This is a genomic window from Lentzea sp. CC55, assembly GCF_021056325.1.
In the GTDB taxonomy this organism is placed as follows: Bacteria; Actinomycetota; Actinomycetes; order Mycobacteriales; family Pseudonocardiaceae; genus Lentzea; species Lentzea jiangxiensis.
The window spans coordinates 1-54486 of sequence record NZ_JAJCXE010000054.1 but is presented as its reverse complement, the minus strand read 5'-3'; the positions used below and the strand labels follow the sequence as shown (position 1 = coordinate 54486).

Annotated in this window: 59 protein-coding genes and 2 pseudogenes (1 of these 61 only partly in view); 31 read left to right on the top strand and 30 right to left on the bottom strand. The window is 71.9% G+C overall.

Features of this window, described 5'->3' with window-relative positions; translation table 11 throughout:
- From L6E10_RS32920 to L6E10_RS32900, 5 genes are all read right to left on the bottom strand, one after another.
- Positions 1-852: the 5' portion of a HAMP domain-containing sensor histidine kinase gene (locus tag L6E10_RS32920; protein WP_236224052.1), read on the bottom strand. It extends 387 nt beyond the left edge of the window; only the first 852 of its 1239 coding nucleotides appear in the window; its start codon is at positions 850-852; its stop codon lies beyond the left edge, outside the window.
- Positions 849-1538, bottom strand: a complete 690-nt coding sequence (locus tag L6E10_RS32915) for a response regulator transcription factor (protein WP_236224051.1) — start codon at positions 1536-1538, stop codon at positions 849-851. Before L6E10_RS32915 ends, L6E10_RS32920 begins: the two co-directional genes overlap by 4 nt.
- A 250-nt stretch (positions 1539-1788) precedes the next feature.
- Positions 1789-2580 carry a glycoside hydrolase family 20 zincin-like fold domain-containing protein gene (locus L6E10_RS32910; RefSeq protein ID WP_308102929.1) on the bottom strand — a complete coding sequence of 264 codons (792 nt, stop codon included), beginning with the start codon at positions 2578-2580 and terminating at the stop codon, positions 1789-1791.
- A 100-nt stretch (positions 2581-2680) separates the two neighbouring features.
- Positions 2681-3700: an LLM class flavin-dependent oxidoreductase gene (locus L6E10_RS32905; RefSeq protein ID WP_236224049.1), complete on the bottom strand. Its 1020-nt coding sequence runs from the start codon at positions 3698-3700 to the stop codon at positions 2681-2683.
- Positions 3697-4281 carry an NADPH-dependent F420 reductase gene (locus L6E10_RS32900; protein WP_236224048.1) on the bottom strand — a complete coding sequence of 195 codons (585 nt, stop codon included), beginning with the start codon at positions 4279-4281 and terminating at the stop codon, positions 3697-3699. The genes L6E10_RS32905 and L6E10_RS32900 overlap by 4 nt, the downstream gene beginning before the upstream one ends.
- A gap of 518 nt (positions 4282-4799) precedes the next feature.
- Between L6E10_RS32900 and L6E10_RS32895 the strand changes: the two genes are divergently transcribed.
- On the top strand, positions 4800-5108 hold the full coding sequence (locus tag L6E10_RS32895) for a DUF1540 domain-containing protein (RefSeq protein ID WP_236224047.1): 309 nt from the start codon (positions 4800-4802) through the stop codon (positions 5106-5108).
- Between the two features lie 79 nt (positions 5109-5187).
- Here the strand turns inward: L6E10_RS32895 and L6E10_RS32890 are convergent.
- The 3 genes and pseudogenes from L6E10_RS32890 to L6E10_RS32880 form a co-directional block, all read right to left on the bottom strand.
- Positions 5188-5610 (bottom strand): annotated as a pseudogene (locus L6E10_RS32890) (MgtC/SapB family protein); the annotation flags it as partial.
- Between the two features lie 190 nt (positions 5611-5800).
- The gene (locus L6E10_RS32885) at positions 5801-6388 is read right to left on the bottom strand and encodes an SMI1/KNR4 family protein (RefSeq protein WP_236224045.1); all 588 of its coding nucleotides are present in this window, start codon (positions 6386-6388) and stop codon (positions 5801-5803) included.
- An 8-nt stretch (positions 6389-6396) separates the two neighbouring features.
- Positions 6397-7221 carry an aldo/keto reductase gene (locus L6E10_RS32880; protein WP_236224044.1) on the bottom strand — a complete coding sequence of 275 codons (825 nt, stop codon included), beginning with the start codon at positions 7219-7221 and terminating at the stop codon, positions 6397-6399.
- A 30-nt stretch (positions 7222-7251) separates the two neighbouring features.
- Between L6E10_RS32880 and L6E10_RS32875 the strand changes: the two genes are divergently transcribed.
- Positions 7252-7893 carry a TVP38/TMEM64 family protein gene (locus L6E10_RS32875; protein ID WP_236224043.1) on the top strand — a complete coding sequence of 214 codons (642 nt, stop codon included), beginning with the start codon at positions 7252-7254 and terminating at the stop codon, positions 7891-7893.
- 81 nt (positions 7894-7974) lie between these two features.
- Here L6E10_RS32875 and L6E10_RS32870 read toward each other — a convergent pair whose 3' ends face one another.
- A complete protein-coding gene (locus L6E10_RS32870) occupies positions 7975-8319 on the bottom strand; it encodes an RNA polymerase-binding protein RbpA (RefSeq protein WP_065919117.1) in 345 nt (114 codons plus the stop codon).
- A 238-nt stretch (positions 8320-8557) separates the two neighbouring features.
- The gene (locus L6E10_RS32865; protein ID WP_236224042.1) at positions 8558-9313 is read right to left on the bottom strand and encodes a thymidine kinase; all 756 of its coding nucleotides are present in this window, start codon (positions 9311-9313) and stop codon (positions 8558-8560) included.
- 533 nt (positions 9314-9846) lie between these two features.
- Between L6E10_RS32865 and L6E10_RS32860 the strand changes: the two genes are divergently transcribed.
- Together L6E10_RS32860 and L6E10_RS32855 are read left to right on the top strand one after the other, a co-directional pair.
- A complete protein-coding gene (locus L6E10_RS32860) occupies positions 9847-10179 on the top strand; it encodes a PadR family transcriptional regulator (protein ID WP_374237591.1) in 333 nt (110 codons plus the stop codon).
- Positions 10176-11045 (top strand): hypothetical protein, encoded by an 870-nt coding sequence (locus tag L6E10_RS32855; RefSeq protein ID WP_236224040.1) that lies wholly within the window; start codon positions 10176-10178, stop codon positions 11043-11045. Before L6E10_RS32860 ends, L6E10_RS32855 begins: the two co-directional genes overlap by 4 nt.
- A 43-nt stretch (positions 11046-11088) precedes the next feature.
- Here L6E10_RS32855 and L6E10_RS32850 read toward each other — a convergent pair whose 3' ends face one another.
- A complete protein-coding gene (locus L6E10_RS32850) occupies positions 11089-12498 on the bottom strand; it encodes an MFS transporter (protein WP_236224039.1) in 1410 nt (469 codons plus the stop codon).
- Positions 12499-12552: 54 nt separating this feature from the next.
- Positions 12553-13314 (bottom strand): glycerophosphodiester phosphodiesterase, encoded by a 762-nt coding sequence (locus tag L6E10_RS32845; protein ID WP_236224038.1) that lies wholly within the window; start codon positions 13312-13314, stop codon positions 12553-12555.
- A gap of 295 nt (positions 13315-13609) precedes the next feature.
- Between L6E10_RS32845 and L6E10_RS32840 the strand changes: the two genes are divergently transcribed.
- The 3 genes from L6E10_RS32840 (at position 13610) to L6E10_RS32830 (ending at position 16696) form a co-directional block, all read left to right on the top strand.
- The gene (locus L6E10_RS32840; protein WP_030475304.1) at positions 13610-13951 is read left to right on the top strand and encodes a hypothetical protein; all 342 of its coding nucleotides are present in this window, start codon (positions 13610-13612) and stop codon (positions 13949-13951) included.
- Between the two features lie 72 nt (positions 13952-14023).
- Complete coding sequence (locus L6E10_RS32835; RefSeq protein WP_236224037.1) at positions 14024-16024, top strand: EAL domain-containing protein; 2001 nt, start codon at positions 14024-14026, stop codon at positions 16022-16024.
- 51 nt (positions 16025-16075) lie between these two features.
- A complete protein-coding gene (locus tag L6E10_RS32830; protein WP_236224036.1) occupies positions 16076-16696 on the top strand; it encodes a VOC family protein in 621 nt (206 codons plus the stop codon).
- A gap of 87 nt (positions 16697-16783) precedes the next feature.
- On the opposite strand, the gene L6E10_RS32825 is transcribed toward L6E10_RS32830, so the two are convergent.
- Positions 16784-17248, bottom strand: a complete 465-nt coding sequence (locus L6E10_RS32825; RefSeq protein ID WP_236224416.1) for a PPOX class F420-dependent oxidoreductase — start codon at positions 17246-17248, stop codon at positions 16784-16786.
- A gap of 10 nt (positions 17249-17258) precedes the next feature.
- Here L6E10_RS32825 and L6E10_RS32820 point away from each other — a divergent pair, with 10 nt between their 5' ends.
- Complete coding sequence (locus L6E10_RS32820) at positions 17259-18101, top strand: alpha/beta fold hydrolase (protein WP_236224035.1); 843 nt, start codon at positions 17259-17261, stop codon at positions 18099-18101.
- A gap of 10 nt (positions 18102-18111) precedes the next feature.
- Here the strand turns inward: L6E10_RS32820 and L6E10_RS32815 are convergent, their stop codons facing one another.
- From L6E10_RS32815 to L6E10_RS32805, 3 genes are all read right to left on the bottom strand, one after another.
- On the bottom strand, positions 18112-19365 hold the full coding sequence (locus tag L6E10_RS32815; RefSeq protein WP_236224034.1) for a diguanylate cyclase: 1254 nt from the start codon (positions 19363-19365) through the stop codon (positions 18112-18114).
- 209 nt (positions 19366-19574) lie between these two features.
- On the bottom strand, positions 19575-20774 hold the full coding sequence (locus tag L6E10_RS32810) for an MFS transporter (RefSeq protein WP_236224033.1): 1200 nt from the start codon (positions 20772-20774) through the stop codon (positions 19575-19577).
- A gap of 3 nt (positions 20775-20777) precedes the next feature.
- Complete coding sequence (locus L6E10_RS32805) at positions 20778-22271, bottom strand: carboxylesterase/lipase family protein (protein ID WP_236224032.1); 1494 nt, start codon at positions 22269-22271, stop codon at positions 20778-20780.
- A gap of 160 nt (positions 22272-22431) precedes the next feature.
- On the opposite strand from L6E10_RS32805, the gene L6E10_RS40485 reads away from it, so the two are divergent.
- Genes L6E10_RS40485 through L6E10_RS32790 form a run of 3 tightly spaced genes read left to right on the top strand, consistent with a single transcriptional unit; the run spans position 22432 to position 25316 of the window.
- Complete coding sequence (locus tag L6E10_RS40485) at positions 22432-23088, top strand: HAD family phosphatase (RefSeq protein WP_236224031.1); 657 nt, start codon at positions 22432-22434, stop codon at positions 23086-23088.
- Positions 23085-24101 carry a phosphotransferase family protein gene (locus tag L6E10_RS32795; RefSeq protein WP_236224030.1) on the top strand — a complete coding sequence of 339 codons (1017 nt, stop codon included), beginning with the start codon at positions 23085-23087 and terminating at the stop codon, positions 24099-24101. The genes L6E10_RS40485 and L6E10_RS32795 overlap by 4 nt, the downstream gene beginning before the upstream one ends.
- A 3-nt stretch (positions 24102-24104) precedes the next feature.
- Positions 24105-25316, top strand: a complete 1212-nt coding sequence (locus L6E10_RS32790; RefSeq protein ID WP_236224029.1) for an acyl-CoA dehydrogenase family protein — start codon at positions 24105-24107, stop codon at positions 25314-25316.
- On the opposite strand, the gene L6E10_RS39980 is transcribed toward L6E10_RS32790, so the two are convergent.
- Genes L6E10_RS39980 through L6E10_RS32775 form a run of 3 tightly spaced genes read right to left on the bottom strand, consistent with a single transcriptional unit; the run spans position 25313 to position 26801 of the window.
- On the bottom strand, positions 25313-25594 hold the full coding sequence (locus tag L6E10_RS39980) for a VOC family protein (RefSeq protein ID WP_236224028.1): 282 nt from the start codon (positions 25592-25594) through the stop codon (positions 25313-25315). The two genes, L6E10_RS32790 and L6E10_RS39980, sit on opposite strands and share 4 nt — an antisense overlap.
- A 9-nt stretch (positions 25595-25603) precedes the next feature.
- Positions 25604-26314: a poly-gamma-glutamate hydrolase family protein gene (locus L6E10_RS32780; RefSeq protein ID WP_236224027.1), complete on the bottom strand. Its 711-nt coding sequence runs from the start codon at positions 26312-26314 to the stop codon at positions 25604-25606.
- 55 nt (positions 26315-26369) lie between these two features.
- On the bottom strand, positions 26370-26801 hold the full coding sequence (locus tag L6E10_RS32775) for an Hsp20/alpha crystallin family protein (protein ID WP_236224026.1): 432 nt from the start codon (positions 26799-26801) through the stop codon (positions 26370-26372).
- A 106-nt stretch (positions 26802-26907) separates the two neighbouring features.
- On the opposite strand from L6E10_RS32775, the gene L6E10_RS32770 reads away from it, so the two are divergent.
- Positions 26908-27456: an HSP18 transcriptional regulator gene (locus L6E10_RS32770; protein WP_236224025.1), complete on the top strand. Its 549-nt coding sequence runs from the start codon at positions 26908-26910 to the stop codon at positions 27454-27456.
- On the opposite strand, the gene L6E10_RS32765 is transcribed toward L6E10_RS32770, so the two are convergent.
- Together L6E10_RS32765 and L6E10_RS32760 are read right to left on the bottom strand one after the other, a co-directional pair.
- Positions 27430-28293 carry an LD-carboxypeptidase gene (locus tag L6E10_RS32765; protein WP_236224024.1) on the bottom strand — a complete coding sequence of 288 codons (864 nt, stop codon included), beginning with the start codon at positions 28291-28293 and terminating at the stop codon, positions 27430-27432. The two genes, L6E10_RS32770 and L6E10_RS32765, sit on opposite strands and share 27 nt — an antisense overlap.
- Entirely contained in the window at positions 28290-30176 is a 1887-nt protein-coding gene (locus tag L6E10_RS32760; protein ID WP_236224023.1) for a prolyl oligopeptidase family serine peptidase, read from the bottom strand. The genes L6E10_RS32765 and L6E10_RS32760 overlap by 4 nt, the downstream gene beginning before the upstream one ends.
- 78 nt (positions 30177-30254) lie before the next feature.
- Here L6E10_RS32760 and L6E10_RS32755 point away from each other — a divergent pair, with 78 nt between their 5' ends.
- From L6E10_RS32755 to L6E10_RS32745, 3 genes are all read left to right on the top strand, one after another.
- A complete protein-coding gene (locus tag L6E10_RS32755; protein WP_090105627.1) occupies positions 30255-30821 on the top strand; it encodes a DUF3090 domain-containing protein in 567 nt (188 codons plus the stop codon).
- Position 30822: 1 nt separating this feature from the next.
- On the top strand, positions 30823-31608 hold the full coding sequence (locus L6E10_RS32750) for an SCO1664 family protein (RefSeq protein WP_236224022.1): 786 nt from the start codon (positions 30823-30825) through the stop codon (positions 31606-31608).
- 370 nt (positions 31609-31978) lie between these two features.
- The gene (locus L6E10_RS32745; protein WP_236224021.1) at positions 31979-32407 is read left to right on the top strand and encodes a hypothetical protein; all 429 of its coding nucleotides are present in this window, start codon (positions 31979-31981) and stop codon (positions 32405-32407) included.
- Positions 32408-32649: 242 nt separating this feature from the next.
- Here the strand turns inward: L6E10_RS32745 and L6E10_RS32740 are convergent, their stop codons facing one another.
- On the bottom strand, positions 32650-32958 hold the full coding sequence (locus tag L6E10_RS32740; protein ID WP_236224020.1) for a hypothetical protein: 309 nt from the start codon (positions 32956-32958) through the stop codon (positions 32650-32652).
- Between the two features lie 229 nt (positions 32959-33187).
- Here L6E10_RS32740 and L6E10_RS32735 point away from each other — a divergent pair, with 229 nt between their 5' ends.
- From L6E10_RS32735 to L6E10_RS32710, 6 genes are all read left to right on the top strand, one after another.
- The gene (locus L6E10_RS32735) at positions 33188-33994 is read left to right on the top strand and encodes a DUF3097 domain-containing protein (RefSeq protein WP_236224019.1); all 807 of its coding nucleotides are present in this window, start codon (positions 33188-33190) and stop codon (positions 33992-33994) included.
- A 194-nt stretch (positions 33995-34188) separates the two neighbouring features.
- Positions 34189-34614 (top strand): NfeD family protein, encoded by a 426-nt coding sequence (locus L6E10_RS32730; protein ID WP_236224018.1) that lies wholly within the window; start codon positions 34189-34191, stop codon positions 34612-34614.
- Between the two features lie 23 nt (positions 34615-34637).
- On the top strand, positions 34638-35843 hold the full coding sequence (locus tag L6E10_RS32725) for an SPFH domain-containing protein (RefSeq protein WP_240011726.1): 1206 nt from the start codon (positions 34638-34640) through the stop codon (positions 35841-35843).
- A 186-nt stretch (positions 35844-36029) separates the two neighbouring features.
- Positions 36030-36452, top strand: a complete 423-nt coding sequence (locus L6E10_RS32720; protein ID WP_236224017.1) for a YciI family protein — start codon at positions 36030-36032, stop codon at positions 36450-36452.
- A 29-nt stretch (positions 36453-36481) separates the two neighbouring features.
- Entirely contained in the window at positions 36482-37765 is a 1284-nt protein-coding gene (locus L6E10_RS32715; RefSeq protein WP_236224016.1) for an RNA polymerase sigma factor, read from the top strand.
- A 293-nt stretch (positions 37766-38058) separates the two neighbouring features.
- Complete coding sequence (locus L6E10_RS32710) at positions 38059-38925, top strand: hypothetical protein (protein ID WP_236224015.1); 867 nt, start codon at positions 38059-38061, stop codon at positions 38923-38925.
- Positions 38926-38961: 36 nt separating this feature from the next.
- Here the strand turns inward: L6E10_RS32710 and L6E10_RS32705 are convergent, their stop codons facing one another.
- Entirely contained in the window at positions 38962-40386 is a 1425-nt protein-coding gene (locus L6E10_RS32705; protein WP_236224014.1) for an amidase family protein, read from the bottom strand.
- A gap of 255 nt (positions 40387-40641) precedes the next feature.
- Between L6E10_RS32705 and L6E10_RS32700 the strand changes: the two genes are divergently transcribed.
- Positions 40642-40941, top strand: coding sequence for a hypothetical protein (locus L6E10_RS32700; RefSeq protein ID WP_236224013.1), 300 nt, complete (start codon positions 40642-40644; stop codon positions 40939-40941).
- A 36-nt stretch (positions 40942-40977) separates the two neighbouring features.
- Here L6E10_RS32700 and L6E10_RS32695 read toward each other — a convergent pair whose 3' ends face one another.
- Positions 40978-41478: a CGNR zinc finger domain-containing protein gene (locus L6E10_RS32695; protein WP_236224012.1), complete on the bottom strand. Its 501-nt coding sequence runs from the start codon at positions 41476-41478 to the stop codon at positions 40978-40980.
- A gap of 26 nt (positions 41479-41504) precedes the next feature.
- On the opposite strand from L6E10_RS32695, the gene L6E10_RS32690 reads away from it, so the two are divergent.
- The gene (locus L6E10_RS32690) at positions 41505-41711 is read left to right on the top strand and encodes a hypothetical protein (protein ID WP_236224011.1); all 207 of its coding nucleotides are present in this window, start codon (positions 41505-41507) and stop codon (positions 41709-41711) included.
- Positions 41698-42309, top strand: coding sequence for a TetR/AcrR family transcriptional regulator (locus tag L6E10_RS32685; protein ID WP_236224010.1), 612 nt, complete (start codon positions 41698-41700; stop codon positions 42307-42309). Before L6E10_RS32690 ends, L6E10_RS32685 begins: the two co-directional genes overlap by 14 nt.
- Here the strand turns inward: L6E10_RS32685 and L6E10_RS32680 are convergent.
- A complete protein-coding gene (locus L6E10_RS32680) occupies positions 42292-43302 on the bottom strand; it encodes a YafY family protein (protein WP_236224009.1) in 1011 nt (336 codons plus the stop codon). The two genes, L6E10_RS32685 and L6E10_RS32680, sit on opposite strands and share 18 nt — an antisense overlap.
- A 96-nt stretch (positions 43303-43398) precedes the next feature.
- Here L6E10_RS32680 and L6E10_RS32675 point away from each other — a divergent pair, with 96 nt between their 5' ends.
- Positions 43399-44658, top strand: coding sequence for an FAD-dependent monooxygenase (locus tag L6E10_RS32675; protein WP_236224008.1), 1260 nt, complete (start codon positions 43399-43401; stop codon positions 44656-44658).
- 30 nt (positions 44659-44688) lie between these two features.
- On the opposite strand, the gene L6E10_RS32670 is transcribed toward L6E10_RS32675, so the two are convergent.
- Positions 44689-45552, bottom strand: coding sequence for a sucrase ferredoxin (locus tag L6E10_RS32670; protein ID WP_236224007.1), 864 nt, complete (start codon positions 45550-45552; stop codon positions 44689-44691).
- 266 nt (positions 45553-45818) lie between these two features.
- On the opposite strand from L6E10_RS32670, the gene L6E10_RS32665 reads away from it, so the two are divergent.
- Together L6E10_RS32665 and L6E10_RS32660 are read left to right on the top strand one after the other, a co-directional pair.
- A complete protein-coding gene (locus tag L6E10_RS32665; RefSeq protein WP_236224006.1) occupies positions 45819-46517 on the top strand; it encodes an SDR family oxidoreductase in 699 nt (232 codons plus the stop codon).
- 64 nt (positions 46518-46581) lie between these two features.
- On the top strand, positions 46582-47211 hold the full coding sequence (locus L6E10_RS32660; protein ID WP_236224005.1) for a methyltransferase: 630 nt from the start codon (positions 46582-46584) through the stop codon (positions 47209-47211).
- On the opposite strand, the gene L6E10_RS32655 is transcribed toward L6E10_RS32660, so the two are convergent.
- Positions 47208-47957, bottom strand: coding sequence for a ZIP family metal transporter (locus tag L6E10_RS32655; RefSeq protein ID WP_236224004.1), 750 nt, complete (start codon positions 47955-47957; stop codon positions 47208-47210). The two genes, L6E10_RS32660 and L6E10_RS32655, sit on opposite strands and share 4 nt — an antisense overlap.
- A 167-nt stretch (positions 47958-48124) precedes the next feature.
- On the opposite strand from L6E10_RS32655, the gene L6E10_RS32650 reads away from it, so the two are divergent.
- Positions 48125-49069 (top strand): YafY family protein, encoded by a 945-nt coding sequence (locus tag L6E10_RS32650; RefSeq protein ID WP_236224003.1) that lies wholly within the window; start codon positions 48125-48127, stop codon positions 49067-49069.
- A gap of 2 nt (positions 49070-49071) precedes the next feature.
- Entirely contained in the window at positions 49072-49338 is a 267-nt protein-coding gene (locus L6E10_RS32645) for a hypothetical protein (protein ID WP_236224002.1), read from the top strand.
- Here the strand turns inward: L6E10_RS32645 and L6E10_RS32640 are convergent.
- Positions 49250-52159 carry an AAA family ATPase gene (locus tag L6E10_RS32640; RefSeq protein ID WP_236224001.1) on the bottom strand — a complete coding sequence of 970 codons (2910 nt, stop codon included), beginning with the start codon at positions 52157-52159 and terminating at the stop codon, positions 49250-49252. The genes L6E10_RS32645 and L6E10_RS32640 overlap by 89 nt on opposite strands.
- Before the next feature lie 30 nt (positions 52160-52189).
- Positions 52190-52741, bottom strand: a complete 552-nt coding sequence (locus L6E10_RS32635; protein ID WP_374237586.1) for a cadmium resistance transporter — start codon at positions 52739-52741, stop codon at positions 52190-52192.
- A gap of 96 nt (positions 52742-52837) precedes the next feature.
- On the opposite strand from L6E10_RS32635, the gene L6E10_RS32630 reads away from it, so the two are divergent.
- Positions 52838-53707, top strand: coding sequence for an SDR family NAD(P)-dependent oxidoreductase (locus tag L6E10_RS32630; RefSeq protein WP_236224000.1), 870 nt, complete (start codon positions 52838-52840; stop codon positions 53705-53707).
- Positions 53708-53717: 10 nt separating this feature from the next.
- Complete coding sequence (locus tag L6E10_RS32625) at positions 53718-54278, top strand: TetR/AcrR family transcriptional regulator (RefSeq protein WP_236223999.1); 561 nt, start codon at positions 53718-53720, stop codon at positions 54276-54278.
- Here L6E10_RS32625 and L6E10_RS32620 read toward each other — a convergent pair.
- Positions 54267-54486, bottom strand: a pseudogene (locus L6E10_RS32620) (hypothetical protein); the annotation flags it as partial. The gene L6E10_RS32625 and the pseudogene L6E10_RS32620 sit on opposite strands and share 12 nt — an antisense overlap.

The following is a 54486-nucleotide window of genomic DNA, read 5'->3' as shown; positions in this document are numbered from 1 at the left end:
CCGCCCGGGGTGGTCGAGCGACACGGTGATCCGTCGTTCGGCGGCACGTCCGGTCTCGCCGACCACCGCGGCCTCCGCGACGTCGGCGAGGTCGACGGGGACGCGGTCGCGCCGCTCGCGCAGCTGCGCGGACGCCAGCAGGTCGTCCACCACGTCGGCGAGCCCGCGGATCGACCTGGCCAGCGCGTCGAGGTCGGTGCGCTGGTCGGCGGGCAGCCCGGCGGCGAGCACCTGGGCGCGCAGGTGCGCGCGGGCGATCGGGGTGCGCAGCTCGTGGCTCGCGTCGGTGACGAACCGGCGTTGCCGGGCCAGCGCCTCCGCCCACGGCGCCACGGTGCGGCGGCTGATGGTCAGGCCGACCAGTGCGGCCAGCAGCAGGCCCGCCCCCAGTGCGATCGCCAGTGCCAGCAGCAGGTGTGCGCGGTCGAGGAGCTGGTAGCGCAGGTCGAACACGGCCTGCACCGTCGTGCCGTGAGGGCCCGGTGCCGTGAGCACCATGTACTCCGTACCGTTCGCCGTGACGTCGCGTTCGACGGAGCTCCGTGACGCGTGCACCGCGTCGATGTCGTCGCGCAACGGGAACCCGCGCGGCACCTCCAGATCACCCTCGTGCAAGGTCCCGTCCTCCAGCACGAACACCCACGCGCAGCGCGGCGCGATGCCCGGCACCCCGTACCGGGCGTTGTAGCGCAGCTCGCGCGACACCTGCGTCTCCTGGGCGTGCACCATCACGACGTACGCGATCCCGCCGACGAAGGCGATCATCAGCGCGATCGCCAGCGCCACCAGCACGCTCACCCGCAGCCGCGCCCTGCCGACCTCCGCGCGCTCCGCCTCGGCCCACGACCTCACAGAGCCCCCAACCGGTAGCCGATCCCCTGCACGGTCCGCACGACCGAACGCCCGACCTTGGTCCGCAGGTAGTGCACGTACGTGTCCACAATGGACATCGAGGGCGCGTCCTGGAACACGGTCCGCCGCAACGCCGCGCGCGTGTGCACGGTCTCGGGGTGCGTGGCGAGCACTCGCAGCAGCGCGAACTCCCTGGCGGTCAACGGGATCCTCTCACCGTCGGGCAGCACGACCTGGTGCTGTTCCAGCTCCAGGCGGCCGGCGCCGATCCGCAGCACGGCCGCCAGTTCCGCGGCCCGCCGGCACAGCGCCCGCAGCCGCGCGGTCAGCTCGCCCAGGTCGAACGGCTTGGCGAGGTAGTCGTCGGCGCCGGCGTCGAGTCCCTCGATCCGGTCGTGCACCGATCCCATCGCGGTGAGCACGAGCGCCTGCGTCCGCACGGACCGGGAACGCAACCGGGACAACAGGTCCAGCCCGTCGATCACCGGCAGCCCGCGGTCGATCACGACGACGTCGTAGGGGCGGGTGAGCGCGAGGTGCAGGCCGCGCTGCCCGTCGCGCGCGACGTCCACGACGTACCCCTCGCCGCGCAGCACGGTGGAGAGCAGCTCCACCAGCTCCCGGTCGTCGTCGACCAGCAGGAGCCGGAAGTCGTGACTGGACCGGGATTCCGCAGTGGAGCGCACGGCACTCACGATGGCACGCGTCCGGCGCGGCCAACCAGGTCACCGGGGCCGGGTGACAGCTCGCGGACAGGCACCGGACCGGTTCCCCGTCGTGATCACAACGCCCGGTGCTGCGGCGTTCCCCGGCCGCAGCCGCCTTGTGGATCAACCGGGTGCGCCGTTCGGCACACCGCGCGCAGCGGTAGGTGAAATATAAACAGGTGAACCGCGAGCCTCGCGTGACCTGCGATCACGCGAGAACTGTGAACGGCTACCAGGCCGGAGCCACGGCCGAGGCGGTGCGCAGCTCGCCCACCCAGCCCGCGGTCGCGACGGCCCGCAGCCCGTCGTCGCCCTCGGCGAGCTTGCCGTGCGGGCCCAGCACGTCGCTGCCGCCGTCGTGCCACCGCACCGGCAACCGGCCGTGGCGCTCCAGCAGGCCGGCGAACTTCGTGGTGAGTCTGGCACCCCCGATGTGCACCCACCGGCTGGGGAACAGCTCCAGCAGTTCGATCGTCGCCGGGCTGAGCTCCGGCACGACGGTGACGCCGTGATCGCGGCCGTACTCGACGAGATCACGCAGGTGGTCGGGATCGCCGGCGGGGAACACGTGCAGCACGTTGAGCTTGTAGGCGGCCATCCTGTCGATCGCCCTGCGCATCTCGGCGGGCGGGAGCAGCGCGCTCGACACCCCGCGCCACGCGAAGGCGGGGGAGTCGCGCACGTCGGCCGCCCGCACCGTGCCGTCGCGGGTCATCAGCTGCCGGAACGACTGCACGCCGTGCCGCAGCCCCGCCTGCGTGCCGGCGCGCAGCATCACCGCTTCGTTGCTGACCAGCAGCGCGTACCCCTCGGGCCCGAGCCCGCGCATCGCCGGGTCGTGCGACACCATCAGCATGCCGTCGGGCGACTCCGCCAGCAGGTAGCCGGTCTGTCTGAAGATGTGCTCGCGCAGCATCGCGGCGGCGGTGCGCGCCTGTCCGGTCACCCGGACGGTGACGTCTTCGGTCAGTACGAACGAGCCCGTGCGACGGGGCGCGCTCGTGGGCATGGGAACAATCACCGGTTTCCTCTCCAGCAACCCAACGCTGGCAGTATCAGGGGAGTTCCGGCGTCCCGAGGGTGAACCCGGCCGTGGCGGCTGTTGTGCTGATCACACTGGTCTAGTCCAAAAGCTCCCGGACCCGCGGCACGACCTGCGTCCCGTACAGCTCGATCGTCCGCAGGAGCGAGTCGTGCGACAGCCCGCCGATCCCGTACTTGAGGTCGAACCGGTCGGCGTCGAGCTTCTTCATGGTGCGGGCCATCTTCTGCGCGACCGTCTCCGGCGAGCCGACGAACAGCGCGCCGTGCGGCCCCACCTCGTGCGCGTAGGACTCCGGCGTCGGCGTGGCGAACCCGCGCGTCTTGCCCAGCCGTCCGATCACGTCGAGGTAGTGCGGCCAGAACTCCTCGCGCGCCTGCTCGTCGGTCGGTGCCACGTGGCCGGGGGAGTGGATCCCGATCGGCTGCGGCCCGTGGCCGAACTTCTCCAGCGCGTGCTTGTAGAGCTCCGAGAACGGGGCGAAGCGGCCGGGGTGGCCGCCGATGATCGCGAGCATCAGCGAGAAGCCGTACGAGGCCGCGCGCACGACCGACTGCGGGCTGCCGCCGACACCGATCCACGTCGGGAACGGCTCGGTGTGGGGCACGACGTCCTGCTCGTGCAGCGCGGGGCGGGTCTTGCCCTGCCAGGTGACCGGCCCGCCCCGCAGCAGCTCGGCGAACAGGTGCGTCTTCTCCTCGAACAGGTCCTCGTAGTCGGCGAGGTCGTAGCCGAACAGCGGGAACGAGTCCACACTGGACCCGCGCCCGAGGATGATCTCCGCGCGGCCGTCCGACAGCGCGTTGAGCGTCGAGAAGCGCTGGAACACGCGGACCGGGTCGTCGGAGCTCAGCACGGTGACGGCCGAGCCGAGGTGGATCGACGACGTGCGGGCGGCGATCGCGGCCAGCACCACGTCGGCCGCCGACAGCGGCATGTCCGCGGTGTGGTGCTCGCCGATGCCGAAGAAGTCGAGGCCCACCTGGTCGGCGAGCACGCCCTGGTCGACGAGGTTGCGGATGGTCTGCGCGTGCGACAGCGGGGTGCCGGAGGCGTCGTGGGTGACGTCGCCGAACGTGTCGAGTCCGAACGTGGTCATGACTGCTCCTTGGTGTGCGTCTCGAACTCCTGCCTGCGGGCCGCGCCGCCGAACAGCGGGCTGCCCGGTTCCAGCAGCCGTCCCGCGGCCAGCGGTCCCACCGGCACCGGGTCGAACCCGATGTCCCGCAGGAACGACGCGACGACCTCGACGGCGCCGGGTGAGTCGCCGGCGACGCCGACGGCACGGCCCGCGGCGGGGTCCATGTCCTGGTAGGCGACGTGGTTGAGGGACTTGACGACGTCCGCGCCCGCCAGCCGCGCCGCCACCTGCTCGCTCGTGCCGAGGGGCTCGGCGGAGGGCGGCCAGTGGTTCATCGCGTCGACGACGACCTTGCCCGCGAACGCGCCCGGCTCCAGCGAGGAGAACCGGTGCCACGGGAGGGCGAGCACCACCAGGTCCGCGTCGGCGACCGCGCCGGCCGCCGTGAGCGCCTTCGCGCCCGGCGCGAGGAAACCGACGATCATCTCGATCCGCGAGGGATCACCGGAGCCCGCGATGGCGACCTCGTGACCCGCGCCGAGGGCGAGGCGCGCGAGGACAGGACCGACGTGGCCCGCACCGAGAACAGCGATCTTCACAGCACACCCGACCTGGTTGGTTGACGTGTCATCCACTCTAACCGGACCGGACCCCGTTTATTCCGGTGGGTTGCCTGTGGCGGAGACCGGCTGGGTCGTTGCGGTGCCCTCTCCTCCCTGGGGGGCTTTGTCGCCGGGTGGTCTGCGCGGCACCGCTTCGCCCGAGCGGGTGGCCGGCGATCGCGCGAAGATCACCCCGGCGGTTCTTCCGCCGTGTTCCGGACGGCGGGTGACGCAGGGAGGAGATGGCGTCCGGCCGGGTCCGAACAATGGCGCGGCGGGACCTTCCCCGGGGAATGCGGCGGTGAAACCCTGAATTTCCGCGGGTCGCCCCACCGGGCGAACCACGGCTGCTGACCAGCGCGATCTTCTCCGGTCGAGGTGCGCTCCGACGAGGGGAAATGACATTGCCGAATCGCGAAAGGATAGGCTCGCCTAATTCCTCCCGAATTGCGGGCCCCGCGCCGCGGTGGCATCGTCGCGATTACCGAACCTTTCCCACCACGGCAGGAGCGGACATGACCACTCTCGAGAACCCGGCGATGCCCGCAGTCCACGATTGCACCGTGAGCGACTGCTCCTACAACCACGACGGCTGCCACGCCTTCGCGATCACCGTGCGCGGTGACAACGGTGCGGCCGACTGCGGGACGTTCATCCCGCTGGGCACCAAGGGCGGCCTGGACAAGGTCATCGCCCAGGTCGGCGCCTGTTCGCGCACCGACTGCAGGCACAACGCCTCGCTGGAGTGCACGGCGCAGAGCGTGCGGGTCGGCCAGGGCGAAGGCGCCCACCACGCGAACTGCCTGACGTACGAGCCGCGCTAGGAGCGGCCGCAACGGCGCAGGGCGGTGCACGCGGAGCCTCGACGCTCCCCGTGCACCGCCCTGCGCCGTTGCGGTCCTAGCCTTCGTCGTCCTTGCGGTCGACGGCCCGGCCGAGTTCCCGCAGGCCGACGTTGACCGCGATGATCGCCACGGTCCCGGCCGCCGCGACGGCGTGCAGGCCCGCACCCGCCAGCGACCCCACCGCCGCCGCGCACCAGAGCGTGGCCGCGGTGTTGAGCCCGCGCACCGACAGCCCGTCGCGCAGGATCACGCCCGCACCGAGAAACCCGATGCCGGACACCACCTGGGCGGCGACCCGCGTGGGGTCGCCCTGGCCGTCGAAGCCCTGCGCGGACAGCAGGACGAACAACGCGGCCCCCACCGCGACGAGGGCGTTGGTCCGCAGACCCGCCATCCGCGAGCGGTACTGCCGCTCGAAACCGATCAACGCGCCGAGGCCCATGCTCTCGGCGATGCGCAATGTCATGTCGAAGACGTGCATCGTGTGACTCCCCTCGGTTTCAGGGGGTGTGCGTCACACGCCAGAACTGGAGCGTGCGAGGTGAGGGGACCTGCGCGGGCTACTGGCGCCTGGCATGTGTCGCTCACCTCGCTTCCCGTGCCTGGTGTCGGAACCGGGGGTCAACGGTAGCGAACCGCGCGGGACCCGCCCCGGGAGTGGGACGCGCGTCTCACTCCCAGTGGAAGTTCTCGCGCTCGAACACCAACCGGTGCCCGGTCTCGCCCCGGAGCGCCCGCAGGGTGTCGTCGAGCATCGCCGTCACGCCGGGCCACACCGGCTTGTCGTCGGCGCCGCTGTACTTGCCCCACTCCGTGACGCACCCGTGCAGCGGGCCCGGGCGCAGGTCGACGAACAGCTCGTGCCCGGAACCGTCCGCCGCGACGGGCAGCCACGCCGGCAACCAGATGTCCACGCACGGCGTTCCCGCGGGCTCGCGCAGCGCCACCGCCTCGTAGTCCTTCTCCTCGCCGATCGTGGCGAACGCGATGCCGCTGATCGCCTGCATCATCAGCGTGCGGAAGTGCAGGGCGCGGTCGAGACCGTGCGGCTGCCAGATGTCGGGCACGAGCGGCCAGTGGTGATACGTCTCGCCGATGCCGCCGAACCGCCGCCACCAGCCGGTGACGTCGTCCGGCAGCGCGTAGCCGATCGCCTCCTCGGCGTCGGCGAGGTCGGTGGCCGTGGAGGGCGGGAGCAGCGCCGCGTCCAGGGCGGGGGCCTTCTCGCTGATCCAGTGCTCGATCTCGGTCCAGCTCATCCGCGGTACTAAAGCACGGCGAGCGGGGTCGGCCCGGAAGGGGGAGGGAAGGCGGTGTCGAGGTCGGCGAGGTCCTCGGTGGTCAGTCGCAGCTCCAGCGCCCGCGCGTTCTCCCGGACGTGCTCGGCGGTGCCCGCCTTGGGGATCGCGGTCACGTGCGGGAGCCGCAGCACCCACGCCAGCGCGACCTGGGCGGGCGTGGCGCCGTGCCGTCCGGCGACCGAGGCGAGCGCGGGGGAGTCCAGCAGCCGGCCCTGCTCGACGGGGGAGTAGGCCATGACCGGGATGCCGGTGGAGGCGTGCCACGGCAGCAGGTCGTGCTCGGGGCCGCGGCGGGAGAGGTTGTAGAGGATCTGGTTGGTCTGGCAGGAGCCCGGCAACGCCGTCAGCTCGCGCATGTCGTCCAGGTCGAGGTTGCTGACACCCCAGTGCCGGATCTTGCCGGACTCGACCAGCGCGGCGAAGCCCTCCAGGGTCTGCTCGAACGGCACGCCGCCGCGCCAGTGCAGCAGGTACAGGTCGAGGCGGTCCGTGCCGAGCCGGCGCAGCGACGCCTCGCACGCCCTCACCGTCCCCGCCGCCGACGCGTGGGAGGGCAGCACCTTCGACACCAGGAACACCTCGTCGCGCCGGCCCGCGATCGCCTCGCTCACGAGCTCCTCGGACGCGCCGTTCGCGTACATCTCGGCCGTGTCGACGAGGCCCAGCCCCAGGTCGAGGCCGGTGCGCAGCGCGGCGATCTCGTCGGTGCGCCTGCCGGGGCGCTCGGCCATCATCCAGGTGCCCATGCCGAGCGCGGGGATCGTCTCGCCGGAGGGGAGCAGCACGGTCATGCCCTCCAGCTTGCCGGGTACGTTGGTCTGATGCGACGTACGGGCCTGGTCCTCCTCGTGCTGCTCGTCGCCGCCCTGGCGGTGGCGGCGCAGCTCGTGGACCTCCCCGACGGCGCCGAGCTCCGCGCCTTGGTCGACTCCGCGGGCGCCGCGGCACCGGTGGTGTTCGTGGCGGTGTGCGCGCTCGGCACGGCGGTGTTCTTCCCGAAGCCGGTGCTCGCGACGGCGGCGGGGCTGCTGTTCGGCGTGGGGTGGGGGAGCGCGCTCGCGATCGCGGGGTTCACCGCGGGCGCGATGATCGCGTTCGCCGTCGCCCGCGGGCTCGGCCGCGGCACGGTGGAGGGCTGGCTCGGGGAGCGGTTCGCCGTGCTCGAACGGGTCTTCTCGCGGCGCGGGGTCGAGGCGACGCTCGTGATCAGGCTGTTGCCGGTCCTGCCGTTCGCGCTGGCCAACTACGGCGCGGGCGTGACGTCGGTGCGCGGCGGGCACTTCGCGCTCGGCACCGCGCTCGGGCTCGTGCCCTCGACGGTGCTCGCCGCGGTGCTGGGGGACGCGCTGAGCGACCTCGGCTCACCGCGCTCGATCGTCGCGTTGTCGATCTGGGCGGTCCTGGCGGCCGTGGGGGTGTGGTGGGGCCGGAACTTGATCACAGCGGCCGCACGGGCCTCCTAGGGGCCTTGCCGAGGCACGCAAAAAGCCGCCCCGGCGGGAGACCGGGACGGCTTGGAGCGTCTGCGACCTGTCAGGTCGAGATCAGGCCGTGCGAGTGCGGCGTCCGCGCAGCTCTTCGAGGCGCTCGTCGAGCAGCTCCTCGAGCTCGGGGATCGACCGGCGCTCCAGGAGCATGTCCCAGTGCGTGCGCGGCGGCTTGATCTTCTTCACCTCCGGCTCGACGCCGTCGATGATCTTCGACTCGGTGCCGTGGAGACGGCATTCCCAGGTCGGCGGCAACTCGGCGTCGTCGGAGAACGGGACCTCGAAGTCGTGTCCCTTCGGGCAGGCGTACCGCGCTGCCCGGCGCGGAGCGAGATCGTGGTTGCGATCGGTCTCGTAGCTGACTGCTCCGAGCCGGCTGCCACGCAAAACGCGGTCGGCCATGGCGGTGTCCTTTCGCTCGGCTCAGGGCCGGGGCCCAGGCTTCTTGCTCACCGTGTGCAACGCCCGGATTGCTCCGTTTGTTTCCGGTTCGCTCTCATGGTCGCCCACAGTGACGTCGTTCACTCGTCAACGAAGGCTTCCTACTAATGGATGCGATCGCCACAGGATCGTGACGCGTTATCAAGCTTCTGCGCTCGTGCATCACTCTAATGGCCCAACGAAGGCCGTGGGTAATCGCCTAGGCCAACCGGAGTTGGCCACTTTGTGCGACGTCAGGCCCCAGGTCTCCCAACCTAAAGTGACGCCTGCAGAGCACCTGATAGCGCACAGTAGTTTCCGTGTTGTCGGTAACACCGTCGCTCTCCGTACCCGACCGGTGCTGTTCCGTGTCCGGAACCGTGTCGGCGACGAGAACGGTGTCCCCGGCCCGGATCACCTGTCCGGCGCGCACCCGTGCGTTGAACCTCCCGGGTACCCCGCACCAGCACAGGACCTCGACCTGGATGGCCTTCAGCTCGTCGGCGAGCTCGAACAGCCGCCGCGATCCGGGGAACATCTCCCCGCGGAAGTCGGTGGCGAGCCCGAAGCAGTAGACGTCGACCTGGACGTCGTCCGCGAGCTCCGCGAGCTGCTCCACCTGCGCCGCCGACAGGAACTGCGCCTCGTCGACGATCAGGTAGTCGACCCGCCGGCCCTCGGCCCACTCGGCGCGGACCAGGTGGCGGAGATCGTCGTCGCGGATCTCCGAGGCCGCCCGCGTGATGCCGATGCGGCTGGAGATCTGCGGCCTGCCGGACCGGTCGTGCCGGACGAGCAGCAGCCCGCGCCGGCCCTGGCGCGAGTTGTTGTGGTCGATCTGCAGGGCGAGCGTCGACTTGCCGCAGTCCATCGGACCGAAGAAGAACTTGAGGTGCCCGACCACCGGCGTCGAGCGCCGGGAACCAGCGACAGGAACAGCGGAAAGGGCGTCTGTCGGATCGGGGAGGGCGTCCACGGCGGGTCACCCTAGTGCCTGGATCCCGATCATGAGGAATCCCCACGGTCCGTCCTTCTCCATCGTCCGCCCCTCCGGGTGCGACCTGCTACTTCCGGGAAGACATAGCCGCTGCCGCCGGTTTTGAAACATTGACTCTGTTTGTAATCTTTATTACTTCAGTGTTGACTGAATTCAATCGTTACCGGTGGTCGGCGAGGCGTTCGGTCAGGGGGAGTGGACGTAGCCCTGAACTACAGCAACACGCCCAGCCGTGGGCGGGTGGGCAACGTCAGACGCGGACGGCGTGTCCGGGCGGGGTAGGGGAGGGCCGCGCCGCGTCGGCGGCGTGACCTCGGCCTTCGAGCACTCGTTTTGGCTGGTGAGGGGCGGCCGCACGCGCCGGCGCCCGTCTGGCGGCGCCTGAAGTTGCCCCTCCGGCTTGCTTCGCCTACTCAATAGCTTCAGTGTTGAATGAACTTAACTCTTCGTCACCACTCGCTTTCCGATATAGCTCGCGCCACGATATACTCCTCGACATGAGTGGTCGAGTCATGTCGGAGCAGGCGTTCCTGGTGCTCACGGCGCTGGCGGAGGAACCGCTGCACGGGTACGCGATCGTGCAGGCGGTCGAGCAGCTGTCCGAGGGGCGGACGGTGCTGCGGGTGGGCACGTTGTACGGCGTCCTGGACCGGCTGGTGGCGGACGGGCTGGCCGAGCGCGACCGCGAGGAGGTGCACCAGGGGCGGCTGCGGCGCTACTACCGGCTCACCGACTCCGGAGTGCGGGCGTTGCAGGCGGAGGTGGCGCGGCTGAGCGCGAACGTGCGCGCGGCGAGCGCGGTGCTGCGGAGCAGGGGGTTGCAGGCGTGGGCGGGTCGGGCGTGAGAAATCTGGAGCGGCGGTACCGGTCGTTGCTGAAGGTGCTGCCGGGGTGGTACCGGCGGGACCGCGAGGAGGAGATGGTCGGGATCTTCCTGGCCGAGCGGACCGACGACCTCGACCTGGAGCACAGCTGGCCGGGGTGGGGGGAGACGTGGGCGGTGCTCGGGCTCGCGGTGCGGACGCACTTGGCGGCCGGGGCGGCGTTCACGGGTGTGCCGGCGAGGGTGGCGTGGCGCGGGGAAGCGGTGCGGGCGCTGGGGATGCTCGGGTTGCTGCTGGGGCTGTACTACGCGACGGCGGCGGTGGTGGTCGTGCTCGCCGACCGGCACGGTCCGGGTCCCGTGTGGTGGCGGGTGCTGGAGCTGGCGCCGTTCGTGGCGTTCGCGGCGTTGCTGGACGGGCGGCGGACGCCGGCCAAGGTCGCGGCGGCCGCGCCGGTGGTCGTGTCGGTGCTGTCCGCCGGGGATGTGCGGACGGCGTTGATGTCGGCGACGTTCGCGGTGCCGTCGCTGGTGATGTTCGCCTGTCTGTGCCTGGGGTTCCACCGCGAGGCGCCTACGCCGCCCGCGCGCGGGTCGCTGTGGTGGGGTGGGGGAGCGGTGCTGCTCGGCGTGGTCGGCGGGTTCGCCACGGGGACGGGGCTGCTGCTCGTCGGGCTGGTCACCGCGGCGGTGCGCGTCTTCGCGTTCGTGCGGGGTGATGCGGTGTTCGGGCGGGCGTTGTCGGTGTTCGCGTTGCTGCAGCTGGTTCCGCTGGTGGTGCTGGCGGCGGCGTGGGGTGAGGTCACCGCCGAGCGGAACGTGCTGGCGGCGGTGCTCCTGCTCGCGGTGGTGGCTCCGGTGCGGCGCGGGCGGCGGGTCCGGGCGTGACGAAGGGGCGGTGCCGGTGCGGCACCGCCCCTTCGTGGTGTGGTCAGACGAGTTCGGGTTCCCTGTTGCCGACGGCTTTGATGGCGCGCCGGACGGGGACGAAGATCAGCAGGACGAAGCCGGCGACGAAGAAGATGATCAGGGCGAGGATGGCGGGGCGCAGGCTGCCGGTGGCCTGGCCGACGCCCGCGAACACCAGCGGGCCGAGCCAGCTGGTGGAGCGCTCGCCGACCTCGTAGAGCGAGAAGTACTGCGCTTCGCGGCCCGGTGGCACCATCTGGCTGAAGAGGCTGCGGGACAGGGCGTTCGTGCCGCCGAGCACGATGCCGATGCCGGCCGCGACGAGGTAGAACGACGTCTCGTCGCCCGCCTGGACGAAGAACGCCGCGGTGATCACGACGATCCACACGACCAGGGAGCCGAGGATCGTCTTCTTGGCGCCGATGCGCTTGGCGACGGCTCCGTGCAGGACGCCGCCGATGAAGGCGACGAACTGGACGATGAGGATCACGGTGATCAGCGTCTGCTGCTCGAACTTGAGCTCGACGCTGCCGTACTGGGCCGAGACGTTGGCGACGGTGGCGATGCCGTCGGTGTAGATCAGGTAGGTGCCGAGGAACGCCAGGGTGAGCGGGAAGGCCTTGGCCTGCCTCAGGGTCGTGCCGAGTTCCTTGAAGCCGGCGGAGATGACCGAGGCGCCGTGTTCGCGGCCGTGCGGGCTCTGGTGCTCGGTGAGGGCGCGCAGCGGGATGATCGTGAAGGCGGCCCACCAGATGCCGGAGATGACGAACGCGATGCGGGCGGCGTCGCCGGAGGTGATGCCGAGGGAGTCGGCGGACAGGGTGATGCCGAGCTGGATCGCGAGGGCGACGCCGCCGCCGAGGTAGCCGAAGGCCCAGCCGCGGCTCGAGACGGCGTCGCGTTCGTCGGGGGCGGCGATCTCGGGCAGGAAGGCGTAGTAGACGACGACGCTGGAGCCGTAGCAGATGTTGGCGAGGACGAAGAGCAGGACGCCGAGCTTCCAGTTGGTGCCTTCGACGGCGGCGAGCGCGATGGTGGCCGCGGAGCCGGTGAAGGCGAAGAAGCCGAGCATCTTCTTCTTGTTCTGGGTGCGGTCGGCGATGGCGCCCATGACGGGCAGCACGATCACCTGGATGACGGTGGCGGCGGAGAGCAGGTAGCCCCACAGCGAGCCCGAGGGGAACTGCAGGCCGAGGAGCGTGACGTCGCAGCGGTCGAAGGCGTTGTCGTTCGCGCAGGGGTTGGCGCCGTTGAGCGCGGTGTCGGCTTTGGCGGCGTTGGTCGCGATGCTCGTGAGGTACAGCGAGAGGAAGACGGTGATCACGGACGTGGGGAACACGGAGTTCGCCACGTCGTACCAGACCCAGCCGCGTTGTTCCCTGCGGCGGCCTGCGGTGTTGGCGTCGGCGGCGTCGTCGCCCTTGACCTTCATGTCGGCGGACTGTACTTGTCCGCCGACGCCTCCCATGATCGGCTGTCCAACCTGTTACCAGCTGTTGCGGGACTGGAGAACTCGGCGCAGGACGTCGGGCCGGTCGGTCACGAGTCCGTCCACCCCGAGGTCGAGCAGGGCGTGCATGTCGGTCTCGTCGTCGATGGTCCAGACGTGGACTTCGAGGGCCCTGCGGTGGGCGGCTCGGACGAAGCGGCGGTCGACGATGTGCAGGCGTCCCTGGTTGACGGGGACCTGGGCGACCTGGCCGCGGACGGCGAGTCCGGCGAAGGGGACGCGGCCCGCGGCCCAGAGGGCTCCGGCGGAGCGGGGGCCCATGGAGGTGAGGAGCCCGGGGCCGGCGAGGCGGCGCAGGCGGGCGAGGCGGTTGTCGGAGAAGCTGGCGAGGCAGACGCGGTGCAGGGACTTGGCCTTGCGCAGCAGGGTGATGACGGGTTCGACGGCGTTCTCGGACTTGACGTCGATGTTGAAGAACGTGTCGGGGAGCTCCTCGAGGACGTCGGCGAGGCGGGCGACGGGTTCGCGGCCACCGATGTTGGCGCGCTTGACCTCGGTCCAGGGGAGTGCGGAGACGACGCCGGTGGCGTCGGTGGTGCGGTCGAGGGTGTGGTCGTGGTGGACGACGACCTCGCCGTCGGCGGTGGCGTGGACGTCGGTCTCGACGTAGCGGTAGCCCTCCTGCACGGCCCTGCGGAACGAGCTCAGCGAGTTCTCCATGCCGGTGAGGTCGTCGACGTGCCAGCCGCGGTGGGCGAAGGCGCGGGGGTGTGGGCCTGCGAGGTAGGGATGTGTCACGCCGTGGAGTCTGCCTTCCGGCGGTGGCTCCGGGGTGGACGGTGGGTGGCGACACACTTTCTTCTTGTTCTCTATGATTTCAGTGTTGACCAAAGTAGAACTCATCGAGGTGCCACGCAGTCACGCCTGATCGAGCCAAATCCAGCAAAGACGCAAGAGGTCGACCGAAGTTGATCAGAATCGCCCCGGAAACGACACCAGCGGACCGCGGGGTACTGTCCGGTTCCCTACGAAGGTCGGGCTTTCTGGCGCGTCGCTGGAGACCACCCGCCGGCATTCGCTACCGTCGCGCGCCATGGAGCGCTCCATGGAGGCGGATGAGCCCAGGCACTGTGCGTGGTGCGGGAGGCGGTTGCCGGGGAGTGGGCGGATCGGCCGGCCGAGGCGGTACTGCGCGCAGCCGTGTCGTCAGCGGGCGTACGAGCGCAGGGCGGCGTTGCAGCGCGGTGGTCTGCCGGAGGACGCGGTGGTGCTGAGCACCGCGGAGCTGGCGGACCTGCAGGACAGGTTGTTCCAGCTGCGGTGTGCCGCGGAGGACGTGGTGACGGCGGCGCAGGACGGGGCGGAGAACGAGGAGCTGAGGAAGCTGGCTGCCGAGCTGGTGGAGTCGGCGAAGGGTTTGGAGCGGCTGCGATAGCCGTTCGCCAAGTAGCGAACCTACCGGCGTAGCGGGTTGCTTACGTCCGGTGATCGGACGATCATGACGCGCGTGACCTCCTACTGCCGCACGGTGCTGGACCGGGCGGGTGTCGGCTATGCCGTGACGGATGCGCGCGGGAACCTGTTGTGGTGCAACCGCGCGCTGGGTGCTGTGCTGGGGGTTCCGGTGGAGCAGGCGTACGGGCGGTCGTTGCCCGCGCTGCTGCCGGGGGTGCCCGAGGTGCCTGCTCCGGTGCGGGAGGTGCTGGCACCGGGGCCGAAGTGGCTTGAGGTGCGGTGCTCCCGGCTGGGTGACGACCTGATGTACGAGGTCGTGGACGTGTCGGCGTGGCGTGATCGTGAGCTGACGGTGACCCAGGAGGCGGACGCGTTGCGCCGGGCGCAGGCGTTGGGCCGGATGGGGACCTGGGAGTGGTCGATCCGCGAGGACCGGGTGACGTGGTCGGACACGTTGCTGGAGATGTTCGGGTTCGAGCCGGGGACGGCGTTCGACTTCGGGCTGTACTCGCAGCTGGTGCACCCGGAGGACCTGCCGATGATCGAGGAGACGCTGGACGCGGCTCTGAAGACGGGGTCGGTGTTCACGTACACGCACCGGATGTTGCGTCCGGACGGCAAGGAGCGGGTGTTCGAGTGCTTCGGTGAGGTCGTGCTGGGTGATGACGGCTCGCCGTTGCGGGCGTTGGGCACGGCTCATGACGTGACGCAGTCGTCGCGGGTGCACGACGAGCTGCTGCGGATGGCGGAGCAGGACCCGTTGACGGGGTTGCCGAACCGGCGGGCGTTGACGCGGGCGTTGGAGCGGGAGCTGGCGAACAACGGTTCGGGTGCGTTGCTGGTGCTGGACCTGGACAACTTCAAGGACGTCAACGATCTGCGCGGTCATGCGGTGGGTGACCGGGTGATGCGGATGCTGGCGTCGGCGTTGCAGTCTCGTTTGGGTGACAGGTTGATCGCTCGTCTGGGTGGTGATGAGTTCGCGGTGGTGTTGCCGGGGGCGTCGCCGAAGGACGCGTCGGAGGTGGCGGACGGGCTGCGGGACGCGGTGGCGGGTTTTCCGCTGGCGGGGACGGGGACGCCGGCGCGGATCACGGTGAGCACGGGGCTGGCGGAGTTCGGTCCGGGGGATTCGTGGGAGCTGGTGCTGGCGAACGCGGATCTGGCGTTGTACGCGTCGAAGGCGGCGGGCCGGGACCGGGTGACGGTGTACGAGCCGAACCACTACGCGGACACGGTGAAGCGGGTCAGTGTGCTGGACCGGTTGCGGGCGGCTCTGGCGGGTGGCGGTCTGACGTTGTACGGGATGCCGATGGTGGAGTTGTCGTCGGGTGTGACGCTGGGTCATGAGTTGTTGTTGCGGTTGGAGGACGGGCAGGAGCCGTATTTGGGGCCTGCGGACTTCCTGCCGGTGGCGGAGCGGTCGAACCTGATCCTGGACGTGGACCGGTGGGTGTTGTCGACGGCGATCGACGCGTTGGTGGCGCAGCCGGATTCGCGGTTGCGGTTCAACGTGAACGTGTCGGGCCGGACGTTGGAGGACCCGGAGTTCGGGGATTTCGTGCTGGACAGGCTGGGGTCTGCCGGTGTGGCGCCGGGGCGGCTGGGGTTGGAGATCACGGAGACGGCGGCGGTGACGAACCTGGACGCGGCGGTGGCGCTGGCGACGCAGCTGCGGGGTTTCGGGTGCCGGATCACGTTGGACGACTTCGGTTCGGGGTTCGGGTCGTTCGTGCACTTGAAGCACTTGCCGATCACGGGGATCAAGATCGACGGTGAGTTCGTGAAGGGCATCGAGACCAGTGACGCGGATGCGGTGCTGGTGTCGGGGATCGTGCGGATCGCGGACGGGCTGGGGTTGTCGGCGGTGGCGGAGTGGGTGGAGCGTCCGTCGCAGGTGGAGGCTTTGCGGCGGTTGGGGGTGCGGGTGGGGCAGGGTTTCCACCTGGGCCGGCCGGTGCCGTTGCGTGATGTCGTGGACGCGGAGCGCATGCGTCCGAATGGCGCATTGTCGTCTCGGGTGGTCGGAGCAGAGGATGGTGCGCGCTCCTGATCCCCGCCTGATGGGATGCCCGTGTCGTCTTGTGGTCTTCGTCGTCTTGAGTTGAGCGTTGCCGAGCCCGAGTTGTCGGTGGATTTCTTCGCCGGGGTGCTGGGGTGGGCGGTGATCGCGGAGCCCGGTGGGTCGTTCTCGGGTTTCGTGGGTGATCGGCTGGCGGCTCGGGTTGTTGCGGGGGATCAGGGTTGGCACGTGTTCTTCGGTGGTGACGGGGCGCGGGCGTTGCGGGCGAATTCCTCTGTGGACGGTGGGCGGGTGTTGCACGGTCCGTGGGCGCCGCCGCCGCGGCATGGTGAGCCGTGCTGGGTGCAGTTGCTGGCGAGCGCGCCGGAGCAGGACGACGCCTACTGGACCGCGGAGCTGGGTTGGGGGTCGGCGGCCGGGGATGGGGCGCTGGGGCTGTACACGTCGGCTCGGCACGGTGGGGCGCGGCCGGTGGCGGGGACGATGCGGTCGTGTCCGGGCGCGGTGTCGCACTGGGGTGTGTTCTTCGCGGTGGACGACGTGGAGGCGGCGTGTGCGCGGGTGGTGGAGCTGGGGGGCGAGGTGGGTACGGGTCCCGGTCTGCTGCCGATCGGCAGGGTGGCGTCGGTGGAGGGCCCGCACGGCGGGTACTGCGGGTTGCTGGAGGGGCCCGCGGGGTGGGGCGGGAACTGGGCGGGTTAGTGGCTGGGCGGGTTAGTGGTCAGGTTGCCGCGAGGCGTCCTGCTGGGCGTGTATCACCCAGCAGGGGTTCTGGCGTGAGCCTCTGGGTCATTGCTGCAGTTCGGGTGGGAAGCCGCCGGTGGCGATGGGGCCCCAGCTGTCGATGGTGATGCGGATGAGGGCTTTGCCCTGGCGCAGCATGGCGGCGCGGTACTCGTCCCAGTCGGGGTGTTCGCCTGCTGTGCAGCGGTAGTAGTCGACGAAGTCGTCGAGGGCGTCGGGGAGGTCGAGGACTTCGGCGGTGCCGTCGACCTGGACGTAGGCGCCGTCCCAGTCGTCGGAGAGCACGCACAGGGTGACGGCGGGGTTGCGGCGGGCGTTGCGGACCTTGGCGCGCTGGGGGTAGGTGGAGACGACGATGCGGCCCTGTGCGTCGATGCCGCAGGAGACGGGGGAGACCTGCACGCCGTCGGTGCTGCTGCGGCGGGTGATGAGAACGCCGTGGTGGCGGGGGCGCAGGAACTCGAGCAGCTGTGGCCGGTCGACCCGGTCGGACGTGGCGATCTTCGGCATGATGTGCAGCATGGCACGGTTCACCTCGTTCGACGGCACGCAGCTCGCTTACCGGGAGGTCGGTGGGGGTGCTCCGCTGGTGGTGCTGGCCGGTGGTCCCGGCCGGGCTTCGGAGTACCTGGAGACGTTGGGCGGGCTGGAGGGGTCGCGGCGGCTGGTGGTGCTGGACAACCGGGGGACGGGGGAGTCCGGTGAGCCGGCGGATCGGGTGACCTATCGGCGGGATCTGCTGGTGCGGGACGTGGAGATGTTGCGTCGGCACCTGGGGCTCGCGGTGGTGGACGTGCTGGGGCATTCGGCGGGTGCGGGGATCGCGATGGGGTATGCGGCGGATTTCCCGGATCGGGTGGGGAAGCTGGTGCTGCTGGCGCCGGCGTTGCGCAGTGTGGGGTTGTCGCCGGAGCGCGGTGACTGGGACGCGTTCCTGGCGGCGCGGGCCGGTGAGCCGTGGTTCGAGTCGGCGACGGCGGCGCTGCGGCGCACCGGGGAGGGTGACGTCTCGGTGGAGAACCGGGTGGCGGTGTCGCCGTTGCTGTACGCGCGGTGGGACGAGCGGGCGCGGGCGCATGCGCGGGCCGAGTTGGGGCAGTGGAACTGCGAGGCGGCGCGGGGCTACAACGCCGAGGGGGCGTTCGTGCCGGGGGTGTTGCGGCGGGCGTTGGTGGAGTTCGGTCACCCGGTGCTGGTGTACGCGTGTTCGGAGGATCCGATTTCGCCGGTGCGGCGGTGCCGGGAGTTGGCGGAGCTGTTTTCCGATGTGACGGTGTTCGTGCACGAGGGTGTGGGGCACTACCCGTGGGTGGAGGATCCGGACACGGTCGCGCGGCAGGTGGAGGCGTTCCTGCGGGGCTGATCGGGTGGGGTCAGCGGGCGGCGGCGGTGGCGACGCGGTCGCGGCCGTTGTTCTTGGCCTGGTAGAGGGCTTCGTCGGCGGCGAGCAGCAGCGGGGACAGGTCGGTGGCGTTGTCGGGGAACACGGCGGCGCCGACGGAGGCGGTGAGGCCGGAGACGACCTGTTCGCGGCCGAGGCGGTCGACGGCGACGATGTGCAGGCTCGCGATTTCGAAGCGGATGCGTTCGGCGGTGGCGCGGACCTCGTCGGTGCTGACGCCGGGCAGCAGGACGGCGAACTCCTCGCCGCCGAAGCGGCCGACGAGGTCGTAGGAGCGCACGGAGTGCTTGAGGGCGTCGGCGACGGCGCGCAGGACTTTGTCGCCGGCGAGGTGGCCGTAGGTGTCGTTGATCTGTTTGAAGTGGTCGAGGTCGAGGATCAGCACGCCGACGGTGGACAGCAGGCGGCGGGCGCGTTCGATCTCGCGGCCGGCGACGTCGTGCCAGAAGGTGGCGTCGACGAGGCCGGTTTTGGAGTCGGTGCGGGCGGCGACGCGGAACTGGGGTAGCAGCAGGCCCATGTGCAGGGCCAGGACGGTGAGCAGCAGCAGCGGGGTGAGCCAGGGGCGGCTCGACATCATGATCGCGAGTACGGAGCCCAGGCCGATGGAGGCGAGGATGATCAGCTGGTCGGAGGCGTTGCCCAGGGCGGCGCGGGCGGGCTGGTCGCGGTTGGTCATGACGATGGCGCCGACGACGAGGGCGTAGTTGACGAGCCAGTAGGCGAGGCCGGCGCTGGTGAGGGCGAGCAGTCCGAGGGGTCCGTCAACGTCAAGAGGCCGGTTCGAAAAGATGCGAAGAATGAGTTGCGCGGCGGCGCATGCGAGTACGACAGTGGCCGCGGAGAACACCTTGCGGAACAGGACCGCGCGTCGTTTGTAGACCCGGAGCCACGCGTGCAGGTAGCTGATGGTGATCAGCGCGACCAGCAGGGGCGTCGGTAGTACGAGCACGCCCGCGAACAGCCACACGGACTGCATGTGGGCGTGCGGTGAGCCTTCGCGGGAGATCTCGCGGATGCGCTCGATTCCCTGGGCTGCTTCGAGGTGCAGCACGGCGCCGCCGGCGAGCAGCAGGAACAACGGCCAGGTCAAGGCCTCGGCAGGGGTACGCCATGCGGTGGCGATCGTGACGAGGGACGCCGAAACGACCACCGTCACGACATAGGCCAGCACCGCAGGAGGAAGCGACCATAACCTCCATCGGCGCGGGTCGAGCCCAGGCACGCTGCCACCCCCACACCACCGTCAGGAAGAAACAACTGTAGCTACCGGGTAACTCAAAGTCGTGGCTCCATGTGGGGGACCTCACCCTGAGTAGTACTCACGATTTCCGCATCCCTTTTGTCGAAGGAGATCCGTCATGATCGTCCGCACTTCTTCCCCGCGTCCCGTCCGCCCGAACGACTGGCAGCGTCCCAACGACTGGCAGCGTCCTAACGACTGGCGTTCGAGCGAGACCCGCTGACCCACCACACGAGCGCCGCACCGCCTGCCGCGAGCACGCCGAGTGCTCCGGCGGCGGCGACGACGAGGTGCGCGGCGAGTCGTTCGGCGGCCACGCCGGCCAGGGCCACCCCGAGGCTCTGGGAGACGCGCAGCGCGGTGACGGCCAGGCCGAACGCCTGTCCGCGTGAGGAGTCCGGGACCGCGCGGACGAAGGTGGTGTTGGCGATGAGGTGGTAGGCGCTGGCTGCTCCGGACAGCGCGAACATCGTCACGCTGAGGGCCAGGCCCGGCTGGGTCGCGGCCGGGACGAGTGCGGCGCAGGCGGCGATGGCGAGCCAGGGCATGAGCCGCAGTTGCCGCTGGTGGTCCAGGCGTGCGACGAGGAGCATTCCGATGGCGGCTCCGGCGGCGTAGGCGCCGAAGATCAGGCCGACCCCGGCCGGTCCGGCTCCGAGCTGGGCCGAGTAGGGCGCGGCGAGGGCTTCGCCCGCGATGTAGAACCCGGAGACGCAGGCGAGGGCGACCAGTGCGCGCAGTCGCCGGTCGCCCCACACCAGTCGTGCCCCGCCGAGGAGGTCGGCGGGCCAGGCCCGTGCGTGTGTGGCGCGTGGTGCGGGCCGGTCGTGCAGGAACACCGCGGTGAGGGACGCGGCGAGCAGGAACGTCACGGCGTCGGCGATGAGCACGGGTCGGTGGCCGAGCAGTGCCACGAGGGCTCCGCCGCCGACGAACCCGGCGACCTGTGCGATCTGGGTGGCGGTGCTGAGCACGGCCTGGCCCAGGGGGTAGCGCTGGTCGGGCAGGATCTGCGGCAGCAGCGCCGCCCGTGCGGCTCCGTGGGGTGCGCCCGCGAGCTGGACGAGCACCAGCACGGCGGCGAGCAGCCACAGCGGCATCCCGGGGATGACCATGGCGAGCAGCAGTGCGGCGCGGACGAGGTCGGCGGCGACCATGACGTCCTTGCGGGCGAACCGGTCGGCCAGGCCGGAGAGCAGCGGCCCGCCGACCAGGTCCGGCAGGAACGTCAGCGCGTAGGTCAGCGCGGTCAGGCCGGTGCTGGCGGTGCGGTCGTAGACGTGCACCGTGAGCGCGACCCTCGCGAACTGGTCTCCGGCGACTGACACCGCGTGCGCCGCGAACAGCGCGCGGAACTCGGTGTCACGGGCGAGGTCGCGGTATCCGGGCACGCCCTACAGGATGGACGACCAGAACCCGCACCGGTGATCGCGGACGAAGTCGGTCGCGCCGGTCGCGCCGGGTGCGAAGGACTGGACGGGGGCACGCCAGCCCGGGTCGCCGGTGCGGGCGAACCGTCCCCACGCGGCGATCATGTGGTCCGACACGCGGCGCTGTGCCGGTGTGAGGGTCTGGCCCAGGTCGAACAGCATCAGCAGTTCGGAGCCGTGGTAGGCGCCGTACTCGGGGAACGGCGGCAGGCCGGGGAAGATCATCGGCACGTCCGGGTCGGCGAACTCGTAGCCGGACACGCGGGTGTGCCGGCGCAGCTGGTCGCGCGTGTCCTGGGAGGGGCAGGCCCACGACCGGTCGGTCAGCACGTGGGCGATCTCGTCGCGCGCGTCGCCGTTGCCGTTGACGGGGTAGCGCGCGGCGACCGGTGCCGCGTGCGTTCCGAAGATCGCGGTCAGCAGCTCGCCGTAGGAGGTCTCGGGCAGCGGCTGCGGCCAGAACAGGGGCGCGAACAGGGTCATCTCGTCGTGGGTGGAGCCCACCATGGTCGGTACGCGGTGCATGCGGCCGGTGCGCTGCGCCACGACGGGGTCGATCGGCAGGACCGCGGTGTCGAACGACGGTGAGGCGAACTGCTCGTGCAGCGTCAGCAGCGCCGTGACCGGCTGTGCGCGCAGGCACGCGATGTCCGCGCAGCCCAGTGCTCCGGCTCCGGCCTGCTCGGTGGCGGTGCGCGAGCGCCACACGCCCGTGAACTCGCCGGGGGTGGTGAACGACGGCAGTTCGAGCGCGCACGGCCCGGATTGGATGATCGCCTTGGCGAACAGGCCGGCCGCGCGTGGTGAGGCCAGTTGGGCGCACACGCTCAGGCCGCCGGCGGATTCGCCGAACACCGTCACGTTGCGCGCGTCGCCGCCGAACGCCCGTGCGTTGCGCTGCACCCACCGCAGCGCCGCCTGCTGGTCGGCGAGCCCGAAGGCCCCGGAGCCGGCGAGGCCGGGGTGCCCGAAGAACCCGAACACGCCGAGCCGGTAGTTCACGGTGACCACGACGGCGTCGGTGCGGGCGGCCAGCCACGTCGCGTCGTACATCGACGCCGTGCCCGAGGTGAACCCGCCGCCGTGGATCCACACCATGACCGGCCGCGGTGTGCGCGGGTGCCGGGCCGGTGTGGTGACGTCGAGGTAGAGGCAGTCCTCGGCCTCGGAGCCGGGTTCGCCCAGCTGCGGGTTCTGCGCGCAGCGCGGCGCGGGCCTCGTGGCGTCCCGCACGCCGCGCCACGGCGGTACGGGCTGCGGGTCGCGCCACCGGTTGTCGCCGACGGGGGCGGCGGCGAACGGGATGGCGCCGAAGGTCCGCACCGCCCCGGTCACCGTTCCCCGCACGGTCCCCTTGTCCGTGCGCACGACGGCGCCACCACTGTCGGCGGCAGCCGGGCTCACCATCACCGCACACGCCATCACGGCGGACACGACCGCCGACAGCAACGTCCTCACAGCACTCCCCAGGTCACCGGTCCGTCAGTGCCTTTCGGGTTCGAACGTAGCGAGACCCAGGCGCGCGGGAAACCGGAGGAAGGGGACTGGTGGGTCCTCCGAAAGTCGTTGCCGACAGCACCGGTTGCCGACATACCGACCGGTCGGTACCCTCCGTTCCGTGGGTGACACAACGCTTCCGCGGCGACCCGAGGTCGACGCGCTCGTCTTCGACTGGGGCGGCGTCCTGACCGTCTCCGTACCCGAGTTCGTCGGCGCCTGGCTGCACGCCGAGGCCATCGACCGCGACGTCTACGGCCGCATCATGCGCGACTGGCTCGGCCGCGACGCCCTGCCGGACAACCCCGTGTTCCGCCTGGAGACCGGCGAGCTGACCGTCGCCGAGTTCGAACGGCTGCTCGCCGCCGAGCTCATCACCACCAGCGGCGCGAAGATCGACGAGAACGGGCTGCTCCAGCGCATGTTCGGCGGCGCCACCCCCGACCCGGCGATGGTCGAACTCGTCCGCGCCGCCCGCGCCGCCGGCCTGCACACCGCGCTGCTGTCCAACAGCTGGGGCGAGGGCTACCCCAAGGACCTGCTGCTCGAGCTGTTCGACACCATCGTCATCAGCGGCCGCATCGGCCTGCGCAAACCCGACGAGCGCATCTACCGCCACACCCTCGAGCGGATCGGCGTCCCCGCCGGCCGCGCGGTGTTCTTCGACGACGCCCCCGTCAACGTCGAAGCCGCCCAGGCCGTGGGCATGCACGCCTTCCGCCACACCGGCGCCGACGCCACCCGCGCTCACCTCGCCACCCTCGGAGTGAACCTGTGACCGACCTCCCCGGCCTCGACCTGGCCGCGCTCGCCACCCACCTCGGCACGGGCCCGCTGACCGGCGAGCTGTTCCGCGGCGGCCGCTCCAACCTCACCTACCGCGTCAGCGACGGCACCGACAGCTGGGTGCTGCGCCGCCCGCCGCTGGGCCACGTCCTGGCCACCGCCCACGACATGGCCCGCGAGTTCCGCGTCATCTCCGCCCTGGCCGGCACCACCGTGCCCGTGCCCGGCGCCCGCCTGCTCGTCGAGGACACCTCCGTCATCGGCGCGCCGTTCTACCTCATGGACGAGATGCCCGGCGCCGCCCTGCGCGAACGCTCCCAGTGCCCGTGGCTCACCGCCGAGCAGGCCACCGCCCTGTCCGCACGGCTGGTCGACGTGCTCGCCGACCTGCACTCGGTCGACCCCGCCTCCGTCGGCCTGCAGGACTTCGGCCGCCCGGAGGGGTTCCTCGCCCGGCAGGTCACGCGGTGGGGCAAGCAGCTCGACGCCTCCCGCAGCCGCGACCTGCCCGGCATCGACGAACTGCGCGACAAGCTCGCCGGCACCGTCCCCGACTCGCCGCGCCCCGCGATCATCCACGGCGACTTCCGCCTCGACAACGCCCTCGTCACCCGCGACCCGCTCGGCATCAGCGCCGTGCTGGACTGGGAGATGGCCACCCTCGGCGACCCGCTCGCCGACCTCGGCCTGCTCTACGTCTACTGGGAGGGCCTGGGCGCCGACCCGCGCGCCGGCAGCGACCCCATCACCGGCGGCGTCACCTCGCTGCCCGGGTTCCTCACCGCCGACGAGCTCGTCGCCCGCTACACCGCCCGCACCGGCACCGACACCTCCGGACTGGGCTGGTACATCGCCTTCGGCTACTTCAAGCTCGCCGTCATCGTCGAGGGCATCCACTTCCGCTTCGCCAGCGGCAAGACCGTCGGCGCCGGCTTCGACAAGCTCGGCGCGTTCACCGTTCCCCTCGTGCGGCAGGGACTCGCCGCGGCCCACAAGGAGCTCTGAGTCATGGACTTCGCCTACGACGCCAAGACCGAGGAACTGCGCGGCAAGCTCCTCGCGTTCATGGACTCCCACGTCTACCCCGCCGAAGCGGTGCTCGAGCGGCAGCTGCACGCCGCCACCGACCCGTGGCAGCGCCAGCCGGTCCTCGACGAGCTCAAGGCCGAGGCCCGCCGCCAGGGTCTGTGGAACCTGTTCCTGCCCGACGCCGAGCACGGCGGCGGCCTGACGAACCTGCAGTACGCGCCGCTCGCCGAGATCACCGGCCGCAGCCCCCACCTCGCCCCCGAGGCCCTCAACTGCGCCGCCCCGGACACCGGCAACATGGAGGTGCTGGCGATGTTCGGCACCGACGAGCAGAAGAAGCAGTGGCTGCAGCCGCTGCTCGACGGCGAGATCCGCTCGGCGTTCTGCATGACCGAACCCGACGTCGCCTCCTCCGACGCCACCAACATCGCCACCCGCATCGAACGCGACGGCGACGACTACGTCATCAACGGCCGCAAGTGGTGGTCCTCCGGTGCGATGAACCCCAACTGCGCCATCTTCATCGTCATGGGCAAGACCGACCCCGGCGCCGACCGCCACCGCCAGCAGTCGCAGATCCTCGTGCCCCGCGACACCCCCGGCGTCACCATCGAGCGTGAGATGCGCGTCTTCGGCTACGGCGACCACGCCCACGGCGGTCACGCCGAGATCGTCTTCGACGACGTCCGCGTCCCCGCCACCAACCTCATCGCCGGCGAGGGCGAGGGCTTCGCCATCGCCCAGGCCCGCCTGGGCCCCGGCCGCATCCACCACTGCATGCGCCTGATCGGCATGGCCGAACGCGCCCTGGAGCTGATGTGCCGCCGCGCCGTCTCGCGCGTGGCGTTCGGCAAGCCCATCGCCACCCAGGGCGTCGTGCAGGAGTGGATCGCCGAGGCCCGCGTGCGCATCGAGCAGGCCCGCCTGCTGGTGCTCAAGACCGCGTGGCTGATGGACACCGTCGGCAACAAGGGCGCCCACACCGAGATCCAGGCCATCAAGATCGGCACCCCGCTGATGACCGAATGGGTCCTCGACAAGGCCATCCAGGCCCACGGCGCCGGCGGCGTCAGCCAGGATACCCCGCTCGCCGAGCTGTGGGTCGCCGCCCGCACCCTGCGCCTGGCCGACGGGCCCGACGAGGTGCACCGCATGTCGCTGGCCAAGCGCGAGCTCAAGAAGTACCTCTAGCCCAGGAACAGGCACAACGGGTGACCGTCCGGGTCGAACAGGACCCGGACGTCGTCCCGCGGCTGCACCCCGGCGAGCACCGCCCCCCACGCCGGCGCGTGCCCCACCGCCGCGTGCAGGTCGTCGACCTGCACGTCCAGGTGCCGCGACGCCGTCCGCGCGCCCTCCCTCGCCGGCCGCCGGAAGTGCCGCTCGAGCTCGAACGCGAGCGACCACCCGCCCGGCCCTCGTCGTCGGTCTCGACGGTGCCGCCGGGCAGCCGCGCGTCGAGTGCGCACGGCCCGACGCTAGTGCGCCGCCTCGCGCGCCGCGAGCGCCGCCCGGCAGGCGTGCACGAAGTCCCAGAACACCTCGGTCGTGGTGTGCTTGCGGTCCGAGCGGGAGTTCTCGGAGAACATCGCCGTGCGCAGGGGAGTGGTCAGCTCCAGCTGACCGCCTTGGCGCGAACGGGTGCGGTTGGCGATGTTGGACCGGTCGAAGCCGCCCAGCACCGGGTGGTCGGCCGCGTCGACGGTGTGGAAACCGGCGCGGCGCAGCCGGGTCAGCAGCTCCTGGCGCAGCAGCACGTCACGGCCGCCGACCAGCACCGCCCGGTCGTGGTCCTCCAGGCCCGCCGCCGCGGCCGTGCAGCCGTGCAGGCCCAGTGCGTGCGCGGCGCCGGAGACCAAGGCGCGGGCCACGCGGTCGTCGCAGTGGGACGACGTCACGTGCAGCTCGTCGTTCGCGACCGGCCGCAGGCCCTCGAACATCCAGAAGTCGTGCGTCTGGCCGATCGGCACCCGCGTGGACGGGTGGAAACCCGCGATCGCCAGGCACAGCTCCGAGGTGCCGACTTCGATGCCGCCGCCGTGCGGGGCCAGGACGACCGACGGGGTGCGGGGACGGTGCCGCTTGAAGCGGCGCCGGTAGTCCACCCGTTCCACCAGTCGGGGATCGGCGTAGAGGTCGGAATTGGACGCGTAGACGTCCAACGCCGCCCACTGAGGCTGGGGTCTCATGGCGGGCGGAAGCCTACCCGGCATCACCCGGTCGGCCGCCGCCCGCCAGGGGGACTCACGCGTCGATCTGCTTGGGCGTCTCGTCGGCCGAGGTGATGGCGATCTTGCGGGGCTTCGCGCGCTCCGCGATCGGGATCCGCAGCGTCAGCACACCCGCGTCGCACTTCGCTTCGATGTGGTCGGTGTCGAGCGTGTCGCCCAGGAACAGCTGCCGCGAGAACACACCCAGCGGCCTCTCCGACACCTGCATCTCGACGTCCTTGCCCACCGGGCGGCGCTCCGCCTTCACGGTCAGCACGTTGCGCTCGACGTCGAGCTCGATGGCGTCGGGGGAGACGCCCGGCAAGTCGAACGACACCACGAACTCGTCACCGTCGCGGTAGGCGTCCATCGGCATCGCCGTCGGCCGCGACCACGTCCCGGTCGTGCCGAACACCTGCTGGGTCAGCCGGTCGAGCTCGCGGAACGGGTCAGTGCGCATCAACATCTGACACCTCCAGTCATCTCTCGTGGACTGTCAATGCGCTGCACCACTGTTGTAGCATGTCGTCGGAACGATGACAAGTACCGATTGTCGTCGGAAGGATGACACCATGACGAGTGACTACGAGACCGTCCGGTCCGCGGCCGCCTCACCCGGCAGCGCCACCGAGGTGCTCGCGGCGCTGATGCTGCTCAGGCAGCTGCGCGACGAACTGTCCGGGTGGGAGCCCCAGCTCATCGAAGCCGCACGGGAACTCGGCACCAGCTGGGCCGACCTCGCCCCCGCCCTCGGCGTCGCCAGCCGCCAGGCCGCGGAAAAGCGCTACCTGCGCGTGCGGCGCACCGGCGAGAGCGGCACCGGCGACGAACGCGTGCAGGCCGAACGCGACCGGCGCGCCGGCGACAGGGCCGTCGCCGCCTGGGCCCGCGAGAACGCCGCCGTGCTGCGCGGCCTCGCCGCCCGCGTCGGCCCGCACGACGCCGCCGTGCAGCAGGCCCTCGGCGAAGAGGACGCCGCCGGTCTGCTCGCACCCCTGGCCGACGCCGGACCCGGCCTGCGCGCGGGCCAGCCCGCGCTCGCCGAGCAGATCGCCGGCATCGGCGAGCACACCGACAGGCTGCGCGCCGACGCGCTACAACAGCGTCAGCGAACCGGCTGAGGCGTCCAGCTCGGCCGGCACGCCCAGGGGCAGCGACCACGAACCGGCGCAGTGGCCGAACCCGAACTCGCCCAGCACCGGCACACCCAGCCCGCCCAGGCGGTCGGCCAGCACCGCCGAGACGTCACCGCAGTCCGTCCACGACCCGAGCACGATGCCCGACACCGGCGCGAACCAGCCCGCCCGCAGCAGCTGGGTGAGGATCCGGTCCAGCCGGTAGGGCTCCTCGCCGACGTCCTCGAGCACCGCGATCGCCCCTGGCGCCGGCACGGCCCACCGCGGCCCGCCCACCGACGCCGCCAGCAACGCCGCGTTCCCGCCCGTGAGCACCCCGCGGGCGGTACCGGGCACCACGGGCGTCCCGGCCCGCCACGACCGCCTGCCGGTGAGCAGCACCTCGTGCAGCCGCCGCTGGGCCAGGGGGTCGTCGACGAAGTCCGCGGTGCCCGGCATCGGCCCGAACACCGTCGCCATGCCCACCGCGTTGAGCTCGGCGTGCAGCACCGTCACATCCGAGGACCCCACGAACACCCGCGGCGGCAACGTCTCCCACGGCACGAGGTCGGTCATCCGCAGACACCCGTAGCCGCCGCGCACGCAGAACACCGCCGCCACGTCCGAACACCACGCCGACACGAACTCCTCGGCCCGTGCCCCGTCGGAACCCGCGAGGTACGGCAACGACCACGACCCCACCACGGGTGTGGTGACCTCCAGGCCCCACGAGCGCAGCACCCGCGCGCCCGCGGCCACCCTCGACGCCATGGCCGGGCCGGCCGGGGACACCAGCGCCACCCGGTCCCCGGCGGACAGCAGGCCCACCCGGTCCTGGGTCAACGGCTCAGGTCCAGCACCGGCACGCCCGGCGGCACGAACCCGAACGCCTGGCCGTAGAACGACAGCTCCGCCTCCAGTGCCGCCTTGATGTTCTCGGCCTTGCGGAAGCCGTGCTGCTCACCTTCGAACGTGAGGTACGCGTGCGGGATCCCCGACCCCGCGAGGTCCGCGGCGAACCGGTTCGCCTGCTCGGGCGGGCAGATCTCGTCCTCCAGGCCCTGCAGCAGCAGCACCGGGCCCGACACCGACCGCGCCTTGGTCGACGGCGAGCGTTCGGCGTAGCGCTGCGCGGCCTCGGGCAGCGCGCCGGCCAGGCCCTCGACGTAGCGAGACTCGAAGTCGTGCGTCTCGCCGCCCTGCGACGTCCAGCCCGCCAGGTCCAGGATCGGGAACGCCACCATGCCGCACCGGTAGACCCGCGTCGAGGTCAGCGACGCCGCCGCCGTCCAGCCGCCCGCCGAGCCGCCGCGGATGCCCAGCCGCGCCGGGTCCGCGGTGCCCTCCTGCGCCAGCTGCCGGGCCACGAACGCGCAGTCCTGCACGTCCACCACACCCCACTGCCCGCGCAGCCGCTCCCGGAATTCCCGCCCGTAGCCGGTGGAGCCGCCGTAGTTCACCGCCACCACACCGATGCCGCGGCTGGTGAAGTACGCGATGTCGGTGTCGAGCTTGGGCAACGCCCGGCCCGTCGGACCGCCGTGCACGTGCACCACGTACGGCGGCAGCTCGTCCTGCGGCCCGGCGAAGTCCGGGTTGGACGGCGCGTAGACGTAGGCAGGGATGTCGCCGAACACGCGCTCCACCGGCACCGGCAGGTACGGCGAGACCGGCGACTGCTGCCCGCCGGTGAGGTAGGTCAGCTCCCCGTTGGACAGGTCCAGGCGCACCACCGCGTAGTCCGACGTCGGCCCCGCCGCGCCGCACACCACCACGCCGTCGCGCACCGACAGGTCCGCCGCCCACGTCGGCAGGTCGGTCTGCACGTCGGTCACCGTCGCGCTGCGCTCGTCGAGCACCGCCAGGTGACCCGAGCGCACCACCAGGTAGCGGCCCGGTGAGAGCGTGGCGAACCAGCGGTTGCCCAGCCGCCACATCGGCCCGCCCAGCTCCTGCTCGCACGGCGCCAGGTTCTCGCGGCTGCCGTCGGGACGGACGCGGAAGAGGTTCCACCAGCCGTCCGGGTCGGTCAGCGCCAGCAGGTCCTCGCCCTCCCACTCGAACTGGCACACCGCCTCGGTCTTCGAGCCCGTGACGACGCGGTGCTCCGACGAGCCGACGTCGGCCACGCACAGCTCGGTGCCGTCCCACGGCATCTGCGGGTGGTTCCAGCCGATCCAGGCGAACCTCGTGCCGTCCGGGCTGAGCTTGGGGCCGGTCATGAAGTGGTGCGACGCCCCCAGCACCCGAACCTCACCGCAACGGGTGATCGCGACCAGGTCGCGGTGCACGTCGGTGCGCGCGTCACCGGTGACGCTCTCGCGCACGCACCACACCTCGCCGTCCGGGCCCGCGGACAGGTCGGAGTAGCGCACGCCGTGGTGGCGCCGCGGCGCCTCGGTCAGCGGCACGGGCTCGGGCGAGGCGGGGTCGAACACGTAGACGCGCTGGTCGTCCCAGTGCGTGAACGCCACCCGGTCGTGCGCCAGGACCACGAACGGGCGGCCGCCGTACTCGTGCACCCGGTTGCGGGCGTTCCACGGCGCGGGCAGCACCTCCACGCCGTCGCGCACCAAGGCCACCCTGCCGCCCTCGGCGGGCCTGCTCTCAGCCCACCACACCTGCTCACCGTGCAGGTCGGCCCACTGGAACCCACCGCCGGCCGCGCCGGTGTCACCGGCCGTGATCGGCGAGGTCCAGGTCCCGTACGAAGCGATCTTCACCACAGCCCGACCCTATACGCGGAGTGTTTGGTGGGGGAGGACCTGCCGACGATCTCCGCGTGGCCTAGGGTCGTAGGTGCCATGGCTCGCGTCATCCACGTATTCCGCGCACCCGACCGGTTCATCGCCGGGACAGTCGGGCAGCCCGGCGACCGCACCTTCTACCTGCAGGCCTCCGAGCAGAGCAGGTTGATCAGCGTCGCGCTCGAGAAGCAGCAGGTCCAGGTCCTCGCCGAACGCATCGGCTCGCTGCTCGAGGAGGTGCACCGCCGCTTCGGCACCGACGTGCCCGACGACGCGCCGCCCGACGACCTCGACACCCAGCCCCTCGACGTCCCCGTCGAGGAGGAGTTCCGGGTCGGCACGATGGGCCTGGGCTGGGACGCCGAGTCCAAGGCCGTCGTCATCGAGCTCCTCGCGATCTCCGAGGAGGAGGTCGACGAGGCCGTCGTGCTCGACGACACCGAGGAAGGCCCCGACGCCGTGCGGGTCTTCCTGTCGCCCTCGGCCGCCCGCGCCTTCGCCGAACGCGCCGACCGCGTCGTCAACGCGGGCCGCAAACCGTGCCCCCTGTGCGCCGAACCGCTCGACGCGGAAGGCCACATCTGCCCGCGGCAGAACGGCTACCGCCGCAGCGAAGAAGACTGACGTGGACACCTCCGCGGCCCTGCAGTTGCTCGAACACGGCCGCATCGAGGTGGAAGGACGCCTCGTCGACGCCTCCAACGCGACCCTGTTCTGCAAGATCTCGCTCGACGGCGTCGACGCCCAGTGCGTCTACAAACCCGTGCGCGGCGAGCGTCCGCTGTGGGACTTCCCCGACGGCACCCTCGCCGGCCGCGAGGTGGCGACCTACCTGATCTCCGCCGCGTCCTTCGGGCTCGTCCCGCCGACCGTGCTGCGGCCCGGCCCGTTCGGCACCGGCATGGTGCAGCTGTGGGTCGAGACCCGCGAGGAGGACGAGCTCGTCGACATCGTCGGCGTCGACGACGTCAAACCCGGCTGGATCCCCGTCTTCCACGCCCACGACCGCTTCGGCGACCCTGCCGTCCTCGTGCACGCCGATCACCCCCGCATCGCCGCCATGTCCGCCTTCGACGTCGTCGTCAACAACGCCGACCGCAAGGGCGGCCACGTCCTGCACGCCGTCGACGGCTCCGTGCACGGCGTCGACCACGGCATCTGCCTGCACGTCGAACCCAAGCTGCGCACCGTGCTGTGGGGCTGGGCCCGCGAACCGCTGCCCGACCACGTCCTGGAACCGCTGCGCCGGCTGCGGCCCGCGCTGGACGGCGAGCTGGGGGAGTCGCTGCACGACCACCTCACCCGCGCCGAGGTGCGGGCCGTGGGCGAGCGGGTGGACAAGCTCCTGGCCGCCGGGGTGTACCCGGAACCGTCCGGGGACTGGCCCGCCATCCCCTGGCCCGCCTTCTAGACCAGCCGCACGGCGAGGCCGGTGGGCGCACGTCCCGGGAGCGGGCCGTCACCGCTCCGCGCACCGGAGCCCGGCCCGGCCGCCGGCGTCGCGGGCCTGTCCCCCTGCCGCCCGCACCGTCTGAGAACGTGCTTCGGCCTGATCCCCGTCGAGTGCCCGGCCACCCGCAAGACCGGCTCCACCCCGCGGGAACGGGCCGACGACCTACCCGCGGCGCACGACCACCGTCCCCTGCTGATCAGCGAAACACCTGCCGCCCGTCGACACAGCCGAATGAGATGGCGGGGTGTTTGACGCACGAAGGGCCCTGGCCCTATCTTCGTCGTCCTGACCTGCGGAAACATCGAACTGTGCGGGCGGACTCGGTGAGATGACCTCTGTCGAGCGGATCGTCGTGGTGGGCGCGGCCGGCCTCGGTGCGTGGGCGGCCGCCTGCCTCGCGCGCCGGTTCGGGCCCGTGCACCTGATCGGTCCCGGCGGGGAGCGGCTCGCCGACGCCGGCGTCCGGCACCACCCGCACGCCACCGTCCGCGACCTCGACCTCGACACGCCCGCGGTCATCGTCGAGAACGACGGCGGGCGGTTGCAGCGCCTGGTGTGCGACCGGCTGGTCGTGGCGGGGTGGCCGGTGCCGCTGCTGCCGGTCAACCGGTGGGTCGTGGACGGCAAGGTCGCCATCGCCGGGGACGGCGCGGACCTGCGGCTGCTGTCGACCTGCTTCGACGCCAACGGCCTGTGGCGGCCCGCGCTCGCCGACTACCAGCTGCGCCGCCAGTCCGCAGCGGGCTCCCTGCGCTGAACCGGACTCGCCGATGACCCCAGAAGCGCGTGAGAGGGCACACCCGGCACGGGGGGAACGGCGAACCGTGATCGACGACGACGCCCGGGCACGGCTGGTCCGGCGGTTCGGCGACGACGTGACCGGGTGGGTCGACGCCCTGCCCGGCCTGGTCGCCGAGCTCACCGCCCGCTGGGACCTCACGCTCGTCGAGCACGTGCCCGGCGGCACCGGCGCGACGTTCCTGTGCACCGGCGCGGTCCTCAAGCTCCCCCCCCGACCTCGGTGTCGCCGCCCTCGAGGCCCGCGCGCTCACCGCCTGGGCCCGCACCGGCGCGGTGGTCGACCTGCTCGACACCGACCTGCCGCGCGGCGCCCTGCTGCTCGAACGGATCCACCCCGGCACCCCCGCGACCGACCCGGCCCGGGTCGTGCCGCACCTGCACGACGCACCACCCGAGGGGTTCCCGCCGCTGCTCGCCCGCGTCGACTTCCTGTTCGAGACCCTGCTGCCCCGCCGCACCGGCACCTACTACGCCACCGAGCACCGCCGTGCGCGCAAACTCGCGCAAGACAACGTCACACCCGTGCTGCTGCACGGCGACATGCACCCGGCAACGTCCTGCAAGGACCGCACGGGCCCCGGGCCATCGATCCGAGGGCCTGCGTCGGCGACCCGGCGGTCGACTGGTGCGACTTCGTGCACGGCGGCTACGACCTGCCCGGCGCGGACGTCGACCTCGACCGCGTCCACGAGTGGCTCACCGCCTTCGCACCCTTCTACGGCTAGGGTCGGGCACCGTGCGTTCCCACGACTACGGCCGCGACGTCCTGTCGGGCCGCAAGCGCAAGAAGGTCCCCGAGATCCCGGCCGAGCCCGGCCTCGTCGTGGAGGACCCCGCCAGCGGTTTCTGCGGCGCGGTCGTGAAGTTCGAGCACGGCCGGGTCGTGCTCGAAGACCGCCACGGCCGGCACCGGCTGTTCCCGCTCAACCCCGCCGGGTTCCTCGTCGACGGCGAACCCGTCACGCTCGTCAAACCCATGCCGGGGCGGCAGAAGCCGAAGATCAGCGCGTCCGGTTCGGTGAAGGTCGAGGGGCTGCGCGCGCGGACGGCCAAGGCCAGCCGCATCTGGGTCGAGGGCAAGCACGACGCCGAGCTCGTCGAACGGGTGTGGGGCCACGACCTGCGCGTCGAGGGCGTCGTCGTCGAACCCCTGCACGGCGTCGACGAGCTGCCGCAGCGCATCGCCGAGTTCGAACCCGCACCGCACCGCCGCCTCGGCGTCCTGGTCGACCACCTCGTCGCGGGCTCCAAGGAACAACGCGTCGTCGACCGGATCACCGACGCCGACGTGCTGGTCACCGGCCACCCCTACGTCGACATCTGGCAGGCCGTGAAGCCCGCGGCCGTCGGGATCGAGGCGTGGCCGGTCGTGCCGCGCGGCGCCGACTGGAAGACCGGCGTGTGCGCGGAGCTCGGCTGGGGCGAGACGTGGGAGGGCTGGCAGCGCGTGCTGGGCGCCGTCTCCAGCTACCGCGACATCGAGTCCGACCTGCTCGGCGCCGTCGAGCGGCTGATCGACTTCGTCACCGTTCCCCGGGACTGACCCGCGAGCGGTGGGCGGCGCCGGCCCCTCGAAAAGCCGCGCGCCGCTGCCTGGGGTCAGCGGGTGGACCAGGCCGGCGGCAGGCTCGGGCGCACCGTCCTCGGCACCGGCCGTTGATCGATTTCGTCACGGTCGGGGGACCAGCACGGTGAATCCCGGCGCTGTGCACCGCCCGTTGGTGTATGTATGGGCGCATGGCCGCGCTGATCTGGCTGATCGTCGGGATACTGCTCGTCGTCGCCGAGGTTCTCTCCGGTGACTTCGTGCTGGTCATGCTCGGCGCCGCCGCGCTGGCCGCGGCGGGCGTGTCCGCGCTGGGCGCCGCCGACCTGGTGAGCGTGCTCGTGTTCGCCGCGACGTCGCTGGGGCTGATCGTCACGGCCCGGCCGCTGCTCAAGAAGCGCCTGCAGCTCGGCTCCGACGTCCGCATGCACCACGAGGCGCTGCTGGGCGGCAGGGCCGTGGCGTTGTCGCGGGTGGACGAGCACGGCGGGCAGGTCAAGATCGGCGGCGAGACCTGGAGCGCGCGCACCCTCGACGGGTCCGTGGTCGAAGAAGGCGAAGCCGTCACCGTTGTCGAGATCTCGGGTGCGACCGCCGTGGTCATCGCGGCCGTGTGACCCCGTAGAAGGATGTGAACGAGTTGGACCCGATCACCCTCGTGGTCGTGGCCGTCATCGCGATCTTCGTGCTGACCATCGCCGTGAAGTCGGTGCTGGTCATCCCGCAGGCGCAGGCCGCCGTCATCGAACGCCTCGGCCGCTTCCGCACCACCGCGGCACCCGGCCTGAACATCATGGTGCCGTTCATCGACAAGGTGCGTGCCCGCATCGACCTGCGCGAGCAGGTCGTGTCGTTCCCGCCGCAGCCGGTGATCACCCAGGACAACCTCACCGTTTCGATCGACACGGTCGTGTACTTCCAGGTCACCGACCCGCGCTCGGCGGTGTACGAGATCTCGAACTACATCGTCGGCGTCGAGCAGCTCACGATCACGACGCTGCGCAACCTCGTCGGTGGCATGAGCCTCGAGGAGACGCTGACCTCGCGCGACCACATCAACGGCCAGCTGCGCGGTGTGCTGGACGAGGCGACCGGCCGGTGGGGCCTGCGCGTGGCCCGCGTGGAGCTCAAGTCGATCGACCCGCCGCCCTCCATCCAGGACTCGATGGAGAAGCAGATGCGCGCCGACCGCGAGAAGCGCGCCATGATCCTCAACGCCGAGGGCCAGCGCGAGTCGTCCATCAAGACCGCGGAGGGCCAGAAGCAGTCGCAGATCCTCGCGGCCGAGGGCGCCAAGCAGGCGGCGATCCTCTCGGCGGAGGGGGAGCGGCAGTCGCAGATCCTGCGCGCGCAGGGTGAACGCGCCGCCCGCTACCTGCAGGCGCAGGGTCAGGCCAAGGCCATCGAGAAGATCTTCGGCGCGATCAAGGACGGCAAGCCCACCCCGGAGGTGCTGGCCTACCAGTACCTGCAGACGCTGCCGCAGATGGCGCAGGGCGACGCGAACAAGGTCTGGATGATCCCGTCCGACTACGGCAAGGCACTGGAGGGCTTCGCCCGCATGCTGGGCGCGCCCGGCGACGACGGCGTCTTCCGCTACGAGGCGCCGGCCGACGACACCGAGCGGCCGAAGCCCGAGGACGACGACGAGTCGGTCGCCGCCTGGTTCGACCTCAAGTCCGACCCGAAGGTCGCCGAGGCCGTCGCCGCCGCGGAGGCGGTGGCGCGTCAGGAGGTGCCCAGCCCGCTGAGCACCCCGCCGCGGCAGGTCGCCGGCGTGGCGCCGGTGCCCGAGCTGGAGGCCGAGCAGCCGCGGTCGCTGCACCAGCCCGACGAGCAGGTCTGAGCACGCACGACACACCACCAGCGGCCCATCCCGATCATCGGGATGGGCCGCTGTCCTGTCTGACCAGGACGAACGGAAAGTTCCAGGAAATGTTCGGGTCGTGTGTCGATCGAAGCGCCCGCCCGTTCGACCTGGGCGTGAAAGGGTCCACAAGGGACCCGCACGAACCACCCGGGAGAGACCACCATGAAGTTCATGCTGATCTGGCGCGTGACCTCCGACGAGGCGTGGAACAACCTCGGCGACATCGACTTCGACCAGATGCTCGAGACCGTCGGCAAGTTCAACGAGGAGCTCATCGACGCCGGTGTGCTGATCGCCGCCGAGGGCCTCGCCCCGGCCGAGGAGGGCGTGGTCGTCGACTTCTCCTCCGAACCGCCGGTCGTCACCGACGGCCCGTACGGCGAGACCAAGGAGCTGTTCAACGGCTTCTACCTGATCAACGTCCCCAGCATCGAGGACGCCGTCGAATGGGCCAAGCGCACCCCGATGACCGCCGCCGGGTTCAAGACCGAGATCCGCCGGGTGCCGACGATCGACGAGTTCCCGCAGGACAACGAGTGGATCAAGAAGGAACGGGCCTGGCGCGAGGCGACCGGCCAGCTCTGAGCTGATCGCGCTGATCTATTTTGGGCGCCATGAGCAGCGGTGACCCCACGGGACGCAAGGCCGTCGCGGCGGTGTGGCGCATCGACTCCGCGAGGATCATCGGTGCGCTCACCCGCTACACCGGCGACTTCGCCCTCGCCGAGGACCTCGCCCAGGAGGCGCTGGCCGAGGCGCTGGTGACCTGGCCGCGCGAGGGCGTGCCGGCCAACCCGGCGGGGTGGCTGCTCACCGTCGGGCGGCGGCGTGCGATCGACGCGTTCCGCCGCCGCAGCACCCGTGACGAGAAGTACGCCGCCCTGGCGCACCACCTGCCCGAGGGCGGCGCTCTCACCGGCGCCACCGAACCCGGACCGGCGCCCGACGACGTGCTGTGGGACCCCGACCAGATCGACGACGACACCCTCGCGCTGATGTTCACCTCGTGCCACCCGGTGCTGTCGCGGGAAGCCGCGGTGGCGCTGACGCTGCGCGTGATCGGCGGGCTGACCAGCGACGAGATCGCACGGGCGTTCCTGGTGCCCACGGCGACGGTGCAGGCCCGCATCACCCGCGCGAAGAAGACCCTCGGCGCGGCGAACGTGCCGTTCGAGGTGCCGCCGGTCGGCGAACGCCCGGCCCGGCTCGCCCCGGTGCTCTCGGTCGTCTACCTGATCTTCACCGAGGGCTCCTCCGCGAGCTCCGGGGACGAGGTCATCCGCTTCGACCTGGCCGGGGAGGCGCAGCGGCTCGCGCGCATCCTGTCGCGGCTGATGCCCGCCGAACCCGAGGTGCACAGCCTGCTCGCCCTGCTGGAACTGACCGCCGCCCGCTTCCCGGCCCGCCGCGGCCCCGGCGGGGAGACCGTGCTGCTGCAGGAACAGGACCGGCGGCGCTGGGACCGCTCCGCCATCGCCCGCGGCCGCGCCGCCCTGGCGAGGGCCGCGCAGGCGGGCCGCGGCTACGGCTACTACGGGCTGCAGGCCGCGATCGCCGAGTGCCACGCGCTGGCCGGGTCGGTCGAGGAGACGAACTGGGACCGCATCGTCGCCCTCTACGACGGCCTCGGCAAGCTCGCCCCGTCCCCGGTCGTGGACCTCAACCGCGCGGTCGCCGTCTCCATGGCCCGGGGACCGGCCGCCGCGCTGCCCCTGGTCGACGCGCTGGCGGCCGGTGAGGCGTTCAAGGGTTCCCACCAGCTGCCGGGCGTGCGCGGGGAGCTGTTGCGCCGGCTCGGCCGCCGCGACGAGGCCCGCGCGGCGCTGGAGCAGGCGATCGCGTTGTGCGGCAACGAACGCGAGCGCGAGGTGCTGACCGGGAAACTGGCGCAACTGTGATCATCTGACCGCGCGGGGTGAACCTCGAATCCGTTAGGGCGACATCGGTGGCACTCGACCGGGTGACGCGGGAATGATGTTGTGATGCACTCGCTGCCCGCCACCGTGGCCTCCGCGCTCGCCGAGGCCGACAGCGAGAGCACCGACTGGCCCGCCCGGTGGCAGGCGCTCACCGCCGTGTCGGTCGAGCTGCAGTCGTTGCTGATCACCGACCCCGGACCGGAGCTCGTCGCGCTGATCGAGCAGATCGTCACCCAGCTCGCGGACGGGGTCGCCGCGAGCTGGCCCACCGCGTGGAGCTGGCCGAGCTGGCCCACCGCGTGCTGGACACCCACGCCCGCGCGTGCGCCGAGACCACGGCCGACCCCGTGCGGCTCGCCGACTGGCTGCTCGACCTGCAACTGCGGCACCCCGAAGCGCCCGACGTCGGCCTCGCCGCCTACGCACGGGCCCTCGACGACGACGGCCTGCAGCGCTACCGCGACCGTGCCGTCGCGCTGTTCGAGCCGCTGCCGGTGATCGGGTTCGGCGAGACCGGCCGCTACGACCGCGCCCGCTGGGCGTTGCTGCGCGTCATGGAAGAGCTCGCCGAGTACACCGAGGACGTCGACCTGCAGCTGCTGGTGCTGTCCAAGGACCTGTCCTCGGGCTGGCACTACCTGCAGGTGGCGACCGTGCTGCGCGACAACGGCCGCTCCGGTGAAGCCCTGGAGTGGGTGGAGCGGGGCCTGCGCGCCGTGGGCGGCCGGGGCGCGGCGCTGCGGCTGATCGACCTCGCGGTGGAGGAGCACGTACGGCGGGGCGCGCCCGAACAGGCGGTGCGGGTGTGCCGGGAGGCATTCCTGACCCGGCCCAGCCTCGAGGTCTACCTCAAGATCCGCGCGCTGGCCGTGCACACCGAAGGGTGGCCGCCGCTGCGCGCGGAGCTGGTCGAGCACCTCGTGCGGGACGGCAGCCGTCTGGCGATCGAGGTCTACCGGCGCGTGGTCGAGGTGGAGCTGGCGCGCCGCGGCGTGCAGGAGCAGGACGTGGTCGTGGAATGGCTGCGGCAACTACGCGGTCTGCAGCCCGACGCGTTCGCCGACTACCTGGACCACATCAGGTCGCGGCACGTGGCGGACCGGGAACTGCTCGACGAGTTGTCCCGCCGCGGATTCTGATCGCTCCCACTTCGGATAGTACGTACTCGTACTATTCTAGTTCGCCTGACCGAGGCCGGAGGGGGTTCGGTCCGCCCACGGCCGGGCGCGCTCCAGCTGGGCGGAGACCGACAGCAGGGTGCACTCGTCGTGCTGGCGGCCCACGAGCTGCACCGCCAGCGGCAGCCCCGACGAGGTGCGCCCGGCGGGAACCGACGCGGCGGGGTTGCCGACGATGTTCCACAGCGGCAGGAACGTGGTGTAGCGGGCGGCGGCGAGCAGGGCGGTGACGACGTCGCGGCCGTCCCACTCGCCGACGCGGATCGGCGGACGGGTCAGCGCCGGGGTCAGCAGCACGTCGACGGAGGTGAACACCCGGTTCGCGTACGCCGTGAGCGCGGTGTCGGATCCGGTGGCCCACCGCACCAGGCCGCGCGGCACGCGGCGTCCCAGCTCGGCGGCCGTGCGGGTGCGGGCCTCGACCAGGTCCGGGAGCTCCAGGCCGGCGCGCGCGAGGTGCGCGTTGTGCAGGTAGCGCAGCGCGAACTGCGTGGAGGCGGCGAGGTCGCGCATCGGCGGGTCCAGCCGCACGACGTCGTGGCCGAGGTCGGTGAGCAGCGCGGCGGTGTCCTGCACGGCGTCGCGCACCTCGTCGGCGATCGGGATGCCCGGCCCCCACGGCCGCAGCGACACCCCGATCCGCAGCCGGCCGGGGTCGGTGCGCGCGGCCTCGGTGAAGCTGGTCCGGGGCGGGTGCGCGACGTGGGCGTCACCGGGGGCGGCGCCGTGGATCTGGTCGGCGACCAGCGCCCAGTCGCCGACCGTGCGGGTGAGGGGGCCCGCGACCACGAGACCGCCGAGCATCTGCGGTTCCGGGGCGAGGGAGACGCGGCCGCGCTGGGGCTTGAGCGCGAACAGGCCCGTCACCGCGGCGGGGATGCGCAGGGAGCCGGCGCCGTCGGTGCCGATCGCCGCGGCCGCGAGGCCCGCCGCCACGGCCGCGGCCGAGCCGCCGCTGGACCCGCCGGGGGAGTGCGTGAGCGACCACGGGTTGCGCGTCGGCCCCGCCCAGCTGCTCTCGGTGTGCGGCCACAGCCCGAGCTCCGGCATGCGGGTGCGGCCGATGACCACGGCCCCGGCCGCGCGCAGCCGCGCCACGATCGCCGAGTCGGCCGGCTGCGGGGCGCGGGCGGCGTTGGTGCCCTTCGTGGTGGGCAGGCCCTCGACCGCGATGTCCTCCTTGACCGCGATCGGCACGCCCAGCAGCGGCAGGTCCTCACCCGCCGCGCGGCGCGCGTCGGCCCGCTCGGCCTGCGCCAGTGCCTGCTCGGTGAACACGAGCCGGAACGCGTTGAGCTTCGGGTCGATGCGCTCGATGCGGCGCAGGTGCTCGAGGACCAGCTCGCGCGCGGTCACCTCACCTGACCGCACGGCGTGCGCCTGCCTCGCGACCCCGGCGAAACACAGCTGCGTCAGCTCCATGAACCGAATCCAAGCATCGACCGGTGATCTGCGGAATGGGAGTGGTCCGCCTGAAGGTCCTCGCGATGGCCGCGACGGTCCTCGTCGCCTTGAGCACGCTGGTGTCACCGGCGTACGCCGTCACCCCGGTGTACCGCCACGAGATCATCGACCGCGCCAACAGCCGGCTGACCGCCGACACCGGCGTGCGCGTGCCGTACGACATCCACTCGCACCGGGACGGGCCACCGCCAGGACTGCACCGGCTACGTCTCGATGACCGCGCGCCTGGACAAGCCCGTCCCGATCACCGTCGAGCTCGCGTCCGGGACGTGGTCGGAGCCGATCGCCACGTCCTCACTCCGGCGCGGCGACATCGTCGTGGACGGCATCGGCGCCACCGCGCAGGACCGGCACGTCGTGATCTTCGACCGCTGGGTCGACTCCACCCGCCGCGCCCACGTCGCCTACGGGCAGCGCGGCGGCCACGGCACCGACTGGCGCAGCCTCACCCACGGCCTGGAGGCGAGCTCCCGGTACAAGGCGCGGCGGCTCAAGAACGTCATCGACAAGTGAGGCCGGGGGTGCCCGCCGAGTGCGGTGGGCACCCGCTCACGCGCCGCGGCGGCTGCGGTGCTGGGCGACGGCGACGCGGTTGGCGCACCTGGTGGAGCAGAAGCGCCGTTTGCCGTTGCGGCTGGTGTCGACGAACACCGTGTCGCAGCCCTCGCGGCCGCACCAGCCGATGCGCCCGGCGTCCTCGCAGAACAACGCCGCCATGCCCGCCGCGGTGTAGGCCTTGACCCGCACGTCGGTCGGCGCGTCCTCGCGGGCGTAGTGCAGGTGCGGGGCGCGGCCGTCGTGGGTGGAGATGTAGTGGGTGGTCGACGAGCGGGCGAGCAGGTCGTTGAGCAGCTCCACGGTGGGCGCGCGGAACACCTGGCGCAGCAGCTCGACCCAGTCCCGCACGTCACGTTCCTGCCGGGCGTCGAGCGACCCGAGGGGCTTGTAGTCGGAGGCTTCGAGCAGCTCGATCAGGGGCTGGGCGGGATCGGCGTTGACCAGCTTCGCCGCCAGCTCGGCGGCCGCCCCGCCGTAAGGGTTGAAATGCACTAGACCATGACACCAGGCTGGGGGTCATGATCGCCACCTGCCCCGCCTGCCACTGGCCCTGCACCGGCGCCGTCTCCGCGCACGGCCCCGTCGCCTACGTCCGCTGCGTGTGCGGCCTGTTCCTCGTCGTGGAGAGCGGAACGGTCACCGCCACGGCCGGGACCAGCGCGTTCGCCCCGGTTCACCACACCGGTGGTGATCTTGCTAGTGTCGCGGACCGTGAGCCGTCGTGATCTGCTGTGCGACACCGCGATCCAGATCCTCGCGGTGGACGGCGGCCGGGGCCTGACCCACCGCGCGATCGACCGCGAGGCAGGCGTCCCCCTCGGCACCACCAAGAACTACTTCCCGACCCGTGAGGCGATCCTCACCGCCACCGCCGCGCGCATGACCGCCCTGCACCGCGCCGCCGTCGACCGCCTGCGCGAGACCACCCCGGCCGGCATCAGCGCCGCCGACGTCGCCGAGCTCTACCCGGCCCTGCTGCGCCGCGCGGTCGCCGACGACCCGACGCAGATGCTCGCCATGGTCGAGCTGTACCTGGAGGCGGTGCGCCGGCCGGGGGTGCGTGAGGCGTTGTCGGGCATGGTGCTCGCCAACGCCGAGGCCGCCGCCGCCCTGCAGCAGAAGGCGGGCCTGCCCTCCACCGTCCGCGACACCGGCCTGCTCGACGCCTACTTCCTCGGCGTGGCGATCTCCTTGCTGGCGCTGCCGCCGGAGACCCTGCGCACCGTCGGGCTCGACGACCCGTACGAGCTGGGCATCGGCGTGTTCTGCGCGACCGTGCCCGCCGCCGCCCCGCCGCGGGACCGCTCAGCCGGGCCGGGCTGAGCCCGGTTCCGCGATGCCGGCGTAGCGGTGTGCCAGCTGCCGGCACGCCCGCACGAGCGCGGACGGCCGCACCTCGGTGAGATCGGTGTCGAACGTGGCGAGGATCCCGGCGATGCCGGCCCAGGACCAGGCGCCGAGCGTGAGGCGGCTGTGGCCGTCGTCGAGGTGTTCGACGACGGAGCCGCCCGGCGCCCAGCGGGCCACGACGTGCGCGGGCAGGGCGAGGCGGGCGGAGCCGGTGCACTGCCAGGCCGCGGGGGTGTCGCCGCGGTCGTGGCTGGTCATGACGAAGTGCGCGATGTCGCCGCCGGGCAGCTCGCGCGGGGCGAAGCGGCGGCCGGTGGGGCGCGGGTGCAGCCGGTCCACCCGGTCCACCCGCCAGCGCTGCTCGTCGAGGTCGTGGCCGACGAGGTACCACCGCCCCGCCCACACGACCAGGTGGTGGGGCTCGAGGCGGTGCGCCGCGGTGAAGTCCGGCTCGCCGGGGGCGGCGCGCGTGCCGTCCGGGCGCAGGACCTCCGCGACGAGGACGTGGCGCAGCCGCACGGCGGTGCCGACGGTGCTCAGCGCGGCGGGGTCGATCGGGGGCGCGGGGAACTCCCAGTAGTTGCGCAGCCTGGTCAGGCGCAGGGACTCCATCGCGGCGCGCAGCGTGTCGGGCATGGCCTGCTGCACGGTCACCAGGGCTCGCGCGGTGTCGTCCTGCAGGCCGAACACGGAGCTGGGCGCGGTCTGCAGCGCGATGGCGACCGCGAGCGCCTGGTCGTGGTCGAACAGCAACGGCGGCAGGGTGTGCCCGCTGCCCAGCCGGTAGCCGCCGTCCGGGCCGCGCACGGTCATCACCGGGTAGCCGAGCTCGCGCAAGGTGTCCAGGTCGCGCCGCACGGTGCGTTCGCTGACCGCCAGGCGGCCGGCGAGGTCGCGCAGCCGCCACGTCGCCCGCGAGCCGAGCAGGGACAGCAGCCGCAGCGCGCGGTGTGACGTGGTCGCCATCGCGTCATCGTGGCAGCAGTACTGGCCGTCCGGTGTCCACTGCTGCTGCCAGTGTCGATCTCGACGGACGTCGGCGACGGAAAGGCTGGTCGGGTTGTGCGCGTAGTCGTGGTCGGAGGAGGAATCGGCGGGCTCGCCCTGGGGGCGGGGCTGCGCCGCGGTGGTCACGAGGTGGCGGTGTTCGACCGCGACACCGACATCGCCGCGACCGGCGGGTACCACATCACCCTCGACGAGCGGGCCCTGGCGGCGCTGGAACGGCTCGTCGCGCCGCAGGTGGTGCGCCGGCTGCTGGCGTCGGCGTCGGCGCTGCGCCTGCGCGACCGCGACGTGTTCTTCGACCACCGCGGCCGCGTGCTCGGCCACGGCCCGGACCTGTCGGGCAGCGCGAGCATCGACGTCGACCGCATCACGCTGCGCACGCTGCTGGCGGACGCCGTCGGCGAGGACCTGCACCCGGGCCGGGCCGTGACGGAGGTGGGCACCGGCGGCGACGGCAGGCCGCGGGTCGTTTTCGCCGACGGCGCGGTGGTCGAGGCGGACCTGGTGGTCGGCGCCGACGGAACCCACTCGGTCGTCGCCCGCCACCTGGCGGGAGCCCCGACCCACCGGCCCGCCGGCATCATCGGGTTCTCCGGCCGCACCCGCCGCGCCGACCTCACCGCCGCCGGGCAGCACCGCCTGGGAACGCGGTCGGCGATGGGCATCGGCCCGCGGGGCGCCGCGCTCTACGTCGGGTTCCTCGACCCGGTCGGCAACGCCGCCCTCGACGCCCCCGAGCTCAGCGCGTCGGTCACCACCGGCCCGACCTACATCTGGGGGGCGATGTTCCCCGAGTCCGCCCGGACCGGCTCGCTGCGCGACCTGCGCGGCGCCGAGCTGCAGGCCGCCCTGCTCGACCGGTTCCGCGAGCACAGGTGGGCCGAGCACACCCTGGAGGTCCTCGCGCGCGCCGACCCCGCCGGTGTGGCCGCGTTCCGGTTCAACGCCGCCTCGACCCGTGCCGCCGACCTCGCGCCCTGGCCCGCCGGTCGCATCACCGCCCTGGGCGACGCCGTGCACGCCACCCCGCCCACCGCGGGCATGGGCGCCGGCGCGGCCGTGCGGGACGCCGCCGACCTGCTGGCCGAGCTGGACGCCCTGCCCGGTGCCGCGGGCGTCACGGAGGCGGTCGGCCGTTTCGAGGCGCGGATGCGCGTACGCGGCGCCGAGGTCCTCACGGCGGCGATGAGGACCGTGCGGCTGATCCTGGCCACCGACACCGTTCCCGGCGCCCTGGCCACCGCCGCGCTGTGCCCGCTGCTGGCCGCCGCCACCCGCCTTCGCCGCCCACCCGCCGCGCACGCCGGGCCGTAGCGGGCACGCACGGCGCCGAGGGTCTCGCGGTCAGCGGTGGACCCGCACCCGCTGCTCGATCGCCGTCGCCACCAGCGCGATCGCGACGTCCGGTGACTTGCCGCAGCTCGCCGGGCGCGGCGGCACGGGCTGCTCGGCCAGCGACACCCGCCACTCGCGGCCGTCGGCGTGCCGCACGGTCGCGGAGTCCGCGGTCTCGGCGACGACGGTGAGCACGTCGCGCGTCTCGCCGGTCTTCTCGCGCACGGCGACCTCGGCGACCTGGCCGCGCGGGGTGAAGCAGGAACGGCCGCGGCACCGGTCGGCGAGGAGCCCCTCGGTGACGACGCGCTCGGCCAGCCGGTGGTCGAGACGCCCGTACAGGTGACCGGTGGGCAGCAGGACACCGGTGGGCGCGAAGCGGTGCCCGCCGGTGTGCGTGCACTCCCACAGCCGCAGCGCGGTGGCGATCGGGCGGCCGTACAGGGCACAACACACGTCGCGTTTGCTGTTGGTGCAGATCAGCAGCAACGGGTCGTGCACCGGGGTGCCGAACGCGGTGGAGCGGCCCGCGCCCAGGGCCTCGAAGTCCAGCTCCAGCGCCTCCTCCGGGGACGCGAGATCGGCCTGCTCCAGCCATGATCCACCGGGCTTCGTCGAGGCCAGGTACAGGCGCCTGGTCGCGGGCACGTGGTCGTCGGCGTGGCGGCCGGGACGGCGGATGAGCAGGATCCGCACCCCGGTTCCGGCGGCACGGCGGGCCAGTTCGGCACCGAGCTCGGGGTCGAGGTGGCTCTCGGTCAGCGCGTCGCGGCCCCACGGGCCCGGCTGCTCCAGGCACAGCCACGCCGTCGCGGTCGCGGCCGTGCCGGCCAGCGGTTCCCCCGCGAAGTCGGAGAGTGTCGAGCACCTCATCTGCACACTCTATACGGCCGTTCGGGTGAGGAGTAAGGGCAGCCTTACTCACGGTTCGTGGATGCTTCGAGAGCGGGCTTCACCTGTCCGGCCGTCGTGAAACGAGATCGGGCGAGTGTCACGGCACCGCAACCCGAAGCCGCAGCACTTCCGGGCGGGGGGTGGCGATCAGCTCGTGGAGCCGCGGCGGCGCACCGGCCGTCGCGGCAACAGCGCCGGCACCGCGACAGCCAGGGGATTCGCGCTCGAACACATAGGGTGGCGGCATGACAACGGTGATCACCGGGGGAAGCCGGGGTATCGGTGCCGCGACCGCGCGCAGGCTCGTGCGCGACGGGCACCGGGTCGTGATCAGCTACCGCCAGGCCGCCGACGAGGCCCGCGCACTGCAACAGGAGCTGGGCGTGCTCGCGGTGCGGGCCGACACCGCGAACGAGGACGACGTGGTGCGCCTGTTCGACGCGGCCGGCGACGACATCACCGGCGTGGTCAACAACGCGGGCATCACCTCCCCGTCCGGCCCGCTGGCCGAGCTGCGCACCGAGGACCTGCGCCGCGTCGTGGACGTCAACGTCATCGGCGCGATCTTCGTCGCCCGCGAGGCCGCGCGGCGCATGACCCGCGGCGCGATCGTGAACGTCTCCTCCGGCGCGGCCACGCTGGGCAGCCCGGGGGAGTACGTGCACTACGCCGCCACCAAGGCCGCCGTCGACGCGCTGACGATCGGCCTGGGCAAGGAGCTCGCGCCGCGCGGCATCCGCGTCAACGGCGTGCAGCCCGGCACCGTGCGCACCGACATCCACCGGCTCTCCGGCCAGCCCGACCGCCCCGACCGCGTCGCCGGGCGGGTGCCCCTGGGCCGTCCCGGCGAGGCGGAGGAGATCGCGAACGCCATCGCGTGGCTGCTCTCGGACGAGGCCTCCTACGCCACGGGCTCGATCCTGCGGGTGACCGGCGGAACGTGACCGCGCGATCTGCGTCCGTTCGCCTCTGCGGGCGTCCGGTGCGCTGCCCCTAAGCTTCACCGTCATGTCCGCGCCCGCGCTCACCGACTTCGTGCTCGCCCACACCTCGCCGGTGCCGGTGCCGCTGGTGCCGGAGGTGGTGCTGCACAGCGCGGTCGAGGCGATGGACCTGTGGGAACGCACCCGCCACGACCAGCCGCCGTTCTGGGCGTTCCCCTGGGCGGGAGGCCAGGCCCTCGCGCGGCACGTGCTCGACCACGCGGACCTGGTCCGCGGCAGGAAGGTCTTCGACCTCGCGTCCGGCTCCGGTCTCGTGGCGATCGCGGCGGCCCTGGCCGGAGCCGAGTGCGTGACGGCCAACGACATCGACCCGCTCGCGCTCGCGGCCGTGGAGCTCAACGCCGCCGCCAACGGCGTCACCGTCACCGCCCTGGAAGGTGACCGGCTCGGCGGCGACGCCCGCGGAGCCGACGTCGTGCTGGCCGGGGACGTGTTCTACGACGCGGAGATCACCGCCTTGGTGCTGCCGTTCCTGGCCAGGGCCGCCGCACGGGGTGCGCTGGTGCTGCTGGGCGACCCGGACCGCGCGCACCTGCCGCGGGACCGGTTCGCCGCCCAGGCCCGCTACGAGGTGCCGGTGCCGCTGACGCTGGAGAGCACCGAGACCCGCAGCGCCACCGTCTGGCGCGCCTAGCCGAGCCGTTCCACCACGAACGCCGTCAGGAACCCGGCAGTCGTGCACAACCCGGTGTACAGGCGCGCGCGTTCGTAGGCCTCGGGGATCATCGTGTCCGCGATCATCGCCAGGATCGCCCCCGCCGCCACGGCCGTGATCACCGCGATCAGCTGCGGCGACGCCCCGTCGAGCAGCACGTTGCCCAGCGCCGCGGACACCCCGCTCGCCACCGCGATCGCACCCCACACCCCGAACACGTACCCGGCGCCGCGGCCCGCGCGTTTCATGCCCGCGACGCTGGAGAGCCCTTCCGGGACGTTGGAGATGACCACCGCCGCCAGCATCGCCACCCCGACCCCGCCGCCGCCGAGCAGCGACACCCCCAGCACCACCGACTCCGGCACGCCGTCGAGCAGCGCCCCGACCGCGATGGCCGACCCGCTGCCCTCCTGCTCGGACTCCGTGGGCTGGTTGCTGCTGCGCTTGCGGTGCCGGGCACCACGGCGGGCGAGCACCGCGTTGGCCAGCACGTACACCACCGCACCGCCGAGGAAACCCACGGAGGTCGCGAGCAGGCCGCCGGTCTGCTCGGCCTCGTCCATCAGCTCGAACGCCGCGGCCGCCATCAGCACCCCGGCACCGAACGCCATCACCACGGCGACCACGTCCCGCGGCACCCGGACGAACCAGGCGACGAGCGCCCCCAGCACGAGCGCACCGCCGCCCGCCAACCCCCACACACCCGCTTCGACCCACTGAGGCATGCCCCGGGATGACCTTCAACCCCGCGAGCTACACCTGGAGATCACCACGCCCACCGAAGGCGCATACCCGGAAGGCGTCGGGGGAGCACCGACACCCGAACTCCGGCGCCCTCGGCATCGCCGGCCCACGACCCTTGCGGCCAGAAGCCGTCCTAAAGTGTCGGACCATGCTGGAAACCTCGGCGCGCCTGCTGCGCCTGCTCGCCCTGCTGCAGTCACGCCGCGACTGGCAGGGCAGCGAACTCGCCGACGAGCTGCGGGTCAGCCCCCGCACCGTGCGCCGCGACGTCGACCGGCTGCGCGAGCTCGGCTACCCCGTCAACGCCACCACCGGCTCCTTCGGCGGCTACCGCCTCGGCGCCGGCGCCGAACTCCCGCCCCTGCTGCTCGACGACAACGAAGCCGTCGCCGTGGCCGCCGCCCTGCGCGCCAACCCCGTCACGGGCCTGCAGGAGGTCTCCCTGCGCGCCCTGCTCAAGCTGGAGCAGGTCCTGCCCTCCCGCCTGCGCCACCGCGTCGCCGCCCTCGACCAGGTCGAGTCCGTCCCGCACGACCACCCGGCCCCCGCCCTCGACCCGGAACTGCTCTCCACCCTCGCCGCCGCCTGCCGCGACAGCGACACCCTGCGCTTCGACTACCGCTCCCACGACGGCACCGCCACCCGCCGCCGCGTCGAACCCCACCGCCTCGTCAACTGGGGCCGCCGCTGGTACCTCGTCGCCTTCGACGCCGAAAAGCAGGACTGGCGCAGCTTCCGCGTCGACCGCATCGACCCGCCCCGGCCCCCGCACGGCCCCCGCTTCACCCCGCGCGAGTTCGACGCCACCGGCTACGTCGCCTCTCGCGTCAGCCAGGCCGCCTGGCGCTTCCAGGCCCGCGTCCTCGTCCACGCCCCGGCCGACGCCGCCGCCGCCCGCATCCACGCCGCGGTCGGCACCGTCGAAGCCGTCGACGACACGACCTGCGTCCTCGATGTCGGCTCCGACTCCGTCGAGACCCTCGCCGTGTGGCTCGGCGCGCTCGGCTTCGACTTCGAGGTCACCTCACCACCCGAGCTCGTGGCACACGTTCGCTCTCTTGCGGCCCGCTACGCCCGCGCCGTACAAGACTGAGCATGGCCATCACCGGACGGGACATCGAGCACCTGCTCTACACCGACACCCCCGACCCGGTCCTGGTCGTGCACCAGGGGTCGACGCAGATCGTGGCCGCCGCCGAACTGGGCGGCCACACCGGCGCGGTCGTGGTGTGCTCGCGCACCGAGGTGCTGCGCAAGGTGGGGGAGCGCGACCTCAGCGAACAGGATCTCGCCGCGATCGCCGGCTCCCTGACGGCGGCCATTCAAGACCCAACTCAGCCGCCGCCGCCTTGGCCCGCTTGAACAGATCGGGTCGTCCTGTGCACACGTCCTCGTCGATTCCGGTGAGCAGTTCCTCCGTGGAGAGGTACGCGCGCCCCGCCGGGAACTGGAAGCCGCGCTCGTGCAGCCGCATCCACGCTTCCACCACCTCGGCGCTGTCGTACACCCACTCCTCCGCGAAGGCCGAGAGGATCGCCAGGTCGTCACCACCGATCCCGATGCGAGCACACGACTCACGATGCCGCAGGGAGGCCTTGGTCAATCGCCGCAGCACCGGCACACACCTCGACACGGGTGTCGCCGCCAGCTCGACGAGAGTGACGGCATCGTTGATCGAATGCACGGACGTCAAGGGCTGCATCGCGTCCCGCCACGTCAGGCTGACCTCGTCCAAGGTGACGTACGGCTCCGACATCAGCAGCCATTCCGGCTCCGCCTCGGTACCCGCTCCCTTGTGCAGGCTGAGGTGGAAGTGCTGCTCGCGGTCGCGGGTCAGCCACACGCACCGCACGAAACTCGCCCACTCCGCGGCGGACAGCCGCGACTTCCAGAACAGCGTCGCCCGCCGCCAGTCGTCGACGCCGAACCGCAGATCGGGCGCGTACACCTTCTCCCGCAGCACCAGCGTCAACGTCACGAGGTTGGCCGCGTACTTCGCCTCACGGGTGGAGTCGGGCAACGGGACCGGCTCGTACGCCGGCCGCGTCGCGCGACGGTCGTCCCTCGTCTCCAGCAGTCGCACGACCAGGTCGAACATCCGGTCGTCGTCCGCGAGCTCCCGCAGGAAGTCCAGCACGGGCTTGCTGGTGGTCAGCGTCATGAACGACAGCACCGAGTACAGCTCGGTGTCGTCCACGGTGGTCTTGCGGCGCGACTTGGCGGCGTCCTCGCGCAGCAGGTCGGTCAGCGTCCGCCAGACGAACCGCGCCACGAGGTACTCGCCGAAGGTGGCGTGCAGGAACTCGTAGGTCGCGAGCTTCGTGTCGTCGCCCCGCACCGCCTCCGTCTTCTGCACGAAGAAGAACCGCCCCAGCGCCAGGTCACCGGAGGACAGGGGGGTGCGCGCACCCACGGACCTGTCCGCCGAGCCGACCTCGAGCAGCGCGGCGAGGTCAGCCGTCACCTGGTCCCCGGTCACCCACTGCACGCCGCGGTTGAACATCGCGAGCGCCACCACCGACAACCGGTCCAGCTCGAACTCGACGTCGTCGTCCAGGCCCTCCTCGGTGCGTTCGACAGGGGACTTCCCGACCTCACGCCGGGCGAAGCGCTCCAGCAGCCGCTCGTAGAGCTGTCCCCGGCTGATCTGCTGGTGGTCGCGCTGCAACGCGCCGTCCACCGCGTCGTACAACGCCAGCATCAGCAACAGCAGCGGCTGCTCGGCCAGCTCCGGGTACTCCAGCGCCACCCCGGCGGGCAGCGGCGCACCGCCCTCGTTCCACACCCGCAGCCACTGCCGCACCTGCTCGTCGGAGAACGGCAGCAGCCGCACCACGTGCGACATCGGCGGCAACGCCAGACCCGCGCACACGCTGAGCCGACTCGTCACCACGAACGCCGCCGGCCGTTGCTTGTCGGCGAGGTCGCGCTGGAGCTCCGCGATCGTCGTCAGGTACCGGTTCTGGCTCACCCCGGTCGCCTGCATCAGCTCGTCCAGCCCGTCGAGGACCACCACGGGCACCGAACCCCCGGTGGCGCGGGAGAACGCCGCCCAGCCCACGGGTTCGTCGAGCAACCGCCGCAGGCCGTGCTCGATCTGCTGCCGCACGTCCGAGTCCGCCGGCGCGGTGCGCAGCTCGACCCGCACCACGGGTGTCCCCGCGGCCGACAGCCGCGCCGCCAGCACCTCCGTGAGCACCGACTTGCCCGACCCGGGGTCACCCAGCACCAGCAACGGCGACCACCACGCCTCCGACGACGTCAGATGACCCGCCAGGTAGGCGTAGAGATCGGTCCGCTCCGGCCGGTCGGCCCAGTACCCGGCCGTCGAGGGCACCGTCTCCCGGCCGGCGTTCACCAGCAGCTGGAACCGCGGGTCGACGTACGCCTCCCCGAGTGCCGGGATCCGCCGCCCGCCGTCGGAGAGGACCAGCGGCCGTCGCAGCGCCGCCGAGTACACCGCCGCCAGCTCCGTGAGCCACACGCCGCGCACAGGCTCGGCCGTCACCTCGCGCAGCACGTCCTCCAGCCGCGCGAGCGCCGCCCTGGTGGCGCGGTGGTCCTCCATCGACGCCCAGAACGCCACCTCGGGGCAGTCCACCGCGAGCTGCCGGAACAGCTCCTGGTAGCGGCGCACCGCCCGCTCGGGCAGCACCCGGTACGACGCGAGCGCCCGCTCCTTCTCCGCCTCGGAGAGCTCGTCCCACGCCGCCAACCCCGTCGAGACCCATTCGAGGTCGTGGTTGAGCTCCTCGTAGAAGGTGCCGACCACGACCAGGTTCGCCTCGTGGCTGCGGCCCGCCGACGGCGCGGGCAACGGCTTCTCGAACGGGTGCCCGACCTGCAGAAGGTTCTCGTCTTCCGGCGAGAAAGGGAACGGCAGCTCCAGCTCGCGCAGCACCTCGAAGTACGCCGTCACGACGATGACCGAGTGGGCCGCGTGCAGCCGTTGCGTGCGGTCGTAGCGGTTGAGGCCACGGCGCTTCTCGGTCACCTTCGTGACGAGGTCGGAGAACAACCGGGTGAAGTCGGGCTTGGCGTCGAACAGGTCCAGCACCTGCCCCAGCCCCAGCGATCCCGCCAGCAACGCGCCGCCGAGCACCCTGTCCATCGCGGCGACCACCGGGTGGTCCTGGCCGCCGAGGATCTTCACCGCTTCGACGTAGCTGTAGGTCGTCCGCACCCGGACGTGTCTACCTGATCTTGGCCCCGCTCATCCCGAGAACAACACCAAAAGACCGATCGCGATCAGCACGACGGGCAGGGCGACGTGCCCCCACCTCGCCAGAGCGCGCGCCACCACCTGGCGCGAGGCCAGGAACCAGCCCGCGAGACACCACACACCGACCAGCACCAGGAACACCACGACGTAGAGCCACAACGAGTCCGCCACGGCGAACACCGGGACGTACACACCGATGTTGTCGCCGCCGTTCGCGAGCGTCACGCCGGCCATCGCGACAACACCCGGCGCGGCGTCCGGCTCGTCCTCGTCCTCCGACCCCCGCCACAGCGACCAGGCCGCCTTGAGGCCGAGTGCGAGGGGGAGGAGACCCAGCCACGGGCGCACCTGCTCCGGCAGCAGGGAAGCACCGAGCGCGCCGACGACCGCAACGGTCAGGATGCCCGTGAAACCCAGGTACTGCCCCGCCATCACCTGCCACGGCGACCGGGCCCGCCCGAAGAACAGCGCCAGCAGCACCAGGTCGTCGACGTTCGTCACCGCGAACATGCCCGCCGCCTGACCGGCCACCCCCAGATCCACGACAGCATTCTCACCCACACCGAAGCGGATAGAGAATCCACATCCGTGCTAGCGTCACGACGGTAAGTGGATCAACTATCCGCATCGGAGGACGACATGACACGCCGAGCAGTCATCACCGCCGGAACCGGCGGCATCGGACTCGAAATCGCACTCGGACTCACCAGAGCCGGATTCGCCGTCACCGTCATCGGACGCAACGCCGAACGCGGCGCACGAGCCGTCGACACCCTCAACGCCCAACAAGGCCAACCCGCCCAGTTCCTCCAAGCCGACCTCGCCTCACTCGACCAGGTCCGCGCCCTCGCCACCCGCATCACCACCGGGGGAGACCTCGACCTGCTCGTCAACAACGTCGGCGCCATGTACCCCGACCACACCCTCATCGACGGCCTCGAAGCCTCCTTCGTCGTCAACCACCTCTCGCCCTACCTGCTCACCGAACTGCTCCTGCCCGCACTCACCCGCCGCGTCGTCAACATCACCTCCGGCGCCGTCATCACCGCCAAAAAGATCTTCGACCACGTCGAACCACCCGGCGACTACTACGGCTTCCACTGGTACGGACGCGCCAAGCTCGCCAACCTCGCCTACACCCTCGACCTCGCCCACCGACTCGACACCACCGCAGTGGACGTCCTCGCCGCCGACCCCGGGGGAGCGGCCACCGACATGACCGACGGAACCCTGCACGACCCCAAAATCGTCTCCCCGGCCCTGAGAGTGCTCTGGCCACTCGTACGACGCACCTTCGAACGCTCCACCTCCGGCTCCGCCGCCACCGCGGCACTCCCGTCGATCGAAGCCGCCACCGGACCACACCCCAACGGCACCGTCATCGGCCGCCACGGCACACCCGTCACACCCGCCCGAACCGCCACCGACCCCCGCGTGCAGCAAGCAGTACGCCGACTCAGCGAACGCCACGCCCCACTCCGACGCGTTCCGGATGGCGTATCCAATTAACCTGGGAGACATGACGCCCCAGCGAAAGGACGCCGCCCGCAACTGGGAGCACATCCTCACCGTCGCCAGAGAACTCGTCGACGAAGGAACCCCACTGCAGCTCAACGACGTCGCCCGCCGCGCAGGCCTCGGCGTCGGCACCGTCTACCGGCACTTCCCGACCACCGAAGCACTCCTCGAAACCGTCGCCGCACCCCACCTCGAAACACTCGCCGACCACGGCGAAAAATCCCTCGACCACGACGACCCCTGGACCGCCTTCGCCGACTACCTCACCGAACTCGTCGAAGGCCAGGTCACCGACCCCGCCCTCGCCAAGGTCTCCGCCACCGCCCACGACGTCCTGCCCCGCACCACCGAACTCAAGACCCGCATCCTCACCGTCGGCGCCCAACTCCTCGCCCGCGCCCGCGAGGCCGGAGCCCTCCGCCCCGGCCTCGACGACGCCGACCTCGTCCCACTCATGTGCGGCATCTCCTACGCCACCTACGTCCACAGCGACAGCCCAGCCGACCGCCTCCCCACCGCACGCCGCTACCTCGACACCCTGCTCCGCGGCCTACACGCCTGACCGCGGGGGACCGGCAGCCACGAACGCCCGCAACTCCTCAAGCCCCCGCGCCCCACCATCGGTCAACATCCACGTCACACCCGCCGCCTCGTACCCCGCCACGTCCACCGGCAACTCAGACCCACCCCACAGCACCACATCCCCCTCCACCGGCCCACCCGACGCCACGAAATCCGCCTTCAGCCGAGCGGCATCAGCAGGGGAGAGC

What these genes read in the sequence shown, in the direction of transcription:
- L6E10_RS32650 (WP_236224003.1), top strand. Translation starts at nt 48,125, where the DNA reads ATGCTGGAAACCTCGGCGCGCCTGCTGCGCCTGCTCGCCCTGCTGCAG.
- L6E10_RS32790 (WP_236224029.1), top strand. Translation starts at nt 24,105, where the DNA reads ATGGACTTCGCCTACGACGCCAAGACCGAGGAACTGCGCGGCAAGCTC.
- L6E10_RS32705 (WP_236224014.1), bottom strand. Translation starts at nt 40,386, where the DNA reads ATGGAGCTGACGCAGCTGTGTTTCGCCGGGGTCGCGAGGCAGGCGCAC.
- L6E10_RS32630 (WP_236224000.1), top strand. Translation starts at nt 52,838, where the DNA reads ATGACACGCCGAGCAGTCATCACCGCCGGAACCGGCGGCATCGGACTC.
- L6E10_RS32715 (WP_236224016.1), top strand. Translation starts at nt 36,482, where the DNA reads ATGAGCAGCGGTGACCCCACGGGACGCAAGGCCGTCGCGGCGGTGTGG.
- L6E10_RS32745 (WP_236224021.1), top strand. Translation starts at nt 31,979, where the DNA reads ATGACCTCTGTCGAGCGGATCGTCGTGGTGGGCGCGGCCGGCCTCGGT.
- L6E10_RS32850 (WP_236224039.1), bottom strand. Translation starts at nt 12,498, where the DNA reads ATGAAGGTCAAGGGCGACGACGCCGCCGACGCCAACACCGCAGGCCGC.
- L6E10_RS32775 (WP_236224026.1), bottom strand. Translation starts at nt 26,801, where the DNA reads ATGTTGATGCGCACTGACCCGTTCCGCGAGCTCGACCGGCTGACCCAG.
- L6E10_RS32860 (WP_374237591.1), top strand. Translation starts at nt 9,847, where the DNA reads ATGTCGGAGCAGGCGTTCCTGGTGCTCACGGCGCTGGCGGAGGAACCG.
- L6E10_RS32820 (WP_236224035.1), top strand. Translation starts at nt 17,259, where the DNA reads ATGGCACGGTTCACCTCGTTCGACGGCACGCAGCTCGCTTACCGGGAG.
- L6E10_RS32720 (WP_236224017.1), top strand. Translation starts at nt 36,030, where the DNA reads ATGAAGTTCATGCTGATCTGGCGCGTGACCTCCGACGAGGCGTGGAAC.
- L6E10_RS32885 (WP_236224045.1), bottom strand. Translation starts at nt 6,388, where the DNA reads ATGAGCTGGACCGAGATCGAGCACTGGATCAGCGAGAAGGCCCCCGCC.
- L6E10_RS32680 (WP_236224009.1), bottom strand. Translation starts at nt 43,302, where the DNA reads ATGGCGACCACGTCACACCGCGCGCTGCGGCTGCTGTCCCTGCTCGGC.
- L6E10_RS32825 (WP_236224416.1), bottom strand. Translation starts at nt 17,248, where the DNA reads ATGCCGAAGATCGCCACGTCCGACCGGGTCGACCGGCCACAGCTGCTC.
- L6E10_RS32880 (WP_236224044.1), bottom strand. Translation starts at nt 7,221, where the DNA reads ATGACCGTGCTGCTCCCCTCCGGCGAGACGATCCCCGCGCTCGGCATG.
- L6E10_RS32840 (WP_030475304.1), top strand. Translation starts at nt 13,610, where the DNA reads ATGGAGCGCTCCATGGAGGCGGATGAGCCCAGGCACTGTGCGTGGTGC.
- L6E10_RS32730 (WP_236224018.1), top strand. Translation starts at nt 34,189, where the DNA reads ATGGCCGCGCTGATCTGGCTGATCGTCGGGATACTGCTCGTCGTCGCC.
- L6E10_RS32625 (WP_236223999.1), top strand. Translation starts at nt 53,718, where the DNA reads ATGACGCCCCAGCGAAAGGACGCCGCCCGCAACTGGGAGCACATCCTC.
- L6E10_RS32780 (WP_236224027.1), bottom strand. Translation starts at nt 26,314, where the DNA reads ATGAGACCCCAGCCTCAGTGGGCGGCGTTGGACGTCTACGCGTCCAAT.
- L6E10_RS32770 (WP_236224025.1), top strand. Translation starts at nt 26,908, where the DNA reads ATGACGAGTGACTACGAGACCGTCCGGTCCGCGGCCGCCTCACCCGGC.
- L6E10_RS32895 (WP_236224047.1), top strand. Translation starts at nt 4,800, where the DNA reads ATGACCACTCTCGAGAACCCGGCGATGCCCGCAGTCCACGATTGCACC.
- L6E10_RS32755 (WP_090105627.1), top strand. Translation starts at nt 30,255, where the DNA reads ATGGCTCGCGTCATCCACGTATTCCGCGCACCCGACCGGTTCATCGCC.
- L6E10_RS32875 (WP_236224043.1), top strand. Translation starts at nt 7,252, where the DNA reads ATGCGACGTACGGGCCTGGTCCTCCTCGTGCTGCTCGTCGCCGCCCTG.
- L6E10_RS32905 (WP_236224049.1), bottom strand. Translation starts at nt 3,700, where the DNA reads ATGACCACGTTCGGACTCGACACGTTCGGCGACGTCACCCACGACGCC.
- L6E10_RS32870 (WP_065919117.1), bottom strand. Translation starts at nt 8,319, where the DNA reads ATGGCCGACCGCGTTTTGCGTGGCAGCCGGCTCGGAGCAGTCAGCTAC.
- L6E10_RS32665 (WP_236224006.1), top strand. Translation starts at nt 45,819, where the DNA reads ATGACAACGGTGATCACCGGGGGAAGCCGGGGTATCGGTGCCGCGACC.
- L6E10_RS32690 (WP_236224011.1), top strand. Translation starts at nt 41,505, where the DNA reads ATGATCGCCACCTGCCCCGCCTGCCACTGGCCCTGCACCGGCGCCGTC.
- L6E10_RS32670 (WP_236224007.1), bottom strand. Translation starts at nt 45,552, where the DNA reads ATGAGGTGCTCGACACTCTCCGACTTCGCGGGGGAACCGCTGGCCGGC.
- L6E10_RS32655 (WP_236224004.1), bottom strand. Translation starts at nt 47,957, where the DNA reads ATGCCTCAGTGGGTCGAAGCGGGTGTGTGGGGGTTGGCGGGCGGCGGT.
- L6E10_RS32660 (WP_236224005.1), top strand. Translation starts at nt 46,582, where the DNA reads ATGTCCGCGCCCGCGCTCACCGACTTCGTGCTCGCCCACACCTCGCCG.
- L6E10_RS32700 (WP_236224013.1), top strand. Translation starts at nt 40,642, where the DNA reads ATGACCGCGCGCCTGGACAAGCCCGTCCCGATCACCGTCGAGCTCGCG.
- L6E10_RS32645 (WP_236224002.1), top strand. Translation starts at nt 49,072, where the DNA reads ATGGCCATCACCGGACGGGACATCGAGCACCTGCTCTACACCGACACC.